Source organism: Chromobacterium sp. S0633 (assembly GCF_024158805.1).
In the GTDB taxonomy this organism is placed as follows: Bacteria; Pseudomonadota; Gammaproteobacteria; order Burkholderiales; family Chromobacteriaceae; genus Chromobacterium.
In genome coordinates this window covers 1-51,446 of record NZ_JAMZGH010000046.1, presented here as the reverse complement: position 1 = coordinate 51,446, position 51,446 = coordinate 1, and the positions used below count along the sequence as shown (strand labels likewise).

Genomic DNA, 51,446 nt, shown 5'->3' with positions numbered 1-51,446 from the left:
AGCCACAGCAGCGGCCGGCGCGCCGCGGCCAGCCGGTCCGCCAGCGCGTCGAGCGCGGCCTCGGACGGGACTGCGATCAAGGGCGGCAGCGGCGTAAGATCGGCCGGCAGCGGGATGCGCTCGGCCTGGATGTCGATGGGGATTTCTATGCTGACCGGTCCGCAGGGCGCGCTCAGCGCGGCGCGCGCCGCCTGTTTGAACACGCCGACCGCGGTTTGCGCGTTGCGCACGCGGAAGGCGGCCTTGGATACGGCGCGCAGCATGCCGAGCTGCTCGGGCGCTTCATGGATGTAGGCCAGCTCCTGGTCTAGATAGGGCGTTTCGATCTGGCCGGTGATGTGCAGCAGCGGCGTGCCGGCGGTCAGCGCCTCCACCATGCCGCCGGCGGCGTTGCCGGCGGCGGTGCCGGTGCTGGTCAGACAGACGCCCAGCCGCCCGGTGGTGCGGGCGCAGGCGTCGGCCATATTGGCGGCGCCGGCCTCTCCGCGCGCCGGCACGAAACGGATGCGGCCGCGTTGGTTCAGCGCGTCGAGTATGGGCATATTGTGGATGGAGATCACCCCGAAGGCGGCTTTGACGCCGCAGTTTTCGAGGAAGATCGCCAGCGCTTCGCCGACGGTGACAGTGTGTTTATCGGGCATGACGCGACAGGCCTCCAGAGATGTCGAGATGGCTTCCCGTGGTGTAGGAAGAGAGCGGGGATGCGAGGAAGAACACGGCTTGGGCGGCCTCTTGCGGCAGGCCCAGCCGGCCGAGCGGAATCTGTTTGCGCGCGGCGAGCGCGGCGCTCCATTGGTCCCAGTCCTGCGCCGGGTCCTCGCGCTCGGCGAAGCGCCGCCGCCATTGTCCGGAGTCGACCAGGCCGATCAGGATGCCGTTGACGCGCACGCCGCGCGGGGCGAACTCGGTGGCCAGCGAGCGAACCAGATTGAGCACGCCGGCGCGGGCGGCGGAGGTGGCGACCATATGCGGTTCCGGCTGCAGGGCCAGCAGCGAGTTGACGCAGACGATGGCGGCCGGCGCGCGGCGCTCCAGCTGCGGCAGGAAGCCGCGGGTGGGATGGATCACCGACAGGAATTTCAGCCGCAGCTCGTCCAGCCAGTCTTCATCGCTGGTGTCGGCGAAGGTGGACACGCGGCCCTGGCCGGCGTTGTTGACCAGGATGGACGCCGGGCCCAGCTCGGCCTCCGTTTCCGCGGCGAAGGCGTTGACCGCTTCGCGGTCGAGCACGTCGCAGGCGCGGGCCAGCAGCCGGGCGGCGGGGAAGCGTTGCCGCAGCAGGGCTTCGGCCTGAGCCAGCCGGGCGGGATCGCGGCCGCAAAAAGCTACCGCGGCGCCGGCGGCGAGAAATTGTTCGACGCAGGCGAGGCCGATGCCGGAGGAGCCGCCGGTGACGACGGCGACGGACTGATCAAGATCGCAAAAGCTCATCGGAGGCTCCGTTCACAGGTGGATGACTTTGCCCATGCCGCCGCCGGCGTGGCCCAGCGCGCGGGACAGTTCGGCGGCGGCGGCGCGGATGTGGCCGGCCAGCGCATCGGCTTGGCCGGGCTCCAGCCTGGGCATGGGGAGGGTGGCGCCGATGGCGGCGATGATGGCGCCGCCGTGGTTGCGCACCGGGGCCGCCACGGTGGAGATATTGGTTTCGAAGAAGCCTTCGCCCACCAGGCAGGTGCGCTCCCGGTCTTGCTGCAGCAGGTGGAACAGCTCCAGCGTGTTGCGCGGGGTCTGGCTGGAATGGATGTCCAGATGCTCTTCCGGATACAGCTCGCGCAGTTTCTCCAGCGGCAGTTCCGACAGCAGGATGCGGCCGAACACGGTGGCGTGAGCGGGCAGCCGGGCGCCGATATTGATGTTGGAGGCGATCCAGGACGGCGGGTTGACCTTGGCGACGTAGACGATGGAGCGTCCGTCGCGCACCACCAGGCTGCAGGCGTGGCCGATCCGGTCGCGTAGCCGGCCCAGCACCGGCAGGCCCAGTTCGGTCAGTTCCAGCGAGGACAGGTATTCGAAACCCAGGCGCAGCACGGCGATGCCCAGCCGATAGTCGCGGCCGCCTTCCGCGCGTTCGATGAAGCCCAGCTGTTCCAGCGTGGCCAGCATGCGGAACACGGTGGAGCGCGGCAGCGCCAGCCGGCGCGCCAGCTCCGGCGCGCTCAGCGTGGGCTCGCCGCGGCTGAATTCGCCCAGCAGGCGCAGGCCGCGCTCCAGGGCCGGCACGGTATAGCGGGCGGCCGCGTCGTTGAGGTTCTGCTCATCCATGATGGGCTTCCTTGGTGTGGGGGTGGGACGGGGCGAGAGCGGCGCTGAGCAAGTCGGCGAGCGCCGCCGGCGCCTCCACGTGACAGGCGTGGCCGCAGCCGGGAATCAGATGGAAGGGCGCGTTGAAGGCGGCGGCCACGGCCTGGCAATCCGCCGGCGGCGTGGCCAGATCGCGCTCGCCGCAGAACACCGTCACCGGCAGCGGCGACGGCGCGTAGCGGGCGATGTCGTCGCCAGTCAGCAGTTCGACGGCTTGGCCGTAGCCGTCCTCCTTGAGTTGGGCCATATTCCAGCGCACCCAGGCGCGCGCGGCGGCGTCGGCGGAGGCGGAGAGCAGCCTGGCCGGCGCCTGGTCCGCCACTTGGGCCAGGCCCTGGGCGTGCAGCGCGCGCAGCCGTTCGCCGCGGATGCGCGCGCCGTCGGCGCGCCGATCGGCCGCGCCGTAGCCTTGGGCCGGCGAGACCAGCAGCAGCCGTTCCAGCCGCTGCGGATGCCGGCGCGCATGGGCGGCGGCCATCAGTCCGCCCAGGGAATGGCCGACCAGGGCGCAGCGGGTGACGCCGGCGGCTTTGAGAAAGCCTTCCAGCGCCTGCGCGTAGTCGTCGGCCTTGGGGCGGGCCTGCGGCAAGGGGCTGGTGTCGCCGTAGCCGGGGGCGTCCCAGGCCAGCACGCGGGCGCGGGGGGCGAGCGCGGCGGCCACCTCCATCCAGCTGGCCGAAGTGGAGCCTATGCCGTGCAGCAGCACGATGGTGGCGTCGCCGGCGCCGCATTCGCGGTAGGCGACGACGCGGTCGTTCACCTGGAGCCGGCGTTCCGGAAAACATTGGCGCAAGCGTCGGCGCAGTTTGAGGAGCAGGGTTTCATCGGCGTTAGCGGGCAGGTCCAGTGCGCTCATGGCGGTTTTCCTTCAGTGCATGACGAAACCGCCGTTGACCGCCAGCAATTGGCCGGTGACGAAGCGGGACAGGTCGGATAGACAGAACAGCACGGCGCCGCAGACGTCGTCCGGGGTTTGCGGCCGTTCCAGCGCGCGTTGCGCCACATAGTGGCGGTGGCGCTTGGCCGCCACCTGCTCGGTGGCCTCGCCCAGGGTCAGCCCGGGCGCGACCGCGTTGACAGTGATGCCGGCCGGCCCCAGTTCGCGGGCCAGGCTGCGGCTCATGGCGATGACCGCGCCCTTGCTGGCGGCGTAGGCCAGCAGCCGCGGCGCGCCCCACAAGGCGGTGTCGGAAGCGAGGTTGACCACCGCGCCGCGCCCGGACGCGCCCAGCGCTTGGGAACAGGCCATGGTCATCAGCCAGACGCCGCGCACGTTCACCGCCATCACCCGGTCCCAGCACTCAATATCCAGCTCGGCGGCGGAGACGCCGCCGGAATCGGTGACCGCGCCGTTGTTGACCAGGCCGTCCAAGCCGCCCAGGCGCTGGACGGCGTCCTCGGCGCAGCGGCGGATGGCGTCCGGGTCGGCCAGATCCAGCGGCAGCGCCCAGGCTTGATGCCCGGCGGCGCGCAGTCGTTCGGCCTGGGCCTGCGCCTGTTCATGGCGCAGGTCCGCTATCGCCACCGCGGCGCCTTCGCGCGCCGCGCTCTCGGCGAAGGCGAGCCCCAGGCCGCGCGCGCCGCCGGTGATCAGAATGCGTCTGTCCTTGAGGTTGTCCGGCATGAAATCTCCTTGAAAGGGTTAGCGTGGGCGCGAGGCCGTTTGCGGATTAGAAATGCCATTCCAGATTCAGGCTGGGCGTATTGGTGTCGATGCCGGGACCGCCGCTGTTGCCGTAGGTGTTGCGGCGCAGCTCGTAACCCAGGCCCAGCCAGAGCGCGTTCTTGGCCTTGAAGGCCAGCAGGCCGATATCGGCCATCAGCGAGGGGCGGATCAGGTATTCGGCGGCGGTGTCCCGGTTCTGGTAATCCTTGCCTTTTTTTGCGTTGTAAAAGGCGTAGCCCTGGAATTTCAGCGGCAGCCCGGCCCACTGGAAAGGCAGGCCCCAGGCCAGTTCCAGGCGCGGAAAGGGATCGAAGGCGACGCTATTGCTGTTGCCCGCCTGGCGGCAGGGGTTCAGGCCGCATTCGCCCCATTCCCGCGCGTAGAGCAGGGCCAGATTGAGGTAGCCGGGCACGTCGAACTGCGCGGTGGGGCCGATGACCAGCATGCGTTTGGCCGGGGAAAAGGCGGAGTTCTTGGTTTCCACGTCGAAGCCGGCTTGCAGCGAGAAGTCGCGGATCGGGCCGAAGTCGGCGGTGCTGCCGCTGAGCTTTTTCCATTGCAGCTGATGGCGGTAGGCGAGATAGAACTCGGTGGCGCCGTTGTCCGCGCCGGAGCTGGACGGGTCGGCGCCGTTGGAGCGCAGGTAATCCAGCACGAAGAAATTGCTGCCTAAGCGATAGGCGGAACTGTGGTTGAGGGTGAGGATTTGTTTGCGGATGTCCCGGTTGTTGCCGGGCTCCTGATAGGCGTTGCCGAAGCGGTAGCCGATGAAGGTGTCGGACCAGTCCGCGGCGTAGGCGGGCGCGGACAGGGCCAGGCAGAGCGCGGCCAGCGTCCGGGGGCGTCGGACGCGGGACGGTCGAGTACGGGGCAGGCGGATAGGGGGCATTGCTGTTTCTCCTCATAAACCTGGTCGTCATTGAATGCGCCGGTTTTTATTTTTGTTCCACCTATAAAACAAGGATTTATTTGTGGAACATGATCGACTTTATGAGGTGAAAACCGAGCAAAATATTAGGGTTTTCCCTAATGTTTGGCCTGGGTTCGGCTTGCCTAGGCTATAGAAGATTTCATTAATGAAATCATGTTTCATAGACGGAACAAATGGGGCGCCCAGCGCCGCGCCCTGCGTTCCGGTTTCGACATTCCAGCCTGCGAGCAGGCTGCCCGCCGTTGAAAGACCACCATGAACAATGATCGTTTGAATGAATTGGTGCGGGAGGCTCTGCCTTCCTTGGCCAGGCCGGCCGGCAAGAGCTTTGCCGAGTGGATGGCGTCGCGTTGCGTGTTGCGCTCCACCCGCCGTTACGACTGGGACGCCTTGAAGTTTCAGGCGGATTTCAAGCCGGAGTACGGCCGCGCGCAGATGCGCTATGTCGGCACCGGCGCCACTGGGGTGGCCGCCGACGGCAATACCGTGCCGGCGGTGCACTTCACTTTTTCCACGATGAAGATTCCGCCCGGCCATATCGGCCCCCTGCATCTGCACACCGACGCGGAGGAGATTTTCTTTGTGTTGCAAGGCACGGTGAAGCTGTTTTGCGAATCTTTGGAAGGGGAGCGTTGGGAGGCGGTCGTCGGCCCGCGGGATCTGATCTCGATTCCGCCGGGAATCTACCGCGGCGAAGAGAATGTGGGCGACGACGACGCCTTGCTCTGTGTGATGGTGGGATCGCCGCGGCCGATGACGCCGACTTACCGGCCGGACGACCCCTTATCCAGGATCAAGCGCTGATGGCCTGTCGCTGACACGTTGCGCTCAAAACAAAAGCCGCCCGGCGCATGGCGCCGGGCGGCTTTGGGCACTGCGAAGCAAGAGGGCGCTTAGGCGCGCTTCTTGAATTCGTTGGTGCGGGTGTCGATTTCGATCTTTTCGCCGGTGTTGACGAAGGCCGGAACCTGAACTTCGAAGGTGGTGCCCACCAGGCGAGCCGGCTTCAGCACTTTGCCGGAGGTGTCGCCGCGCACGGCCGGTTCGGTGTATTCCACTTCGCGAACCACGGTGGTCGGCAGTTCAACCGAGATGGCTTTGCCGTCGTAGAAGGTCACTTGGCACACTTCTTCCATGCCGTCGACGATGAAGTTCAGCGTGTCGCCCAGGTTGTCGGCTTCCACTTCGTACTGATTGAATTCGGTGTCCATGAACACGTACATCGGATCGGCGAAGTAGGAGTAGGTGCAGTCCTTGCGGTCCAGCACGATGACGTCGAACTTGTCGTCGGCGCGGTATACGGCTTCGCTGCCGGCGCCGGTCAACAGGTTCTTCATCTTCATTTTCACAACGGAGGCGTTGCGGCCGGATTTGCTGAATTCAGCCTTCTGCACGACCATCGGGTCGCTGCCTACCATGAATACGTTGCCGGCGCGGAGTTCTTGTGCGGTTTTCATTACTAAAAGTCCCAAACTCTTGATTGAAGTCGGAAAAAAAGGTTTCCGAAAAACGGCGTATTCTAGCCGATTTCCCGGACAAAGTGCAGCAGTCTGTCGCCCAGATCGCCGTCCGCCAGCAATTTTTCCGGCCAGGCGGCGGCATGCTTGCGCCAGGCGGGCAGCCAGGCGGCCAGTTCCGTCCACGCGGCGGCCATGTCGGCGCCGTGGTTCCAGGCATGGCTGGCGGCGCTCAGCGCCTGCGCCGCGCCGGCGGGCAGCGCCGCGCCGTACTGTGACAAAAAGGCATCAAGCTTGGCCAGATGGGCGGCGTCGTCCTGCGGGTAGATGTGCCACAGAAACGGCCGGCCGGCCCATTGCGCGCGCACGAAGCTGTCTTCGCCGCGCACCAGATTGAGGTCGCAGGACCACAGCAGCAGGTCGTAGCTGTCCTGGTCGGTCATCGGCAGCACCTTGACCGTCAGCTGGCCCTGGCGCGCCAGCATGCCGGCGCGCAAGGGGTAGCCGAAGACGCGGGCGGCGTCCGGCAGCGCCTTGCCTTCCGGCAGCAGGCAGGTGACCGGACGCTCGCCCAGCGCCCAGGCGGCCAGCAGGCTGGTGACCGCCGGGTTTTCATAGGCGAACAGGCTGACCCGCCACTCGTCCGCGGCCGGCTCGGGCAGTTCCAGCAACTGCCAGTAGGCGCGGCGCGCCAGCGCGTCGTCCTGCCATTGGCGGCGGACGTCGAGCAGGCCCTGTTCGCAGATCAGGCCGCCGGTGTCGGCCTCGAAGCCGGGGAAGAAGAAATGCTTGGTCAGCGGCAGCCGCGGATGCGGCGAGGGCTGGCGGTGGCAGCCGCGGGTCCAGTCTTCCGCCGACAGGTATTCCAGATTGATCCACACCGGCTTGACCGCCTTGGCGGCCATCGCCTGTTCAAAGTGCTCCGGCAGCCGGCAGCCGAAGGCCTCGATCACCACCTCGGCGGGCACGGTGTCCGCGGGCGGGCCGTCCGCCGGCCAGTGGCGGACGTCGATGTCGGCCAGACGCTGGGCCGGCAGGGCCGGGTCCAGATCGGGCGCAATGCGGGCGAAGCTGGCCAGGTCGTCCACCCATAGCCGCACTTCCAGGCCGAAGTCGTGGGCCAGCCGACGCGCCAGCCGCCAGGCGACGCCGATGTCGCCGTAGTTGTCGACCACGGCGCAGAAGATATCCCAGTGTTTGCGTTCCATTGGCGGTGCCGCGCGTGAAAATGGCGGCAGCTTAGCACGCCGCCGCGGGTTAATGAAAAAACCCGCGCCGGAGCGCGGGGTGGCATAAAGATTAAGACGCCGCGCACAAAGGCCTGAGTTCGTAGCGTGGGCAAGTCCTTTGGGCTTGTCCACGCTACAACTAGATCAAAACGCGGTGATTGCTTTTAGAACTGGTTTACGATCTCGCGAGCTAAGGCGAGACAAGGCGAAAACGGCTGAGAAAGCGGAATGTACGCGTGGTACATGAGCATTTCGAAGCAGTTTTCAACGCCGTATCGCCGACGCGCAGCAGATCGTAAACAGGTTCTTAGAAAATGGACATCCACAGGCCGGCGGTGGTCGCCGTCATGAAACCCGCCATCACCGCGGCGGCCAGCGCGCGCATGCCGATCTGGGCCAGTTCCTTCTGCCGCGACGGCGCCAGCGCGCCGATGCCGGCGACGCAGATGCCCACCGAGCTGAAGTTGGAGAAGCTGGACAGCGCGAAGGTGGAAATCAGGATGGCTTGCGGCGACAGGGTGCCGGCGGCCTTCATCTTGGCCAGGTCCAGGTAGGAGATGAACTCGTTGACCACGATCTTCTGGCCCAGCAGGCTGCCCACTTCCAGGGTTTCGTGCCAGCTCACGCCCATCATGAAGGCGAACACGCGGAAGGCCTGGCCAAACAGGTATTGCAGCGTCAGGCCGTCGAACACGCCGTTGGTGGAGGCCTTGATCATCTCGTTGACGCCCAGCGCGGCGCCGATGCCGTCCTTCACCACGAAGTTGGCCAGCGCGATCATGGACACGATGGCCAGGATGATGGTGGCCACCGCGGCGGCCATCTTCATGCCGGACATCGCGCCGTTGACGATGGCGTTGATGAAGCTGCCCTGATCGTCGTCCTGGCTGTAGTCCAGCTTGTCGCTGGAGGCGTGGTCGCGGTCGGTTTCCGGGTAGATGATCTTGGCGAACACCGCGGCGGCCGGCGCGTTCATGAAGGAGGCCATCAGCAGATAGGTGGCGAACTTGGCTTGCTCCGCCGGATTGCTGCCGCCGAGGAAGGCGACGTAGGCGGCCAGCACGCCGCCGGCCAGCGTGGACATGCCGGCGATCATCACGCAAGCCAGCTCGGAGCGGCTCATGTGCTGGATATAGGGGCGGATCAGCAGCGGGGCCTCGGTCTGGCCGAGGAAGATGTTGCCGGCCACGGTCAGGCTTTCCGGGCCGGACAGCTTCATGCTGCGCTTCATCACCCAGGCCATGCCGGCCACCACGCGTTGCAGGATGCCCAGATGGTAGAGCAGGGCGCTGAAGGCGGAGAAGAAGATGATGACCGGCAACACCATGAAGGCGAACAAAAAGCCCATGCTGCCGCTGGGTTTGGCCAGGTCGCCGAACACGAAGCTGGCGCCTTCGCCGGAGAAGGTCAGCACTTTGGCGAAGCCGGAGCCGAAGGCTTCGAACACCGCGCGCGCGGCGGGCACGTAGTTGATGACCAGGAACAGCGAGCTTTGCATGATCAGACCGATCAGCACGATGCGCCAATTGATGGCTTTGCGATTGGTGGACAGCGCATAGGCGGTGCCCAGCAGGAACAACATGCCGACGAGAGCTTGTAAGGTATTCACGAACAACCCTGAGATGATGGTGCGGAAGTTGACAAGCCGGCGCGCGGCGCCGGACAAGGCGGATCCAACGATTATTAGATGATGATTAGCTAATATTGCTCAAGGGGCGCGATTTTACAGCAAAAATCGGATAACGAAAGCGATTGCGACGCTTTGTCCTTGATTTTATTCGATTTGGGTGAAGATTGGGCCGGCGGCGGGACATGCGGGCGCGCCGCGTCGGAGCAAAAAAATCCCGGCGCGGGGACGCGCCGGGAGGGGGTTGGGCGAGCGCGGGGCTTCAGTCGCGCCGCGGCGTCTCGTCCTTGGCGTCCTTGGGCTTGTCGTCGTCCATCAGGATGCGGTGGGCCGGGCCCTCCATGTCGTCGAACTGGCCGTTGCGGGTGGCCCACCAGAAAATGCCGCCGATGACGAAGGCCAGCACCAGGCTGAGCGGGATGAGCAGATACAGGCTTTCCATCAGGGTCTCCGTTTGACCAGTCGGAGGGCGTTGCCGACTACGATGAGGGAGCTGGACGCCATGCCCAGGCTGGCAATCCACGGCGTGACATGGCCGGCGATGGCCAAGGGCAGCGCCACGATATTGTAAGCGGCGGCCCACCACAGGTTTTGACGAATCACAGACAAGGTCTTGCGCGACAGCTCGAAAGCGCTGGCGATCAGCCCCAGCCGGTCGCCTATCAGCACCATGTCGCCGCTGGCGCGCGCCACGTCGGTGCCGCCGCCCATGGCGATGGACACGTCGGCCTTGGCCAGCACCGGCGCGTCGTTGATGCCGTCTCCCACCATCAGCACGCGCTTGCCGGCGGCTTGCAGCCGGCCGACATAGGCCAGCTTGTCCTCAGGCGCGGCGCGGGCGATGTGGGCGTCGATGTCCAGCTGGCGCGCCAGGCTGGCCACCGCGCCGGCGCCGTCGCCGCTGAGCAGGTGCACGCGCAGGCCGCGCTGTTTCAGCTGGCGCAACAGCGGCGCCGCGTCGGCGCGCACCGCGTCGCCGATGGCGAACAGCGCCACCAGTTCGGTTTCGTCCGCCAGCGCGATCAGGGTCTTGTCGCCGTGCCAGTCGGCGGCGGGCAGCGGGCAGTCGCCCAATTGGGCGGCGATGAATTCCGGCGAACCGATGCGCCAGGCGCGGCCATCCAGCTGGCCGGTCACGCCCTGGCCGGGGTGGTTGCGCAGCGCTTCCGCGGCCTGCTGCGGGCCGTCTCCGGCGGCGGCCAGCAAGGCGCGCGCCACCGGGTGTTCCGAGCCCTGTTCCAGCGCCGCCGCCGTGGCCAGCGCCGCCGCCGCGTCGCGGCCGGGCGCGGTCCAGCTGTCCAGCAGCCGCATATCGCCATGGGTCAGGGTGCCGGTTTTGTCGAACACCACGTCGCTGATCTTGGGCAGGGTTTCCAGTGCATGGCCGCGGGTGGTCAGCACGCCCAGCGCCGCCAGGTGGCCGGAGGCGGCGGTCAGCGCCGCCGGGGTGGCCAGCGACAGCGCGCAGGGACAGGAAATCACCAGCACCGCCACCATGATCCACAGCGCGCGGTCCGGCTCGATATAGTGCCAGCCGATGTAAGTGCCGGCGGCGGCCAGCAGCAGCAGCGCGACGAACCAGCTGGCGAAGCGGTCGGCGATCACCGCCAGCCGCGGCTTCTCCGCCAGCGCCTGGTCCAGCAGCCGCACGATGCCGGCCAGCCGGGTGTCCTGACCGGTCTGATCCACCCGCACCACCAGCGGGCTGGCGGCGTTGACGCTGCCGGCGATCACCGCGGCACCGACGTCTTTGCTCACCGGCCGGCTTTCGCCGGTCAGCAGCGCCTCGTTGCTGGCGCTGTGGCCATCCAGCACCACGCCGTCGGCGGGAATGGTCTCGCCGGGCTTGATCAGAATCACGTCGCCGGGACGCAGCTGCGTCACCGTGGTTTCCTCGCTTTGACGGCTGGCGGGCCAGCCACTGAGGCGGTGGGCGAAGGCGGGGATCAGCTTGACCAGGCTTTCGGTGGCTTCGCCGGCCTTGCGCCGGGCGATGCCTTCCAGATAACGGCCGCCCAGCAGCAGGAACACGAACATGGACACCGAGTCGAAATAGACGCCGTGCTCCACCTTGTTGATCAAGGCCCAGAAGCTGGACAGGAAGGCGGTGAGAATGCCTATGGTCACCGGGGTGTCCATGCCCACGCGCCGGGTCTTGAGGTCGCGCCAGGTGGCGCGGTAGAAGGGCACGGCGGAGTAGAGCACCACCGGCAGCGTCAGGATGAAGCTGGACCAGTGCAGCAGCCACAGGAAGTCCGGCGAAATCTCGCCGTCCGGCGCCAGATAGATGGGCACCGCGTACATCATCACCTGCATCATGGACAGGCCGGCCGCCCACAGGCGGTTGATCGCCTGCTTGCGCTCTTTCTGGTTCAGCGCTTCCTGGCGTTCGGCGTCGTAGGGGTGGGCGCGGTAGCCGATGGCGCTGACCGCCTCCAGGATGGCGGACAGCTGGACCCGGCTATTGTCCCAGCGCACGCGGGCGCGGTGATTGCTGTAATTGATGTCGACGCTGACGATGCCGGGCAGCTGGCGGATGTGCTGCTCGTTGAGCCAGACGCAGGCGGCGCAGGTGATGCCTTCCAGCATCAGCGAGGCCTCGCGCAGGTTTTCGGCCTCGAAGCGCACGAAGCTGCGCTGCAGCTCGTCGGAATCGTAGAGTTTGATCTGCTCCAGCAGTTCGAGCGGCACCGGCTCGGCTTGGCGCGCGCCCTCGGTGCGGTGCTGATAGTAATCGGACAGGCCGGACTGGATGATGGTGACGGCTACCGCCTGGCAGCCGGCGCAACAGGTGGGCTGATCGACTTCGCGGTATTTGACCGGGAACCGGACGTCGGGCGGCACCGGCAGGCCGCAGTGGAAGCAGTTTTCACTCATGATGGCCGATTGTAATCAATCCGGCCGCGTTTGGCTTGCGCTAGCGTGTTGGAATCAGCCGCGGCAGCCCCCATTTGCTGGGGGCGTCCGGCCCGGGCTTGGAGTCGTTTAAGCCGCGTGCAATTGAGCTTCCACACCGCGCAAACTGAGCTGCTTGAGGATGCGGTTCAGGATCACGCCGTACATGGGCAGGAAGAACAGCAGGCAGATCAGCAGCTTGAAGCTGTAGTCCACCAGCGCGATCTCCACCCAGTTGGCGGCCATGAAGGGATCGCTGCTCTTGTAGAAGGCGATGAAGAAGAAGGCCAGCGTGTCGCTGATATTGCCGAACAACATGGCCGAGGCGGGGGCGATCCACCAGGTTTTCAGCTGGCGCAGGCGGTTGAACACCTGCACGTCCAGCACCTGGCCCAGCGCGTAGGCGGCGAAGCTGGCGACGGCGATGCGGGCGACGAATACATTGAAGCTGGCCAGGGCCGACGCGCCTTGCCAGGCGCCCTGGTAGAACAGGGTGGAGATCAGGTAGGAGATCGCCAGGGCCGGCAGCATCGCCGCGAAAATGATGCGGCGGGCCAGCGGCGCGCCGAATACGCGCACGGTCAGATCGGTGGCCAGGAAAATAAAGGGAAAGGTGAACGCGCCCCAGGTGGTGTGGAAGCCGAACACGGTGATGGGCAATTGCACCAGGTAGTTGCTGGACGCGATGATGGCGATGTGGAACAAGGACAGCCACAGCAGCGCGGACAGCCGCTGTTGGCGGGTAAAGCTAAACATGATGTCGGCCTTTTTATTGGATTGGGGTGAGGGAACCCAATGCAGATTCGGTTGGCCCGGTCCGGCGAGGCTGGAACAGGGCAAGGGCGGAGATGATACGCGCCTGCGTCCGCCTTGGCAAAGGTATTTGACATTGCTAATCAGTCGCTTGAGAGCGAAAGGAGGGGGTATGTTGGCAGTTGTGCAGTCGGCTCCGGGCGGAGTCGACACCTTGCGTTTGGACGAGATCGCGCCGCCGGTTCGCGCCGCCGGGCAATTGCTGTTGCGGGTGATGGCGGCGGGCGTCAACCGCGCGGACCTGGCGCAACGCGCCGGGCAGTATCCGCCGCCGCCGGGCACCAGCCCGATTCTGGGGCTGGAAGTGGCGGGCGTGGTGGAGGAGGCTGACGCGGATTCGCGTTTCCAGCCCGGGGATGCGGTGTTCGGCCTGATCGGCGGCGGAGCTTACGCCGAATACGCGCTGCTGGACGAGGCCTTGGCCATCGCCAAGCCGGACTGGCTGTCCTGGGTGGAGGCGGCCAGCCTGCCCGAGGCCTGGATGACGGCCTGGTTCAATCTGGTGGAAAAGGCCGGCTTGCAGGCCGGCGAGACTGTGCTGGTGCACGCCGGCGCCAGCGGCGTCGGCGCGGCGGCGATCCAGCTGGCCGGCCTGTTGGGCGCGCAGGCTTTCGCCAGCGCGGGCAGCGAGGAGAAGACCGGGTTCTGCCGCGAGCTGGGCGCGGCGCGGGTGTTCAACTACCGGCAAACGCCGGCCTTCGGTCCCATGGTCAAGGACTGGGGCGGCGCCGACGTGGTGCTGGACCCGGTGGGCGGGGCCTATCTGAACGACAATCTGTCGGCCTTGAAGCCGGATGGGCGGCTGGTCAATATCGGCCTGCTCGGCGGCGCCAAGGCGGAGTTGAACCTGGGCGCGCTGCTGATGAAGCGCATCGCCTTGATCGGCTCCACGCTGCGGCCGCAGCCGCTGGAGGTGAAGGCGCGCTTGGCGCGGGCTTTGGAAACCCGGATCTTGCCGGCGCTGGAGCAGGGCAGGCTGCGCCTGACGCTGGATTCCAGCTACCCCTTGGCCCAGGTGGCCGACGCGCATGCCTATGTCGAGGCCAATCGCAATCTGGGCAAGGTGGTGTTGACGCTGTTTCCGGTGCTGGCTGGGTGACACCTTAAAAAAAGCGCGCCCGAATGGGCGCGCCGTTTTGTGTCAGCCATCGGCCGAGGCGGTTTTAAGCATGCATCCGGTTCAACTGGCGCGCGATGATGTCATGGTTCAGCCACAGCACCGGGCCGGCGGGCGCGGCGGCTTCGTGGAACATCAGCGGACCGGTGGCGTCGATCACCAGGCTGCTCAGATGGTCGGTGATCAAGGCCTTCTTGTCCTGATGCAGGTCCACGATGGCGTCGGAGGTGCCTATCATCACTTCGGCCAGTTCCGGGCTGTTCGGCATTGGCCAGGCCTCGAAATTGCGGAAGCCGCGCATCACCTCGCCGCTATTGAGCGCGTCTATCTTCCCCAGCACCTCTTCCAGCGTGTGGCCGTCCTGCAGCAGGGCGGCGCAGGCCTGCCATTGAGCGTCGGCCCAGGCGCCGCCGTCCTCGCGCTTCAGCGCGCGCAGCAGCGCCAGCAGCGGCAGCTCCACGCCGACGAAGATGTCCGAGGAGTTGGTGCGGATTTCCGGGCAGTTGAATACCGTGGCCTTGACGCCTTGCTCCCAGGCGGCGCGGGCGACGTTTTCCAGGCGCATCTTGGCGTAGCCCTGGGTGTAGTTGGTATAGGTCTGCCACTGGTAATCGCCGTCGATCAGGATCTCGGTGCCGTGGTAGCCGTAGGCGGTGTAGCGTACTTGGCCGCCGGCGGCTTCCAGCCGGCCGCGCAGCGCGGCGCTGCCGTCGATCAGGTGCTGGAAGGTGTTGGCGGTGACTTCGTCGAAGTTTTGCAGGATCAGCTTGCCCAGATCGCTGTCCAGCAGCGCCTGGGTGGACAGGAAGCGCTCGCCGCGGCCCTTGTAGACGCGGTTGGCGATGGCCAGGAAGACCTTGGCCTTGGGAATGCCGCCGGCCATGGTGTGGGCGAAGAATACATTGCGGCCGTCGGCTATCATGCCGTCCAGCTGCGCCATCGCCTGGGCGACGCCGTCCTTGAAGCGCTGCACGCCGATGTGGCGGCATTGCTCGATGTGTTCCCAGTCCAGCTTGTCGTCCTGCCAGCTTTTCAGCGTCAGGGAGGCCAGCAGTTCGGTCGGCGTCGGCGAGCCGTCCTGGTCGAAGCCGGCCATCAGCGGCACATTGATCACGCGGCCGCCGAGATTGGCTTCGGCCGCGGCCAGCTCTTCCTCGTTCAGCGGGCGCAGCTGGTTGTTTTCGTCGCGGCGGCCCACGGTCATGCCGATGATGTCCATGCCGGCCTTGCGCGCTTCATTGATCAGGCCGTTGGCGTAGCCGCGGCCGAAGAGTTCGCCGAACAGGACGAAGACGTCGCCGGGGCGGAACAGGGTGCTTTGCGGAAGCTGTCTCAGGGCGCTGGTTTGAGCCATGTCTTTATCTTTCTCGATGCGGACCGGCGCGGCGCGTGATGGCGGGGCCGGTCACTTGGATGGGTTTGGAGTGATTGCTCGGATCGGGGGCATTCTACCCGCGATCCGGTTTGAGGTGTTCAGTCGGACGCCAGCGGCGACAGCGCTTCTATCAAGGCCACTTCCTGCGCGTAGCTGAGCGCCTTCATCTTGGTTAGGAGTTTTTCGCCGTCCACTTTCCATTGCTGGTCCAGCTCTTCCTCGATGATGCGCGCCTCCACCGCCAGCCACACGCCGCGGCAGGAGGCCGCGTCGTCGAAGCGCACGCCTTTTAGTACCTGGGCGATCAGGTGCAGTTCCGGATCGCTGAACTGGCGCGACAGCAGCGCTTGTTCGCGGCGCACGATCTCGGCGTAGCGGTCGCAGATCTGCTGTACCCGCGCGGCGTCGCCGTAATGGGCCGGCTCCTCGTCCGGAGCGCTCAGCGCGCCGTGCTGGAACCAGGCTTCCAGCGCCGGCTTCAACTGCGGCAGGTCTTCATGCCAGACCCGGGCCAGTTCTTCGCGGAAGCGGGCGTTGTCGGTGAAGGATAGTTCGTCGAAGGGCATGGCCGGAATCACGTTTTCGTCCAGCGCGCGCTTGCCCACCCAGATCTGGCCGTCTTCGTGGCGGCTGACCGCGGCGCGCCAGACCGCCTGTTCCTCGGTGGCCAGGTTGTCGACGTGGATTTCGACATAGGGCGGGGCGATGTCCTGGTCTTCGTCCTCGGTGACGAAGCGCAGCGTGATGTCGAACAGGCTGTGCTTGGCGATCTCCAGCAATTGCAGGCCGTCCTGGTGGCTGGCCAGCAGGTAGCGGTCGCCGCCGTCATAGACGGCCACATCGGTGATGTCCGTCGCCGTCTTGATCAGTTTGGCGGACAGGGCGTCGGTCAGTTGGTTGGCATCGTTGTGCTGAACGGCGTAGCCGGTGCGGTAGGCTTCGTGTTCATGCCATAAGGCGTTCCAGTCGTACATGGAGCGTTTCCTCGTCGAAGTCGGTTTGCCGCGCAGTGTACGCAAAAGCCCAGCGCTTGTCGCCCGCTGGAATTTTTGGTATGGACAGTTTTTTGTGCTATTATCCAGCGATTTTTCTGTATCCATCCTCCTTCCTAAAATGACCCGACAAATTCGCAATATCGCCATCATCGCCCACGTCGACCATGGCAAGACCACGCTTGTAGACCAATTGCTGCGCCAATCCGGCACCTTCCGCGAGAACCAGCAAGTGGACGAGCGTGTAATGGACAGCAACGATCTTGAAAAAGAACGCGGCATTACCATTCTGGCCAAGAACACCGCCATCGAATACGAAGGCGTGCACATCAATATCGTCGACACTCCGGGACACGCCGACTTCGGCGGCGAAGTTGAGCGCGTGTTGGGCATGGTGGACGGCGTGCTGCTGCTGGTGGACGCCGTAGAAGGCCCGATGCCGCAAACCCGTTTCGTTACCAAGAAAGCGCTGGCGCTGGGTCTGCGCCCGATCGTGGTGATCAACAAGGTGGACCGTCCGGGCGCGCGTCCGGACTGGGTGGTGGATCAGACTTTCGACCTGTTCGACAAGCTGGGCGCGACTGACGAACAGCTGGACTTCCCCATCATCTACGCTTCCGGCCTGAATGGTTTCGCCAAGCTGGAGCTGGAGGAAGAGTCCGACAATATGCGCCCGCTGTTCGACACCGTGCTCAAGCACGTGCCGACCCCGCCGGGCAGCGCCGACGCGCCGCTGCAGCTGCAGATTTCCGCTCTGGATTACTCCACCTACACCGGCCGCCTGGGCGTGGGCCGCGTGCTGAACGGCCGCATCAAGCCGGGTCAGCAAGTGGTGGTGATGAACCACGACGATCAAGTGGCCACCGGCCGCATCAACCAGGTGCTGGGTTACCAGGGTCTGGACCGCGTGCCGGTTGAAGAAGCCGAGGCGGGCGATATCATCATCATCTCCGGCCTGGAAGACATCGGCATCGGCGTGACCATCTGCGACAAGGAGCAGCCGGTAGGCCTGCCCATGCTGTCCGTGGACGAGCCGACGCTGACCATGGACTTCATGGTGAACTCCTCGCCGCTGGCCGGCACCGAAGGCAAGTTCGTGACCTCGCGTCAAATCCGCGACCGTCTGACCAAGGAACTGCTGACCAATGTGGCGCTGCGTGTGGAAGACACCGGCGACTCCGATGTGTTCCGCGTGTCCGGTCGTGGTGAATTGCACCTGACCATTCTGCTGGAAAACATGCGTCGCGAAGGCTTTGAAATGGCCGTGGCCAAGCCGCGCGTGGTGTTCAAGGAAATCGACGGCCAGAAGAGCGAGCCGTACGAGAACCTGACCATCGACCTGGAAGACGATCACCAGGGCGGCGTGATGGAAGAGATCGGTCGTCGCCGCGGCGAACTGACCAATATGGAATCCGACGGCAACGGCCGCACCCGCCTGGAATACCATATTCCGGCGCGCGGCCTGATCGGCTTCCAGTCCGACTTCATGACCATGACCCGCGGCACCGGCCTGATGAGCCATGTGTTCGACGACTACGCGCCGGTCAAGCCGGACATGCCGGGTCGTCACAACGGCGTGCTGGTCTCGCAAGAGAATGGCGAAGCGGTGGCTTACGCGCTGTGGAAGCTGGAAGACCGCGGCCGCATGTTCGTGGCTCCGGGCGAGAAGCTGTACGAAGGCATGATCATCGGCATTCACAGCCGCGACAACGATCTGGTGGTGAACCCGGTCAAGGGCAAGCAGCTGACCAACGTGCGCGCCTCCGGCACTGACGAAGCCGTGCGTCTGACCACGCCGATCAAGCTGACGCTGGAATCCGCCGTTGAATTCATCGACGACGACGAGCTGGTGGAGATCACGCCGAAGTCCATCCGCATCCGCAAGCGTTACCTGAACGAATCGGATCGTCGCAAGATGGCCAAGGCCAACGCCGCGTCCTGATCGGCGCCGGTCTGGCAAAAACCGCCGTACCCTTGATGGGGCGGCGGTTTTTTTATGTCTTGGAGTGTGTGCTCGCCGTGCGGGGCTTCATGAGGCGCGGCGGGCATTGAGCGGGTTCTTAGAGCCTGTTCAAAGTCTCGCGAGCAAGAGCGAGACAAGGCGAAAACGAGCGAAAAAGCGGAATGTACACGTGGTACATGAGCATTTTGAGCTCGGTTTCAACGCCGTATCGCCGAAGCGCAGCGGACTTTGAGCAGGCTCTTAGTCGCTTAAGGCGTTCAGCCGTCGCCGACAAGCGTCCGCCTCGGTCAGGATGCGTTCGAACAGCTCGGCCACGTTGGGCGCGTCGTCGATCAGGCCCTGAGCCTGGCCGATCAGCTGCACGCCCTTGTCGAGGTCGCCGTCCTCTATCGCCAGGCGGATGGACTCGGTGGCGGCGCCGAATTGAGCCAGCTGGCGCAGCGCTTGCGGCTGGCTCAGCAGGCCGCCCAGCACCACTTTGGCGATGGGCATGCCCAGCTTGCGCGCGGCGGCGCTGGCGCGCCAGGCGGCGGCGAACAGGCTGAGCGGTTTGCGCGTGGCCTGGCGGGCGGCCGGGGTGTCCATCACCCGGCACCACAGGCCGTCGAAATTCTTGGAATACAAGGTGTCGGCCACGCCGCGTTGACGGATCATCTCCTTGGTGCGCTGGTGCACCGGGCTTTCCCGGCTCATCGCCAGTCGCGTGCCCATGGCCACGGCGTCGGCGCCCAGCGCCAGCGCGGCGATCAGGCCCCGGCCGTCGGCAAAGCCGCCTGCGGCGATGATGGGCAGCTCGCTGGCCTTGCGGATGGCCGGAATCAGCGTCAGCGAGGTGACGGCGCCGCCGTGGGCGGCGGCCTCGTGGCCGGTGACCAGCAGGGCGTCGGCTCCGGACGCCTGCGCCGAGCGCGCGTGCTTCTCCGTCACCACGGTGGCGATGACCTTGCCGCCGTAGGCGTGGGCGCGTTCAATCAGCCAATCCCCCTTGCCCAGGGAAAAATTGATTACCGGCACGCGCTCTTCCAACGCGACCATGGCGTTTTCCTTGGCGCCGGGCATCATTAGCGTGCAGCCGACGCCGAAGGGGGCGTCGCTCAGCTCGCGCACGCGGCGTATCGCTTGTCGCGTCAGCTCTGGCGTCAGCGGGCCGGTGGCGAGTATGCCCAGGCCGCCGGCGTTGCCGACGGCGGCCACCAGTTCCGGGGTGGCGATATAGCTCATGCCGGGGCAGATCAGCGGGCGCTGGATGCCGAGCAGGCGGGTGATGGCGGTTTGCATGGGGCGGGGCTCGCTTTACAATGTCTGTCGGTCTGGGGTTGGCGGGCGCAGCGGGTTTGACCCGGCGCTGTCATTGTTGTCGGCTTTGCCGGAAAATTCAAACGATTGTTTAAATATGTTGCTGATCGTGTTGCTGGGCTGGCTCTATGTGGTGCTGATGCTGGCGGTGGCGCAGCACAGCGTGCTGGCTTCGCTGTCCACCGTGTTCTTTCTGGGCGTGCTGCCCACCTTCTTTGTGGCGCGGATGACGCGGCGCAAGCTGCGCCGTCAGCGGGAAAAAGCCCGCGAGGCGCGCGAGGAGGCTTGAGCGCTCCGCCGTCCGGTGTTAGAATCCCGCGTCCCTTGCCATCCTGGCGGGGGAAAATCATCTATTACGCACATCCGCGCCAAAGGGTGCCTCGTTTCGAGGTTGTCTGCGCGGATGGAGGCTTAACCCTTTAAGGAGTTTTTGCATGTCCACCAACGTTACCATGCGTCAAATGCTTGAGGCCGGCGTTCACTTCGGCCACCAAACCCGCTTCTGGAACCCGAAGATGGCCAAGTACATCTTCGGCAGCCGCAACAAGATTCACATCATCAACCTGGAAAAGACTCTGCCGCTGTTCGTAGAAGCTCAGGAATATGTGCGTCGTCTGGCCGCCAACAAAGGTTCCATCATGTTCGTGGGCACCAAGCGTCAGGCTCGTGAGATCGTACGTGAAGAAGCTGCCCGTTGCGGCATGCCGTTTGTTGACCACCGCTGGCTGGGCGGCATGCTGACCAACTACAAGACCGTGAAGCAGTCGATCAAGCGTCTTGAAGAGAAGCGCGCCATTCTGGAATCCGCTGGCGATACCGGTTACAACAAGAAAGAACTGCTGGACCTGCAACGCGAAGTCGACAAGCTGGAGCGTTCGCTGGGCGGCATCAAGGATATGAAGGGCCTGCCGGACGCCATCTTCGTTATCGACACTGGTTACCAGAAGGGCACCATCGTCGAAGCCAAGAAACTGGGTATCCCGGTTATCGGCGTTGTTGACACCAACAACACCCCGGACGGCATCGATTACGTGATCCCGGGCAACGACGACTCCAGCCGCGCCATCCGCCTGTACGCTCGCGGCATGGCCGACGCGGTGCTGGAAGGCCGCGCCCAGTCTCTGCACGAGATCGTGGCTGCTGAATCGGCTCAAGCCGAGTAAGCAGACGAAAAGGGGCGTAAGCCCCTTTTTTTAGACCCACGTAATCAAAATCATTCAGGAGTACGAAGTATGGCGGACATTACCGCAAAAATGGTTTCGGATCTGCGCGCGGCCACCGGCCTCGGCATGATGGAATGCAAAAAAGCCCTGGTGGAAGCCGAAGGCGACGCCGCCAAGGCTGAAGAAATTCTGCGCATCAAGTCCGGCAACAAGGCTTCCAAAATGGCTGGCCGCGTGGCTGCCGAAGGCATCATCGGTTCCTTCGTTGAAGGCGGCGTTGGCGCCCTGGTGGAAGTCAACTGTGAAACCGACTTCGTTGCCAAGGACCCGACCTTCCTGGCCCTGGCCGCCGCCGCCGCCAAGGCTGTGGTCGTAGCCAACCCGGCCGACGTGGAAGCGCTGTCCGCCGTGGAAATCGACGGCCAGTCCGTTGAAGACATCCGCAAGGCCGCCATCGCCAAGCTGGGCGAGAACATGACCATCCGTCGTTTCGTTCGCTACCAGACCGAAGGCGCGATCGCCACCTACCTGCACGGCGCCAAGATCGGCGTGATCGTCGACTTCGCCGGCGAAGAGCAAGTGGGCAAGGACGTGGCCATGCACATCGCCGCTTCCAAGCCGATCTGCGTGTCCAAGGATCAGGTTTCCGCCGACATCCTGGAACAAGAGCGCAAGATCTACACCGCTCAGGCCGCCGAATCCGGCAAGCCGGCCGACATCGTCGCCAAGATGGTTGAAGGCCGCGTCAACAAGTTCCTGGCCGAAGTGACCCTGATGGGCCAACCCTTCGTCAAGAACCCGGACCAGACCGTGGAAAAACTGTTGGCCGAGAAGAAAGCCTCGGTCAAGGCGTTCGCCATGTTCGTAGTGGGCGAAGGCATTGAGAAGAAAGTAGTAGACTACGCCGCTGAAGTGGCTGCAGCCGCCAAGCTGTAAGCGCCCAGTCGCGAGACGTATTGACGGCACCCTGCCTGCAGGGTGCCGTTTTGCAAACTGAAAACCGAATATCCAGCCAAACCGAGGTTACCATGAGCCAAGTTCCTGCCTATAAACGCATCCTGCTGAAACTTTCAGGCGAGGCCCTGATGGGCGATGACAGCTATGGCATCAACCGTGCCACGATCGAGCAGATCGTCGGTCAGATCAAGGAAGTCGTGGAGCTTGGCGTGGAAGTGGGCGTGGTGATCGGCGGCGGCAACATCTTCCGCGGCGTCGCGCCGGCGGCCGCGGGTATGGATCGCGCCACCGCGGACTATATGGGCATGATGGCCACGGTGATGAACGCGCTGGCGTTGAAGGACGCGATGACCAAGGCTGGGTTGATCGCGCGCGTGCAGTCGGCGCTGACCATGCAGCAGATCGCCGAGCCCTATGTGCGCGGCAAGGCGATGCAATACCTGGAAGAGGGCAAGGTGGTGATCTTCGCCGCCGGCACCGGCAACCCCTTCTTCACCACGGACACCGCCGCGGCGCTGCGCGGCATGGAAATGAACGTGGACATCATGCTGAAAGCCACCAAGGTGGACGGCGTGTACACCGACGATCCGAAAAAGAACCCGGACGCGATACGTTACCAGACCCTGACCTTCGACGAGGCGATCTCGCGCAACCTGAAGGTGATGGACGCCACCGCCTTCGCGCTGTGCCGCGACCAGAACCTGAACATCAAGGTGTTCAGCATCTTCAAGAGCGGCGCGCTGACCCGGGTCGTGCTTGGCGAAGACGAAGGCACGCTGGTACACTGCTGAGTTTGAAAATTGCTGAAGGCGAAAGCGGCAATGGCCGTTTTCGCCTTGTCTTTTTAAGTTTCGATTTGGAGTGGACATGATTAACGACATCAAGAAATCGGCCGAGCAGAAAATGCAGAAGTCGCTGGACGCGTTCAAGACCGACCTGAGCAAGGTGCGCACCGGTCGCGCCCATACCGGCATTCTTGATCATGTCATGGTGGACTACTATGGCAGCGACGTGCCCATCAGCCAGGTGGCCAACGTGACCCTGGTGGACGCGCGCACTATCGGCGTGCAACCCTGGGAAAAGCCGATGCTGGCCAAGATCGAAAAAGCGATCCGCGACTCCGACCTGGGCCTGAACCCGGCCTCCATGGGCGAGATCATCCGCGTGCCGATGCCGATGCTGACCGAAGAGCGCCGCAAGGATCTGATCAAAGTCGTGCGCGGCGAGGCCGAGGGCGCGCGCGTGGCCGTGCGCAATATCCGCCGCGACGCCAACAACGAATTCAAGAACCTGCTTAAAGACAAGGCCATTACCGAGGACGACGAGCGTCGCGGCCAGGATGAGATCCAGAAGCTGACCGACAAGTACACCGTCGAAATCGACAAGGCCCTGGCCGCCAAGGAAGCCGACCTGATGGCCGTCTAAGGAGCGCCGTACCTTGTTTGCAAGCTCTACCAAGGATGTGCCGGAGGTGCGTTCCGTGCCTCGGCATATCGCCATCATCATGGATGGCAACGGCCGCTGGGCCAAAAAGCGTTTTCTGCCGCGGGTGGCCGGCCACAAGCGGGGCCTGGACACCGTGCGCGAGATCGTCGGAGCCTGCAAGGAACTGGGCGTCGAATGCCTGACCCTGTTCGCCTTCTCCACCGAGAACTGGCGGCGTCCGCAGGAGGAAGTGTCCTTTCTGATGGACCTGTTCATCCGCGCGCTGGAGCACGAGGTCAGCAAGCTGCACAGCAATAATATCCGCTTGCGGGTATTGGGTTCGCGCGAGCGTTTCAGCGCGGACTTGCAGGAGCGCATCCTGCGCGCCGAGGAAAAGACCGCCGGCAACGACGGTCTGGCCTTGAACATCGCCGCCGACTACGGCGGCCGCTGGGACATCCTCAACGCGGTCAACGGCCTGATCGCCGAGGGCGCCACCCATATCGAGGAGGAGGCGCTGAGCCAGCGCCTGTCGATGCCGTGGGCGCCGGAGCCGGATTTGTTCATCCGCACCGGCGGCGAACAGCGCATCAGCAACTTCCTGCTGTGGCAGCTGGCTTATTCCGAGCTCTACTTCACCGAGACGCTGTGGCCGGACTTCGACCGCGCGGCGCTGGAAACCGCCATTGATTCTTACCAATGCCGCGAGCGCCGCTTCGGACGCACCAGCGAGCAACTGCCCGAGCATCTGCGTCGGGACGGGCGTTAAGCCATGCTGCTGACACGCGTTCTGACGGCTCTGGTCTTGCTGCCCCTGATGCTGGCGGCGCTGTTTCTGTTCCCGGCCGAGGCCTGGGCGGGCTTCTCCTGGCTGATCGTCGTTTTGGCTATGTGGGAATTCAGCCGCATGGCCGGCATGACCGGCGCCGGCAAATGGCTGTATCTGGCGGCGAGCAGCGGCCTGGCCGCGGCCGCCTGGTTCGGCCATTACCGGTTGGGCCCGCTTGAGCACGTTCTGACGCTGGGTTTCTGGCTGCTGCTGGTGCCGTGCTGGCTGGCCAAGCGCTGGCGCATCCCCCCGGGCCCGTTGGCCTGGCTGCTGGGCTGGCTGCTGATGCTGCCGGCCTGGTTCGCCTTCCTGGAGTGGCGGCCGCAGCCTGGCGCGGCGGACGCCTTCGCCCTGCTGGCGGTGATGGGCCTGGTGTGGGTGGCGGACATCGCCGCCTACTTTTCCGGCAAGGCTTTCGGCCGGCGCAAGCTGGCGCCGTCCATCAGCCCGGGCAAGAGCTGGGAGGGCGTCTACGGCGGCGTGATCTGCGTGGCGCTGTACGTGGCGCTGGTGGACCATCTGGGCTGGATAGACACCGGCTTGCCGGTGTGGGCGCTGCTGTTGCTGGCCTTGCCGCTGACCGCGGTCAGCGTGATGGGCGATCTGCTGGAATCCTGGTTCAAGCGCGCGTCGGGCATCAAGGACAGCAGCCGCTTGCTGCCCGGCCACGGCGGCGTGTACGACCGCATCGACAGTCTTATCGCCGTCCTCGCCGTCAGCAACGCGCTGCGCGTTCTGGGCGGCATGTAACCGCAGGAAACTCAAATGACGAAACCGCAAGGGATTGTCGTTCTCGGCGCCACCGGCAGCGTGGGCGTCAATACGCTGGACGTGGTGGCGCGCCATCCCGAGCGTTACCGGGTGGTGGCGCTGACCGGCAACCGCCAGGTGGATCGCCTGTTCCAACAGGCTTTGCAATTCCGGCCTGCCTACGTGGTGACCGGCGACGCCGCGTCCGCCGACGCTCTGCGCGGCCGGCTGGCCGAGGCGGGGGTGAACGCCGAGGTGCTGCACGGCCCGGCCGCGCTGGTCCAGGTGGCGGCCTTGCCGGAGGCCGAGGTGGTGATGGCCGCCATCGTCGGCGCCGCCGGTCTGCCGTCCGCCATGGCGGCGGCGCGCGCCGGCAAGCGCATCTTGCTGGCCAATAAGGAATCCCTGGTGGTGGCCGGCCGTCTGTTCATGGACGCGGCGCGCCGCCACGGCGCGACCCTGCTGCCGGTGGACAGCGAGCACAGCGCCATCTTTCAATCGCTGCCCCACGACTACGCCGGCAATCTGGACGCCGCCGGCATCCGCAAAATCATTCTCACCGCTTCCGGCGGCCCCTTCCGCCAGTCTTCGGCCGAAGACTTGCTGCGCGTGACCCCGGACGACGCCTGCCGCCACCCCAACTGGGTGATGGGGCGCAAGATTTCCGTCGATTCCGCCTCGCTGATGAACAAGGGCCTGGAGGTGATCGAGGCGCACTGGCTGTTCTCCGCGCCGCCGGAGCGCATCGACGTGGTGGTGCATCCGCAAAGCGTGATTCATTCCATGGTGCAGTATCGCGATGGTTCGGTGATGGCTCAGCTGGGTTCGCCGGACATGCGCACGCCCATCGCCTGCGCGCTGGCCTGGCCGGAGCGCATCGAGGCGGGCGTGGGTTCGCTGGACTTTTTCTCGCTGTCCAACCTCACTTTCGAAGCGCCGGATCTGGAGCGCTTCCCCTGTCTGAAGCTGGCTTTCGACGTGCTGCGCCTGGGCGGCGACGCGCCGGCGGTGCTGAACGCGGCCAACGAGGTGGCGGTGGACGCCTTCCTGCATGGGCGGCTGCGTTTCGTCGACATCCCCGCCGTGGTGTCCGCCGCGCTGGACGGCGTCAGCCTGGCCGGCAGCGGCTCGGTCGAGGCCTTGCTGGCCAAGGATGAGGAAGCGCGCGCCTTCGCGCTGCAGCGGGTGGCCGCATGCTGACCCTGCTCGCCTTCCTGGTGGCCATCGGCGTGCTGGTGACCTTTCACGAACTGGGGCACTACTGGGTGGCTCGGCTGTGCGGCGTCAAGGTGCTGCGGTTTTCCATCGGCTTCGGCAAGCCGCTGTGGACTTACTGGCGCAAGGGCACCGAGTGGGTGATCTGTCCGATCCCGCTGGGCGGCTATGTGCGCATGCTGGACGAGCGCGAAGGCCCGGTGACGGAAGAATTGCGCCCGCAGGCCTTCAATAATCAGCATGTGTTGAAGCGCATCGCCATCGTCGCCGCCGGTCCGCTGGCCAATCTCTTGCTGGCGGTGCTGCTGTACTGGGTGGTGATGGGCCAGGGCGTGACCCAGGTCAAGCCTCTGGTCGGCACCGTGGTGGCGCAGACGCCGGCCGCGGCGGCCGGCTTCGCGCCCGGCGACCGCATCCTGAGCGTGGCCGGCCAGCCGGTGGCCAACTGGCAGCAGATCCGTCTCGCCCTGGTGGAGGCGGCGATGTCGCCGGACGCCACCGTGGTGCAAGTGGAAACCGCGGCCGGCGCCAAGGCCGATCGCCGCATCGACCCCGCCCGCTTCGGCGACAAGGCGGTGACCGCGATGCAACAGGGCAACACCGGCCTGACGCCGGGGCGTTTCCTGCCGGTGATAGGCGCGCTGGAGGAGGGCGGCGCCGCGCAAAGCGCCGGCCTCAAGCCGGGCGACAAGCTGCTGGCGCTCAACGGCCAGGCGCTGAACAGCTGGGAAGGCTGGGTGGCGCAGGTGCGCAACAGCCCGGGGCGCGATCTGGACGTGAAAGTCCAGCGCGGCGCGGAGACGCTGAACATCAAAGTGCGGCCGCAGGCGCACCAGCAGGACGGCGAAGTGGTGGGGCGCATCGGCGCCGCGCCGCAGCCGGACGCCGGCTGGGGTCGTCAGTTGCTGTACACCGAACACTATTCGGCGGCGCAGGCGGGTTTGGCCGCCTTGGCCAAGACCTGGGACACCAGCTGGATGAGCGTCAAGTTCATGGGACGCATGCTGATGGGCCAGGCCTCGCTGGATAATCTGTCCGGCCCGCTGACCATCGCCAACGTCGCCGGCCAGACCGCGCGCGAGGGCCTGACGCCTTATCTGGAGTTCCTGGCGCTGATCAGCATCAGCATAGGCGTGCTGAATCTGCTGCCGATTCCAGTTCTGGATGGCGGGCACTTAATGTATTATGTCGCGGAGTTGATCAGAGGCCGCCCCGTCAGTGAGCGGGCGCAATTGTTCGGACAAAAAATTGGCTTCATCTTGCTGGCGTCTTTGATGGCGTTCGCTTTGCTGAATGATTTCAGCCGCCTATTTGGGGGTTAAAACCGATCTATGAAATTGAAATTGCTTGCAGCAGCCGTACTGGGCCTGACTTCGGCCTCCATGGCCTGGGCTGCTGATCCTTTTGTCATCAAAGACATTCGCGTTGAAGGCTTGCAGCGCACCGAGCCCGGCACCGTATTCAACTATCTGCCGGTCAAGGTGGGCGACACCTTCAATGACCAGAAGGCCAACGAGGCGATCAAGGCCCTGTTCGCCACCGGCTTCTTCAACGATGTGCGCATCGAATCGCGCGACAGCGTGGTGATCGTGGCCGTGGCCGAGCGCCCGGTGGTCAGCCAGCTCAACATCAACGGCGCCAAGGAGTTCAGCAAGGACCAGCTGAAAAAGGCCTTGAAGGACAACGGCTTCGCCGAATCGCTGATCTTCGATCAGGCGCTGCTGGACGGCGCGGTGCAGGAACTCAAGCGCCAGTATTACAGCCGCGGCAAGTACTCGGTGGAAGTGACCCCGTCGGTGACCAAGCTGGAACGCAACCGCGTGGCGGTGACGCTGGACATCAACGAGGGCGTGACCGCGCGCATCAAGGAAATCCGCATCGTCGGCGCCAGCGCCTTCAAGCAGTCCGACCTGGTGGACCAGTTCAGCCTGACCACCGGCGGCTGGCTGTCCTGGGTGACCAAGGACGACCAGTACTCCAAGCAGAAACTGACCGGCGATCTGGAAAAGCTCAAGGCCTTCTATCAGAATCAGGGCTATCTGGAATTCAACATCGACTCCACCCAGGTGTCGATCAGCGCCGACAAGCAGGACATGTTCCTGACGGTGAATATTCACGAAGGCAAGAAGTTCACCATCTCCGACATCAAGCTGGCCGGCGACCTCAAAGTGCCGGAAGCCGATCTGCGCAAGCTGATCCAGGCCAAGGCCGGGGACACTTTCAACAATGAAAGAATCACCGAGTCGGTGAAGTCGCTGAGCGACCGCCTGGGCCAGGCCGGCTACGCTTTCGCCAACGTCAACGTGCTGCCGGACATCGACCACGATAAACAGACCGTGGCCTTCACCTTCTTCGTGGACCCGGGCCGCAAGACCTATGTGCGCCGCGTCAACATCGCCGGCAACACCAAGACCCGCGATGAAGTGATCCGTCGCGAACTGCGCCAGCTGGAAGGCGCGCCTTACGGTGCCGACAAGATCAAGCGCAGCAAGGAGCGCGTGGAGCTGCTGGGTTATTTCGAGGACGTCAACATCGAAACCCCGGCCGTGCCGGACGCCGCCGACCAGGTGGACATGAACATCAGCCTGAAGGAACGCTCCACGGGCAGCGTGTCCGCCGGCATCGGCTTCGTGCAGGGCGAGGGCGTGCAATTGTCCGCCAACCTGTCGCAGAGCAATATCTTCGGTTCCGGCAAGTATATGTCGCTGGGCCTGTCCACCGGCAAGGTGAACAAGAACCTGTCGCTGTCCTTCACCGATCCGTACTTCACGCCGGACGGCGTCAGCCTGGGCTATGACTTGTACAACCGCGTCTACAACCCGGACGCCACCAATATTTCCGCGTACAAGACCAGCACCATCGGCGGCGCGGTGCGCTTCGGGGTGCCGGTGACCGAGTACGACCGCATCAACTTCAGCATCGGCGCGGAAAACACCAAGATCAGCACCTACGACAACAGTCCGCAGCGTTACAAGGACTTCGTCAACCAGTACGGCGCCAGCAACAACACGCTGCTGGGCACCATCAGCTGGGGCCGCGACACCCGCGACAGCGCGCTGTGGCCGACGCGCGGCGCGGTGATCAAGGTGGGCGCGGACGCCGGCCTGCCGGGCGGCGATCTGCAGTACTACCGCCTGACCCATCAGCAGACCTGGTTCTTCCCGCTGACCAAGACCTTCACGCTGATGCTGAACGGCGAGCTGGGCTATGCCGACGGCTACGGCAAGACTTCGCGTCTGCCGTTCTTCCAGAACTTCTACATGGGCGGTCTGGGCTCGGTGCGCGGTTACGACACCAGCAGTATCGGCCCGCGCGACACCAACGGCGACTACCTGGGCGGTACCCGCAAGGCGGTGGCCAACGCTGAAGTGCTGTTCCCCTTCCCGGGAATGAAGGACAATAAGTCGGTGCGCACCAGCCTGTTCTTCGACGCCGGCACCTTGTGGGATCCGTCGGTGGCCGGCAGTTCCGCCGGCGACGGCATGCGCTACTCCGCAGGCGTGGCGTTGACCTGGCTGTCTCCGATCGGACCGATGAAATTCAGTATCGCCAATCCGCTGAAGAAGAAGGACAACGACAAAGTCCAGCGCTTCCAATTCCAGCTGGGTACCGTGTTCTAAAATTGACGGGGTTGTTATATGAAAGCATTGCAATGGGCGGCCGTGCTCTTATCCATGGCCGCCATGTCGGCCCAGGCGGCCGATCTCAAAATGGGCTATGTCAACACCGAGCGCATCTATCGCGAAGCGGCGCCGGCGATCGCCATCCAGAAACGTCTGGACAAGGAGTTCTCCGAGCGGCGCAACGAGCTGAAGAAGATGGAGGCGCGCGCCAAGGAGCTGGAGTCCCAACTGGCCAAGAGCAGCTTGAATTCCGACGACCGCAAGCGCTACGAGCGTGAATACGCGGCCTTGGACCGGGATTACCGGGCCAAGGGCCGCGAGCTGTCCGAGGACTTCAACCAGCGCCGCAACGAGGAGTTCGCTTCGGTGCAGGAGCGGGCCAATCGCGCGCTCAAGCAGCTGGCCGAGCGCGAGCAGTACGACCTGATCCTGCAAGACGTGGTGTATGTGAACCCCAAGTACGACCTGACGCCCAAGGTTCTGAAAGAACTGGACCGCTGAAGGCAGGGCGGGGCGGCGCAAGGGCCGTTCCGAATGCGCGCGGCCATGGCCGCGCGCCAACTCACATTACGGGAGCAAGCCGACCCCAGGTCGGCTTTCGTTTTTGATGGCTTATACCCTCTCATTCATTACCGGGCAGCTGGGCGGCGAACTGGCCGGCCCGGACCTGACGGTGGGCCGCCTGGCGCCGCTGGAAGCGGCCGCGGCCGGCGACATCGCCTTTCTGGCCAATCCCAAGTATCGCAAGCAGCTGGACGACAGCGGCGCCAGCGCGGTGATCGTCGCGCCCAAGATGGCGGAAGAGCTGGCGCAGACCGAGGTCTGGAAGCAGCGCTCCTGGATCGTCGCCGCCGACCCCTATCTCTACTTCGCGCGGCTGGCCGCGCTATTCCACCCGCAGCCGCTGGCCCGCGCCGGCGTGCATCCCAGCGCGGTGCTGGGCGAGGGCGCGCGGGTGGCGGCCAGCGCCGAAGTGCGCGAGCACGTCAGCATCGGCCGCAACGCGGTCATCGGCGAGCGCTGCCGGCTGATGCCGGGCGTGGTGGTGGGCGACGACTGCGTGCTGGGCGACGACGTAGTCTTGTATCCCAACGTCACGCTTTATCACGGCTGCGTGCTGGGCCACCGCGTGGGCGTGCACTCCGGCAGCGTGATCGGCGCCGACGGCTTCGGTCTGGCCTGGGATAAGGACCACTGGTTCAAAATTCCGCAAACCGGCCGCGTCATCATTGAGGACGATGTGGAAATCGGCGCCAACACCACGGTGGACCGCGGCGCGATGGCGGACACCGTGATCCGCAAGGGCGCCAAGGTGGATAATCTGGTGCAGATCGCCCATAACGTGCAGATCGGCGAGCATTCCGCCATCGCCGGCTGCGTCGGCATCGCCGGCAGCGCCAAGATCGGCGCTTATTGCACCGTGGGCGGCGCGGCGATGTTCGTCGGCCACATCGAGATTACGGACAAAACCCATATCGGCGGCGGCACCCTGGTGTCGAAGTCGATCAAGACGCCGGGCACCTACGCCTCGTCTTACCCCTTGCAACCTATGAAAGAGTGGCTGGCCAACGCCGTGCACGTCCGTCATCTGGACGATATGGCCAAGCGGCTCAAGCAGCTCGAGCGCGAGCTCAAAGAAATGAAGAATCAGGAGGAATCCCCCAATGTCTGAACACGCCGTCACCATCGATGTCCGCGAGATCATGCGCTATCTGCCGCATCGCTATCCTTTCCTGCTGGTGGACCGTGTCACCGAGTTTGAGGAAAACAAGCGCATCAAGGCGCTGAAGAACGTCACCATCAACGAGCCGTTCTTCGTCGGCCACTTCGAGCAATACCCGGTGATGCCGGGCGTGCTGATCATCGAGGCGATGGCCCAGGCCGCCGGCATCCTGGCCATCCGCAGCCAGGGCGAGCGCGCCGAGAACGAGCTGTATTTCTTCGTCGGCATCGACAACGCCCGCTTCAAGCGCCAAGTGGTGCCGGGCGACCAGCTGACCTTCGAAGTGGAACTGATCACCAGCAAGCGCGGCATCGGCAAGTATTCCGCCCGCGCGCTGGTGGACGGCCAACTGGCTTGCGAAGCCGAAATCATGTGCGCCAAGCGCGAGGTGTGATCATGGCCATCCATCCAACCGCCATCGTCGACCCCAAGGCTCAGATCGCCGACGACGTGGAAATCGGCCCTTACACCATCATCGGCCCCAACGTCAGCATCGGCAGCGGCAGCTGGGTGGGCCCTCACGTGGTGATCGAGGGCCACACCGCCATCGGCAAGAACAACCGCATCTTCCAGTTCTGTTCGCTGGGCGCCCAGCCGCAGGACAAGAAGTACGCCGGCGAGCCGACCCGTCTGGAAATCGGCGACAACAACACCATTCGCGAATTCTGCACCTTCAACACCGGCACCGCCCAGGACGCGGGCGTGACCCGCGTCGGCAACGACAACTGGGTGATGGCCTATGTGCACGTCGCGCATGACTGCCAGGTGGGCAATAACGTGATCCTGGCCAACAACGCTACGCTGGCCGGCCATGTGCAGCTGGGCGACTGGGTGATTCTGGGCGGCTTCACCAGCGTGCACCAGTTCGCCATCATCGGCGAGCACGCGATGACCGCCTTCGCCAGCGCCGTGGCCCAGGACGTGCCGCCGTTCGTGATGGCGCACGGCAACCGCGCGGTGCCCTCCGGCATCAACGCCGAAGGCATGAAGCGCCGCGGCTTCAGCGCCGAGCAGATCCGCCGCGTGCGGGGCGCCTACAAGACGCTGTACCGTCAGGGCCTGTCGTTTGAGGACGCCAAGGCCGCCATCCTGGAGGAAGCCGCCGCCGGCCACGATGAACTGGCTCCGTTCACCCGCTTCTTTGGCCAGTCCGCCAGAGGCATCATTCGCTGAGATCCATGCCCGACACTTTGTTCAAAAGCAAGCGGGCACTGAAGGTCGCCATGGTGGCTGGGGAAGCCTCTGGCGACCTTCTTGCCGCCCACCTGATGGACGCGCTGCTGGCGCGCTATCCCGACATCGAGTTCGCCGGCATCGGCGGCCCGCGGATGGAGGCCAGAGGCTTTGTCAGCCACGCGCCGCAAAGCCGGCTGGCGGTGATGGGTTACGCCGAGGTGCTCAAGCGCTTGCCGGAACTGCTGCGCATCCGCCGCACCCTGCGCGACCGCCTGATCGCGGAAAAGCCGGACGTTTTCATCGGCATCGACGCGCCGGACTTCAATCTGGACCTGGAGGCCGCGCTCAAGCGCGCCGGCATTCCCACCGTTCACTACGTCAGCCCCTCGGTTTGGGCCTGGCGTCCGGAGCGGGTGCAGAAGATAGGCCGCAGCGTCAGCCACATGCTGTGCCTGTTCCCGATGGAGCCGCCCTTATACCGTCAGGCCGGGGTGCCGGTCACCTATGTCGGCCACCCGCTGGCCAGCGAGATTCCGCTGCGCCCGGACCAGGGCGCGATGCGCGAGCAACTGGGGCTGCCGCAGCGCGCGCCGGTGTTCACCCTGATGCCGGGCAGCCGCATCGGCGAACTGGAGCACATGGCGCCGCTGTATATCGAAACCGCCAAGCTGCTGCTGAAAAGCTATCCGGACGCCCAGTTCCTGGTGCCGCTGGCCACCCGCCCCACCATGGAGCTGTTCGACCGCATGTTGAGCCGCTGCAAGGGCTGGGATCTGCCCTTGCGCAAGCTGTTCGGCCACGCGCAGATGGCGATGATCGCCAGCGACGCGGTGCTGGTCACCAGCGGTACCGCCACGCTGGAAGTGGCGTTGACCAAGAAGCCGATGGTGATCAGCTACAAGCTGTCCGCGCTGAGCTACCGCCTGGTCAAACGCAAGATCCGTCTGCCCTACGTCGGCCTGCCCAATATCCTGTGCGGCCGCTTCGTGGTGCCGGAACTGCTGCAGAAACAGGCCACGCCGGCCAAGCTGGCGGCGGAGATGCAAAGGCTGTACGAAGATCAGGACGCGCGCCGCGAGATGGTGCAGACCTTTACCGAGCTGCATCAGTCGCTGCGCCAGGACACCGCCGCGCTGGCCGCGGACGCTGTGTTGCAAGTGGCGGGGCGGCAATGAGCGGGCTTGATCTGGAGCGGATCGCCGGCGTCGACGAAGCCGGCCGCGGTCCGCTGGCCGGCGCGGTGTTCGCCGCCGCGGTGATTCTGGACCCGACCAAGCCCATCGCCGGCCTGGCCGATTCCAAAGTGCTGAGCGAGGCCCGTCGCGATGAACTGGCGCCGCTGATCAAGCGCGACGCGCTGGCCTGGTGCATCGCCAGCGCCAGCGTCGAGGAAATCGACACGCTCAACATCCTGCACGCCACCATGCTGGCGATGACGCGGGCGGTGCAAGGCCTGCAGCCGCAGGCGACGCGCGCGCTGATCGACGGCAACCGCGTGCCCAAGGGCCTGCCGGTGCCGGGAGAAGCCATCGTCAAGGGCGACGCCAAGGTGGCGGCCATCTCCGCCGCCTCCATCCTGGCCAAGACCGCGCGCGACGCCGAACTGGTGGCGCTGGACGCCCTGCATCCGCAATACGGCTTCGCCCGCCACAAAGGCTACCCCACCGCCGAACACCTGGCCGCGCTGGAGCAGCACGGCGCCTTGCCGGCGCATCGCAAGAGCTTCGGCCCGGTCAAGGCCTGGCTGCTGCGTCAGCAGGGACAGCTGTTTTGAGCGGCGCGGCCGCCAAATCCTGTTTCCCGCCGGTGGCGCGGCCGGACGCCCGCGTCTTGGTGCTGGGCTCCTTGCCCGGCGACGCCTCCTTGCAGGCCGGCCAGTACTACGCCCATCCCCGCAATCAATTCTGGCCGCTGCTGCAGGCGATCACCGGCCGGCCGCTGGTCGAGCTGGCCTACGCCGAACGCCTGGACGCGCTGCAACAGGCCGGCGTGGCCTTGTGGGACGTGATCGCCAGCGCGCGGCGGCGCGGCAGCCTGGACGCCGACATCCGCGATCAGCAGGCCAACGATCTGCGCGAATTGGCGCAAAGCCTGCCGCGGTTGCGCGCGGTCGCCTTCAACGGCGCCACCGCCGCGCGCGCGGCCGGACAGCTGGACGGTCTGGGGCTGGACATCCTGGCCTTGCCTTCTTCCAGCCCGGCGCATACCCTGGCCTTTGACAGAAAACTTGAAGTTTGGCGGCAACTGGGACGATATTTGTAGTTGACGGCGGGACAATGCGTCGGCCGTCGCGATGAAACCACCTGGGGGAGCGAATATGGGCCATTACTGCATATGGTTTGTCACGCCGGACGACAGCGTGATGCGCCGGGCCGAAGTGGTGATCAACGGCGTGATCCATTGCCATCAGGTGCTGGAGGAGATCGAGGCGCAGCTGGCGGTGGACTGCGGCCTGACCCAGGTGATGATCGTGGACTGGAAACGTTTTGAGACGCCGGAGCAGGCCGGTAAGCTCGCTCACGCGGCCTAAGAGCCCGTTTACGATCTGCTGCGCTTCGGCGATACGGCGTTGAAAACAACTTCGAAATGCTCACGTACTGTATGTACGCTCCGCTTTCTCAGCTGTTTTCGCCTTGTCTCGCTCTAGCTCGCAGGATCGTAAACATGCTCTAGGCGGCTAGCTCTTTGGTAGGAGTCAAGCCCGCAGGCGGCCATGCTATCATGGCCGCCTGAATCTTTATGGGGGCGTCGGCGCTATGCATGTATTGGGTTTCGCCGGCTATTCCGGCAGCGGCAAGACCACCTTGCTGGAAAAACTGATTCCCCGTCTGACCGCCCGCGGCCTGCGCGTCGCCGTGGTCAAACATACCCACCACGACGTGGACTGGGACACGCCGGGCAAGGACAGCTGGCGGCATCGCCAGGCCGGCGCCGCGCAAGTGCTGTTGGCCTCGGCCCGCCGCCGCATGCTGGTGGAGGAACTGGCGGACAGCAACGATCTGCCGCTGGCCGCCCACCTGGCCATGCTGGGCCCTTGCGATCTGGTATTGGCCGAAGGCTTCAAGCACGAAGCCATTCCCAAGATAGAAGTGGTCAACAGCGCGCTGGCCGCACCGGCCTTGCATCCTGTCGATCCGCAAGTTCTGGCCGTGGTCGGCGATCTGCCGCAAACGCTGGACCTTCCCTGGTTTCACCGCGACGACGTCGACGCCGTCGCCGCCTTCCTGATTTCACGATTGGATCTGCCCCATGCTGAGCTTTGAACAAGCCCGTGACTGGCTGCTGGAGCGCGCCCAGCCGCTGAGCGCCACCGAACAAGTCGAATTGCTGGCCGCCGCCGGCCGCGTGCTGGCCGAGCCTGTGCTGGCCACACTGGACGTGCCGCCGCACGACAATAGCGCGATGGACGGCTACGCCTTGCGCGCCGACGAACAAGCGGCGGCGATGCCGGTGTCGCAGCGGGTGCCGGCCGGCAGCGTGCCGCAGGCATTGATTGCCGGCAGCGTGGCGCGCATCTTCACCGGTGCGCCCATTCCGCCCGGCGCGGACGCCGTCATCATGCAGGAACAGGCGGAAACCGCCGCCGACGGCACGGTGAGCTTCAGCCAGCCGGCCAGCGCCGGCCAGAACATCCGCCGTCGCGGCGAGGACATCCGCGCCGGCCAGGAAATCCTGCCGGCCGGCAAAGTGCTGAACCCGGCCGACATCGGCCTGGCCGCGTCCATCGGCGTGGAAACGCTGACGGTGCGCCGCCCGCTGCGGGTGGCGGTGTTCTTCACCGGCGACGAACTGGTGGAGCCGGGCCGGCCGCTGGCCGCCGGCCAGATCTACAACTCCAACCGCTACTGGCTGGCGCCAGCGCTGATGCGCCTGGGCTGCGAGGTGATCGATCTGGGCATCGTCCGCGATTCCCTGGGCGCCACCCGAGAGGCGCTGCGCGACGCCGCCGACGCCGCCGACGTGATCATGACCTGCGGCGGGGTGTCGGTGGGCGAGGAAGACCACGTCAAGGCCGCGGTGGAGGCCGAGGGCTCGCTGGACCTGTGGAAACTGGCGATCAAGCCGGGCAAGCCGCTGGCTTACGGCAAGGTGGGGCAGGCGGACTTCATCGGCCTGCCGGGCAATCCGGTGTCCGGCTTCGTCACCTTCCAGGTGCTGGCGCGCGCCTTCCTGGAACGGCGCGCCGGCCTGCCGGTCTCGGCGCTGGCGCCGGAAGGCCCGTATCCGGCGGCCTTCGACTGGACCCGGCCGGACGCGCGCCGCAGCGAATTCATCCGCGTGCGGCGCGTGTGCGTCGACGGCCGCTGGCAGCTGGAACTGTACCCGCAGCAAGGCTCCGGCGTGCTGATGTCCTGCGCCTGGGCCGATGGCCTGGTGCGGCTGGAGCCGGGCCAGGCGGTGGCGCGCGGCGACATGCTGGCCTATCTGCCGCTGGTGCAGTAAGCCGTGCCCGTCGTCCGCTTCGTCGATGAAACCGGCGCGCTGCTCGGCGAGCAGCAGGCCATGCCCGGAGACAATCTGCTGGACCTGGCGCGGCTGGCGGACGTGCCCCTGCACTGGCGTTGCGGCCAGGGCACTTGCGGCACCTGCAAGGTGAGGCTGGCGACGCCGGAGGCGGAGCAGCGGCCCAGCCGCAAGGAACGCAATGTGCTGCTGCGCGCCGGCGTCATAGACGCCGCTCAGGCCGCCAGCGAATGCTGGACCGAGGCGCGGCCTTGGCGGCTGGCCTGCCATCTGCATCTGAGCGAGGACGATTGGGAAGTGGAGTGTCCGGCGTTTTGAGCGCCAACAAAAAGGGCCCGTAGGGGCCCTTGTTTATGGCATTGGGCGCTCAAGCGCTCCTGCGGTACAGCGCGATCGACCCCGCCAAGGCCAGCAAGGCGCCGCCGCTGATGCGGTTCAGCCACTTCACGCCGTTTTCCCGCCACAGTTGCAGCGACTTCGCGCCCAGCAGCGCGTAGCCGCTCATCGCCAGCACGTCTATCGCCACGATCACGGCGGCCAAGGCCAGGTACTGGGGCAACTGGGCTTCGGCCGGCGAGACGAACTGAGGCAATAGCGCGGACATGAAGAAATAATACTTGGGGTTGCCCATGGCTACGGAAAAGCTCTTGGCGACGGCGGCCCAGCGCGAAGGCCGGCGCGCGGCATCATCAACCGAGGCAAGCCCGCCTTTGGCGCGCAGCATCTGCAGGCCGACATAGGCGAGAAAGGCCACGCCCAGCCATTTGACGATCTGAAATAACGTTTCGGACGCCGCCAGCAGCGCGCCGAAACCCAGGCCCACCAACAGCACCAGCAGCAAGTCGGCCAGCACCGCGCCCAGCATGCCGTACAGCGCGTAGCGCAAGCCGAAGCGGGAACCGTTGCTCAGCGCGAGCAAGACCGTGGGTCCCGGGGTGAGAATGCCGACGGACATGATGAGGGCGAAGGCGAGCAGGGTGGCGAAAGTCATGAACAAGTCTCCGTCCGGTATCGATCTCTTAATCCGCGGTCTGCCGCTCGCCGCGCGCTTCGGCCTCGCCGGCCTTGGGTTCCGGACATTCCGGGCGCAGCCAGTGGCGCAGCATGGTCAGGGCCACCGCCAGCAGGGTGGGGCCGATGAACAGGCCTATCACCCCCCAGGCGATCAGGCCGCCGATCACGCCGAGGAAGATCAGCGACAGCGGCATCTGCGCGCCCTGGCTGATCAGCAAGGGCTTCAGGATGTTGTCTATGGTGTTGATCAGCAAGAAGCCCCAGACCAGCAGAAAGATGCCCAGGCCGGTGTTGCCGATGTAAAACACCCAGGCGGCGGCCGGCAGCCAGACGATCAGCGTCGGCATCTGCGCCACCGCGACGATGAAGCAAAGGAAGCCCAGCACCAGCGCGCCGGGCACGCCGGCGATCAAGAGGCCGATCACGCACAGAATGGTCTGCGCCAGCGCGGTGCCCACCACCCCGGTGGTGACGCTGCGTATGGTGCGGGCGATCACGTCCGGCAGTTCGCCGGCCGGCGCGCCGCCCAGCTTGATCACGATCAGCTCCACCATGTCCCACAGCCGGTCGCCGTTGATCAACAGCAGGCCGGACACGATGATGGCCAGCACGATCTCCAGCAGGCTCAGGCTGAGATTGGCGCCGCCGGACAACAGCCACAGCGCGCCCTGGTTCACCGCCGGGCGGATCTTTTCGAAGAAGCCGGGCAAGTCGGCCTGCACGCTGCCCCACAGCTTTTGCAGGCTTTCGCCCACCACCGGGATATTGGCCAGCCAGGCCGGCGCGTTGGGCAGGGTCAGCTGGGTCAGATCATGGGTGAGGCCGGACAGATGGGGCAGGGTGTCCGCCAAGGTCAGCGCCATCAGGCCGATGGGGATGGCCAGCGCCAGCGCCAGCGCCAACACGATGAGCAGGGCGGCCAGCTTGTGGCGCTCCCCCAGTTTTTGCCGCAGCCGGCAATGCAGCGGCCAGGCGGAAATGGCGATGATGGAGGCCCAGGTCAGGGCGCCGAGAAAGGGTTGGATCACGCGCAGGCAAGACATCACCAGCAGGGCGATGATGGCGATCTGGAACACGGCCAGAATGCTGACATTGGAGAACGCTTTATTGATGGCCATGGGGCTCTCGGAAAATGAAAACGGGCCGATCGGAAGATCGGCCCGCTGATTCTGCAATGCAATGGGCGTGAATGCAATTGGCGCTTGCGGCTATTGCGGATTCGCCGCCGCCAAGGTCTTGGCGAAGGCTTCCGCCGGGGTGAAGCCGATCACGCGGTCCGCCTCCTGGCCCAGCTTGTCGAACAGGATGATGCCCGGCGGGCCGAACAGGCCGAAGCGCTTGAGCAGCGCTTGGTGCTCGGCGTTGTTGGCGGTCACGTCGGCCTTGGCCAGCACATAGCCCTGCATCTGGCGGCTGACCGCGGCGTCCGGGAAGGTTTCCGCCTCCATCTCCTTGCAGGACACGCACCAGTCGGCGTAGAAGTCCAGCAGCAGCGGCTTGCCTTCCGTCTTGGCCCTGGCCAGCAGCGCGTCCAGCTGAGCGCTGTTCGCCACCGGCTGGAACACGGCGGCGGCCTTGGCTTCCGCCTGGCCCTGGCCCAGCCAGCGCAAGGGGTAGCGCGGGTTGTCGGCGCCGGCCAGCAGGCCGGCTAATTGGGCCGCGCCTATCAGCAGCAGCGCCACGCCGGCGGCCTTGCCCAGCCGCCGCGGCGCGCCGGCGTTGCCGGGCAGCGCTTCCAGCGCGCCCAGGGACACCGCGCTGCCTATCAGCAGCAAGGCCCACAGCAGCATCACCAGCGCGCCCGGCAGGAAGGGCGTGGCCAGCCAGATGGCCAGGCCCAGCATCACCACGCCGAAGCAGGCCTTGACGGTTTTCATCCAGCCGCCGGCGCGCGGCAGCACCTGGCCGCCGAAGGTGCCGATCAGGATCAGCGGCAGGCCCAGGCCCAGCGCCATCGCGTACAGCGCGGCCCCGCCCAGCGCGGCGTCGCCGGTGCTGCCGATATAGCCCAGCGCCAGCGCCAGCGGCGGCGCGACGCAGGGGCCGATGATCAGCGCGGACAGCGCGCCCATGATGAACACGGTGGCAAACTTGCCGCCGGACATGCGGTTGGAGGTGTCGGCCAGCCGCGACTGCAGCGCCGACGGCAGCTGGATGGTGAACAGGTCGAACATGGACAGCGCGAACACCACCATCAGCGCGCTGGCGCTCAGCACCACCGCCGGCTGTTGCAGCCACACGGTCAGCAGCGCGCCGGTGAGGCCGGCGACCACGCCGACCAGGGTATAGGTCAGCGCCAGGCCTTGCACATAGGTGAAGGACAACAGGAAACCGCGGCGGCGGGTCAGCGTTGCGCCCTGGCCGGCAATCAATGAGGAAACGATGGGCAGCAGCGGATACATGCAGGCGGTGAAGGCCATGCCTATGCCCGCCAGCAGAAAGGTGCCCAATGTGGTCAGCCAACCCTGGGCTGCCAGCTCATTGTTGCCGGCCGAGGACTTTCCCTGCGGGGAGGCCTCCGACAGCCATTCGCCCAGCTTGCCGCCGGCGGCCGGCGTGCCGCCCACCTTGAGCTTGTGGGTGTAGGGCGGGTAGCACACGCCGGCGTCGGCGCAGCCTTGCAGTTTGACCTGCAGTTCGAATTCGGCCGGCGCGTTGGGCTGCAGGGGCACGGTCACCACGTTCTTGCCGATGAACACGGTCTGCTTGCCGAAGTACTGGTCGTTCTTTTCCTTGCCGGCGGGGAATTGCGGCGCGCCCACCAGATTGGCCGGCTGGCTGCTGATCTGGGTGCGGTCGCGGTACAGGTAGTAGCCGGGGGCCACGTCCAGCGTCAGCTGAAGCTGGTCGCCGGCGCGCTCAACCTTGGCGGCGAAGGCTTGTTCGGCCGGCAGCAAGTCGTCCTGGTTGACGGCGTGCGCGGGCAGGCTCAAGCCCAGGCAGGCCAGCGTGACCGCGAGCAAGCCCACGATCCGGGATGAGAGTAGCGATAAGTTGATTGGCACGGGATGACTCTATGGTTTATGGTCGTTAGCGTTTGAATGACCGGCGCGCGCAGGCATTGGTTCCATGGCGGCCGGGCGGGGTGCGGAAGGCGGCGGACTTGGTCGCGGCCGCGTCTTGCTATGCGAAAACAATATGCATTAAATTCAAATAACGGGCAAACGGTAAGATAGAATATTTATATAAAAACTAGGGCGCAACACCAGACATCATGCGAGAAACGATTCACTTTGCTCATGCCAACAGTTTCCCGGCCTCGGTTTACCGCAAATTCCTGGACGCGCTGGGCGAGCGCTGCCAGGTGGGCTTCCTCGACGCCATCGGCCACGATCCGGCCTATCCGGTCACCGACTGCTGGCCGCACCTGGTGGAGGAAACCATCGCCCACATCGAAAGCCACTATCAGGGCCCTATCGTCGGCGTCGGCCATTCTCTGGGCGGCTTCCTGATGTTCTACGCCGCCTTGCGCCGGCCGGAGCTGTTCAAGCGCATCGTGATCCTGGATTCGCCGCTGATGGGGCCGTTCCGCTCGCGCGGCATCTGGCTGGCCAAGAAGCTGGGCTTCATCGATCGCATCACCCCGGGCGGCAACACCCTGAAGCGGCGCGACAACTGGGCGTCGGTGGCCATGGTTCACGACTACTTCGCCCGCAAGTCCATGTTCGCCCGCTTCGATCCGGACTGCCTGGCCGACTACGCCGAGCACGGCACGGTGGACGACGGCCAGGGCGGACGCAAGCTTAAATTCCGTCCGCGGATCGAACATGACATCTATTGTTCGCTGCCGCATGATTTTCCGCGTTATCGCGGCCAATTGAAAGTGCCGGCGGCTTTTATCGCCGGCGTCGGCTCCGACGTGTTGAAGCCGGCGGACCTGCGCTTCATGCGCAAGCACTTCAATATCCAGGTGCAGATGCAGCAGGGCAGCCATCTGTTTCCGCTGGAACGGCCGGTGGAAACGGCGCGGCGCATCCTGGATCTGCTGGAGGCCTGAGCCGGGATCCGGCGGCGCAAAAAACGGAAGCCCAGGGGCTTCCGTTTTGACTGCGGCTTGCGTTTGAGCGGCGAAGCGCCGCCGGTTTCAGGCGGGCTAGATGGGGCGGATCTCTTGCGGGTAGAGCAGGGCGATATGGGCTCTGCCTTCGGAGCGGTCGGTCAAGAAGAGCTGGGCCAACAACAGATGCTGTTCCGGCAGGGAGTTCAGGTCGGTCTTGATCTTGTCGAACAGTTCGGCCTTGTAGGTGGCTTGGTCGCGGCCACCGGCTTTGCTGGAATAGGTTTTCAGCGCCCAAGCATGGCCGACATGGGCCAGCTCGGGGTTGCTCAGTCCCAGTTTGTTATAAATGACGCCTTTGGCGTCCGAGCCGTCCTCGTCGGAGTAAGCGAGCAGGGAGAAGCTAGGGCCGCTGAGATTCAGGGCGGAATTCAGCTTGTCGGCCACGTTTTCGATATAGGGCTCGAAGTAGCAGGTGTATAGCCAGGCAGGCAGCGGGATGGGCGGCTTGATGACGGGCAGTTTGATGTGGGTGGTGGGATAGAACAGGGTGATGGTGGCCTTGCCGCCCTTGCTGTCCGACAGCAAGAGCTTGGCGCCGAAAGCCTCGGACGGCGACAAGCTGTTCAGTTTGTTGCGAATCTTGTCGAATAATTCTGTATTGTAGGCGGCCTGATCGTCACCTTTGGGCTTGGCCTCGATATAGAGTTTCTGCCAGCCGGCATTGTTCTTCTGGATATTGCCCTGGTTGGCCGGCGCATAAAACACCACGCCCTTGGCCGGATTTTCTTTCTCGTCGGCCACGGCGGCGATAATGTGATGATTGGCCCGCGACAGTTCATCGGTGCGCTGCCTGATCTTCTCCAGCAGCTCATCAATATCATTCTTAAACTCGGCAATATAATCCCAATAGTTCGACATTGAATGACTCCATTGCGGTTGAATGGCGCGGCGGCGTCGCGCTCTGAATGGATTGTATGTCGGTGGCAAATGTGCGCGGCTGACAAAAGCTGAACGCCGCTTCAGCGACGGCGGGCGGCATGGGCGCTTGGCGTGGGTTCTCAGGGGGCAAAGCAAAACGCCCGGCGGAGCCGGGCGTTTAGGTTGGACGACAAACCTTCTTACAGCATCGCCAGCCGCTGGCGCACGCTGCGCTCGATGCCGGCGGCGTCCAGGCCGCAATCGGTCAGCATGCCGGCCGGGTCGCCGTGCTCCACATAATCATCCGGCAGGCCCAGTTGCAATACCGGCTTGAGGATGCCCATCGCCTGCATCGCCTCCAAACAGGCCGAGCCGGCGCCGCCCATCACCACGTTTTCCTCCACGGTGATGATCAGATCGTGGCTCTCCGCCAGCCGACATACCAGTTCCGCGTCCAGCGGCTTGACGAAGCGCATATCGGCCACGGTGGCGTTCAGCGCCTCGGCGGCGGCCAGGGCCGGCGTCACCATGCTGCCGAAGGCGAGGAAGGCCACTTTTTCGCCCTGGCGGCGCAGCAGGCCCTTGCCCAGCGGCAGCGCCGTCATCTCCGCCTGGATCTCGGCGCCGGGGCCGGTGCCGCGCGGATAGCGCACCGCGGCCGGGCTGTTCATCTGGAAGCCGGTGTACAGCATCTGCCGGCATTCGTTCTCGTCCGAGGGCGCCATCACCGTCAGATTGGGAATGCAGCGCAGGAAGGACAGATCGAAGGCGCCCGCGTGGGTGGGGCCGTCCGCGCCCACCAGGCCGGCGCGGTCGATGGCGAACAGCACCGGCAGATTCTGCAGCGCCACGTCGTGGATCAGCTGGTCGTAAGCGCGCTGCAGGAAGGTGGAGTAGATCGCCACCACCGGCTTGACGCCGTCGCAGGCCAGGCCGGCGGCGAAGGTGACCGCGTGCTGTTCGGCGATGGCCACGTCGTAATAGCGGTCCGCGTGCTCCTGCTCGAAGCGCACCAGGCCGGAGCCCTCGCGCATCGCCGGGGTGATGCCCACCAGGCGCGGGTCGTGCTTGGCCATGTCGCAGATCCAGTCGCCGAACACCTGGGTGTATTGCGGCTTGCCGCCGCCCTTGCCGCTGGCCAGGCCGTTGCTGGGGTCGAACTTGGTGACGCCGTGGTATTTGACCGGGTCGCTCTCCGCCAGCTTGTAGCCGTGGCCCTTCTTGGTGACGATGTGCAGGAACTGCGGGCCTTTGAGGCTGCGGATATTGCTCAGGGTGTCCACCAGCACGTCCACGTCGTGACCGTCGATCGGGCCGATGTAGTTGAAGCCGAATTCCTCGAACAGGGTGCCGGGGGTGAAGAAGCCCTTGACGTGCTCCTCCACCTTGCTGGCGATCTCCTTCAGCGGCGGGGCGATGCCCAGCACCTTGCTGGAGCCTTCGCGCATCGCCGCGTAGAAGCGGCCGGACATCAGCTTGGCCAGGTAGTTGTTCAGCGCGCCGACATTGGGCGAGATCGACATCTCGTTGTCGTTGAGCACCACCAGCAGATCGGTGTCCATCGCGCCGGCGTTGTTGAGCGCTTCAAATGCCTGGCCGGCGGTCATGGAGCCGTCGCCGATGATGGCCACGCACTTGCGCTCAATGCCCTGGGTCTTGGCGGCCACCGCCATGCCCAGCGCCGCGCCGATGGAGGTGGAGGAATGGCCGACGCCGAAGGTGTCGTACGGCGATTCGTCGCGCTTGGGAAAGCCGGCCAGGCCGCCTTTCTGGCGCATGCTGCCCATGCGCTCGCGGCGGCCGGTCAGAATCTTGTGCGGGTAGGTTTGATGGCCCACGTCCCACACCAGGCGGTCATCCGGGGTGTTGAACACATAGTGCAGGGCGATGGTCAGCTCGATGCTGCCCAGGTTGGAGGCGAAGTGGCCGCCGGTCTTGCTGACGCTTTCCACCAGGAAGTCGCGCAGTTCCGTGGCCAGCGGCGCAAGCTGCTGGCGCGACAGCTTGCGCAGGTCGGCGGGGCTTTGAATGGTCTCGAGCAAGGGATACATAGTTTTCTGCTTCTCAGAACGAGCGCGCGACGATGTAGTCGGCCAGTTCCTTCAATCGTTGGGCGGAATCGCCAAATCCTTCCAGCGCGGCAAACGCCTCGTCGCGCAAGTCGCGGGCAAACTGCTTGGCTTCGGACAGCCCCATCAGGCTGACGTAGGTGGGCTTGTCGTGGGCGGCGTCCTTGCCGGCGGTTTTGCCCAGGGTGGCGGTGTCCGCTTCGCAGTCCAGCACGTCGTCCACCACCTGGAAGGCCAGGCCCATGCGCTTGGCGAATACGTCCAGGCGGGCGGTCTCGTCTTCGCTCAGCGGCCGGCCGGCCATGGCGCCCAGCAGCACCGACGCGCGGATCAGCGCGCCGGTTTTCAGCAAATGCATATACTCGAGCTCCGGCTGATTCAGCGCCTTGCCCACGCTGGCCAGATCGATGGCCTGGCCGCCGGCCATGCCGGCGTGGCCGGCGGCGCGCGCCAGCGTATGCGTCATCGCCAGCTGGGCCGAGGCTTCCACGCCGGCCATGGGCGCGGAGAGCACGTCGAAAGCCAGGGTTTGCAGCGCGTCGCCCACCAGGAGCGCGGTGGCCTCGTCGTAAGCCACGTGGCAAGTGGGCTTGCCGCGGCGCAGCACGTCGTCGTCCATACAGGGCATGTCGTCGTGCACCAGGGAATAGACGTGGACCATCTCCAGCGCGGAGCCGATGCGGGCCAGATTGTCGGCGCTGGCGCCTACCAGTTCGCCGGCGGCGAACACCAGCAGCGGGCGCACCCGCTTGCCGCCGCCCAGGCAGACGTAGCGCATCGCTTCGTGCAATTTTTGCGGCGTGTGCTGGGGGGAGGGCAGCAGGCGCTCCAGCGCGCCTTCCACTTGCTGCTGGATCTCGGTCATCCAGGCCATGAACGGTTTATTGTCCATTGGACAATTCCAGCGGTTTGAGTTCGTTGTTTTCCAGGATTTTCAGCTGCTGTTCCGCGTCGGCCAGTTTGGTCTGGCAGAACTTGATCAATTCTATGCCCTGCTTGTAGGAGCCGAGCGCCGTTTCCAGCGGCATGTCGCCGCTTTCCATCGCCTGGATGATGTCTTCCAGTTGGGCCAGTGCGGTTTCGAAACTGGCCGGCGCTTTGCTGGCTTTAGCCATGGCGTTTTCCTTATTGTGCTTTGTGGTGGCCGGACCGTGCGTGTTCTATCGGTGTCGCGTGGGCGCGGGCGGCTCTTTAAGGCCGTCATTCTAGTCCAATTTCCCGGTGCGGCGACAGAGGCGATTGAGCGCTTTTGGCAAGCGCGAATGCCGTGGAGATGCCGGCGGCGCGGAAAGTGAACGCGCCTAGCGGACAATTCCCCGCCGCCCGCATTTGCGGTAGGGTGTCGCCAATTGAAAACGACAGGGGCCAGCATGCATTCGCAACCATCCATTCTGATCACCGGCTGCTCCAGCGGCATCGGCTACCACACCGCCGTCATCCTGGCCCAGCGCGGCTGGCGCGTGATCGCCAGCTGCCGCGCCGCCGCCGACGTGGAGCGCCTGCGCAGCGAGGGCATGACTTGCATCCGGCTGGACGTGGACGACGCCGATTCCATCCGCGACGGCCTGGCCCAGGCGGTGGAACTGGCCGGCGGCCGCCTGGACGCCTTGTTCAACAACGCGGGCTTCGGCCAGCCGGGCGCGGTGGAGGACATCAGCCGCGCGGCGATGCGCGAGCAGTTCGAAACCAATCTGTTCGGCCCCTGGGAGCTGAGCAACGCCGCGCTCAAAGTGATGCGCGCCCAGGGCCATGGCCGCATCGTGTTCAACAGCTCCATTCTGGGCTTCGCCGCCATGCGCTGGCGCGGCGCTTACAACGCCAGCAAGTTCGCGATGGAAGGCCTGTGCGACACCCTGCGCCACGAGCTGCACGGCACCGACATCCATGTGTCCCTGGTAGAGCCGGGGCCGATAGAAAGCCGCTTCCGCCCCAATGCGCTGGCGCGTTTCCTGAAGAACGTGGACATCGACGCCAGTTTTCACCGCGAGGCCTATCAGCAGCAGCTGGCGCGTCTGAAGAAAGAGGGCCACGCCGCGCCGTTCACCCTGCCGGCCAGCGCGGTGGCGGAGGCGGTGCACCGCGCCATCACCGCGGCCAAGCCGGCGGCGCGCTACCGGGTGACTTTCCCCACCAAATTGTATTGGTGGCTGCGCCGCCTGCTGCCAACCCGTTGTTTTGACTGGGCATTGCGCGCGGCCACCTGAGACGGCGCCAAGTCCTTGGCTTAGCATGAGTTTTTCTATGCATAGACATGTATTTTCTTTGATGCCATTTTGATAGTTTCTTGTTGATCTAGCCTGCGGATTCGCTTTACAGTCACGGCACTTGCTCATGGCATTTCCTCATGCCGGAGCAGGCATAACAATAGAGACGCCGGGTTTCCCGGCTCCGTGACACAAAGGAGTAAGCGAGATGAATCGCTGGAAATGGCTGCCCCTGCTGCTGGCGGGGGCGGGCCTGCTCGCGTCCGCGCAAGCGGCCGATATGAGCAAGACGCTAAAGGTGTCCTTCCTGGCGCCCGAGACCGGATTCGACCCGGCCAAGATGAGCGATATTTATTCGCTGGGCGTGATCGAGAACATTTTCGACAACCTGCTCAGGTACGACTATCTGGCGCGGCCGCTCAAGCTCAAGCCGGGCACCGCCGTGGCCCTGCCGGAGATATCGGCCGACGGCCAGGTGTTCACCTTCAAGGTCCGGCCCGGCATTTATTTTGCCGACGACCCGGCCTTCAAGGGCAAGAAGCGCGAGCTGACCGCGGCGGACTACGCCTACAGCATCAAGCGCTTTGCCGACCCCAAGGTCAGCTCGCCCAACGCCACTTCCTATACCGACTACGTGCTGGGATTGGCGGAGGCGGGCAGCGCCGCCAGCAAGAAAGGGCGCTTCGACTACGACAAGCCTATCGAAGGCATCAAGGCGCTGGACCGCTACACCCTGCAGCTGACGCTGAAAAAGCCCAATTACAACTTCCTCTACACCGTGGCCGCCAAATTCAGCGGCGCGGTGGCGCGCGAGGTGATTGAAACCTACGACAGCAACACCAACGCCCACCCTGTGGGCACCGGGCCGTTTGTGCTGAAGGAATGGAAGCCGGGCAACCGCATCATCCTGGAAGCCAACCCCGGCTACCGCAAGGAAGTGTTCGCCGACGAGCCGGCCGCCGACGCGCCGCCGCAGGACCGCGAAATCGCCGAGCAACTGCGCGGCAAGACCCTGCCTGTCATCGGCCGCGTGGACATCAAGGTGATAGAAGAAGAACAGCCGCGCTGGTTGTCCTTCCTCAACAAGCAGATCGACTACATCGGCGTGCCCAAGTCCGCCATCCCGTCCACCGTGCACAGCAGCGAGGCCAACCCCTTCCAGGCCAGCCTCAACCCGACGCTGGCGCAGCGCGGCATCCGCCTGCACCACAATCTGGGCATGGACCTGACTTACGCCTTCTTCAATATGCGTGACCCGGTGGTGGGCGGCTACAGCAAGCAAAAGATCGCCTTGCGCCGCGCCATCGCCATGGCCTACCCCAGCAAGGAAGTGATCAAGCTCTTGTACAGCGGCCAGGCCATCCAGCTGCAAAACCTGGTGCCCTTGAACATGGTGGGCAACGATCCGCGCTTTCACGGCGCGGCGGACTTCGATCCGGCGCTGGCCAATGCGCTGCTGGACCAGGCCGGCTACAAGATCGGTCCGGACGGCTACCGCCGCCAGCCCAACGGCCAGCCGCTGCTGATCACCCAGGCCACCCAGGGCAGCGCTTTCGACAAGCAGTTCAACCAGATCTGGCAGAAGGCCTTTGACAGCATCAAGCTGCGCGTCACCTTCAAAGTGGCCAAATGGAATGAAAACCTCAAGGCCGCCTACGCCGGCAAGGTGCAGATGTGGTCCTTGGGCGGTTCCGCCGCCATTCCGGACGGCGACGACTTCGTCACCGGCCTGTGGACCAAGCAGATCGGCATCGGCAACCTGCCCTTCTTCAGCCGGCCGGAGTTCGACAAGGCTTATGAAGCATCGCAAGTGCTGCCCAACGGGCCGGAACGCGATGCGCTGTTCGACCGCATGAACCGGGTGGTGGCCGCTTACCAGCCCTATGTGCTGGGCGTGACCCGCTTCGAAAACGTCGTCAGCCACGACTATCTCAAGGGTTACAAGCCGCATCCGCTGGCCACGATTGGGGTGTCCTGGCGTTATGTCGACATCGACCTGAGCAAGCGCCGCTAAGCGCCTTGATCCGGGGCGCAGCCGCGCCGCTATATTCTGGAGAAGCAGATGTTCAATTTCATCATCCGCCGAATCTGGCAGATGGTGCCGACGATGTTCGGCGTCATGCTGCTGGTGTTCGTGCTGTTCAACTGGGTGGGCGGAGACCCCACCTACATCCTGGCCGGCAAACGCCTGACGCCGGAAATCATGGCCAATATCCGCGCCCAGCTGGGCCTGGACCTGAGCCTGCCGCAGCAGTTCTGGCTCTTCGTCAAGCAAGTGGCCACCTTCGACTTCGGCACCTCCTGGTCCACCCAGCAGTCCGTCACCGCCACGCTGGCTTCGCGCATCGGCCCCTCGCTGACGCTGACCGGCACCTTGCTGGTGTTCGAACTGCTGACCGCGCTGCCCATCGCCATCGTCGTGGCTTACTACCGCGGCACGCTGACCGACCGCATGGTGACGCTGATCTGCACCGTGGCCATGTCCGTCAGCTCGCTGGCCTACATCATCGTCGGCCAATACCTGCTGGCCTTCAAACTGGACTGGTTCCCGGTGATGGGCTGGGACGACGACAGCCTGCTGCGCAGCCTGCTGATCTACGTGCCGCTGCCGCTGATCCTGGGCATGTTGGTGTCGCTGGCGCCCAATGTGCGCTTCTACCGCAGCTTCGTGGTGGAAGAACTGGGCCACGACTACGTGCGCACCGCGCGCGCCAAGGGCTTGTCGGAAAAAACCGTGCTGTTCAAGCACGTGCTGCGCAACGCGCTGATCCCGGTGGTCACCGCGGTGATGATGTCCTTGCCCTTCCTGGTGCTGGGCTCGATGCTGCTGGAGCGCTTTTTCGGCATTCCCGGCATGGGCAATGAACTGCTGATGGCGGTGGACAAGAGCGATTTCCCGGTGATCAAGGCCATTACCGTGACCATCGCCGCCGCCGCCATGGTGTTCAACCTGCTGGCCGACATCATCTACAAGTGGATCGATCCACGCGTGCAACTCAAGTGAGCGCGGAGCACAAGACATGACAACATTGCAAAACACCGCCGGCGCGCCGCCGGCCGCCCCCTCGCGCAGCCTGTGGGCGCTGGGCTGGCAACGCTTGAAGCGCGACCGCATCGGCTTCGTCTCCCTGTGGGTGGTGGCCGCCTTCATGCTGCTGGCCGCCGCCGGCTGGCTCAATCTGGCCGGCCGCGGCTGGAACGACGAAATCGCCGCCTCCTACGCGCCGCCCACTTTATTGCTGGAGAAATACCGCCAGCAGGAAACGCCGGCCGCGGCCGGCGGCCAGTCCACCGCCATCGTGCCCACCGAACGCTTGAAACCGTCGGAAGATCCCATTCACGACTGGCTGGAAGCCGCGCGCCCGCACGCCGCCCAGTACGCGGTGCCGGAAGTGAAGAAAGTGGCGTCGCTGACCTTTGGCGCGGACCAGCGCGGCCGCGACATCCTGGACAAGGTGATCAAGGGCACAGCCACTTCGCTGCTGGTGGGCTTCTTCGGCGCGCTGCTGTCCATCCTGATCGGCACCTCGCTGGGCGCGATGGCCGGCTATTTCGGCCGCAAGGTGGACGACTTCTTGATGTGGTTCTACAGCGTGTTCACCTCGGTGCCGGACATGCTGCTGCTGCTCGCCTTCGCCGCCGTGGCCGGGCGCGGCATCGCCACCGTCATTCTGGTGCTGTCGCTGACCAGCTGGACCGGCACCTTCCGCCTGGTGCGGGCCGAGTTCATCAAGAACCGCTCGCGCGAGTACGTGCAGGCGGCGGACGCGATCGGCGCCAGCCACAGCCGCCGCATGTTCATCCACATCCTGCCCAATGTCTCCCACCTGCTGCTGGTGCAGTTCTCCCTCTTGATGGTGGGCCTGATCAAGTACGAAGTGATCCTGTCCTTCCTCGGGTTCGGCGTGGACGTGCGCCAAGTGAGCTGGGGCTCCATGCTGGCGGAAGTGCCGGAAGAGCTGTTGCAAGGCTATTGGTGGCAGCTGGCCATGGTGGTGGTGTTCATGTCCACCCTGGTGACCGCCTTCAGCATGTTGACCGATGCGCTGCGCGACGCGCTGGACCCGCGCGCGGCGGCGAAGTGAGCGGGGAGAACAGACTATGACTCAGAACCAGACCCTGCTGTCGGTGCGCAATCTCAAAGTGGCGTTCCGCCAGGAGAACGGCGGCGATTTCCAGGCGCTCAAGGACGTTAGCTTCGACATCCCGGCCAAGCGCACCGTCGCCTTGGTGGGCGAATCCGGCTCCGGCAAA

51 protein-coding genes are annotated in these 51,446 nt (G+C 65.0%); 29 read left to right on the top strand and 22 right to left on the bottom strand.

Annotated features, from left to right (window positions below):
* The 6 genes from NK214_RS20990 to NK214_RS20965 all read right to left on the bottom strand — a co-directional run.
* Nucleotides 1-641 (bottom strand): thiamine pyrophosphate-binding protein (locus NK214_RS20990; protein WP_253315404.1); only part of this gene is annotated, 641 nt, incomplete at its 3' end.
* The gene (locus NK214_RS20985) at nucleotides 631-1,431 is read right to left on the bottom strand and encodes an SDR family oxidoreductase (RefSeq protein ID WP_253315403.1); all 801 of its coding nucleotides are present in this window, start codon (nucleotides 1,429-1,431) and stop codon (nucleotides 631-633) included. The genes NK214_RS20990 and NK214_RS20985, both read right to left, overlap by 11 nt.
* Before the next feature lie 12 nt (nucleotides 1,432-1,443).
* Nucleotides 1,444-2,262: an IclR family transcriptional regulator gene (locus tag NK214_RS20980; RefSeq protein ID WP_107799132.1), complete on the bottom strand. Its 819-nt coding sequence runs from the start codon at nucleotides 2,260-2,262 to the stop codon at nucleotides 1,444-1,446.
* A complete protein-coding gene (locus NK214_RS20975; RefSeq protein WP_253315402.1) occupies nucleotides 2,255-3,157 on the bottom strand; it encodes an alpha/beta fold hydrolase in 903 nt (300 codons plus the stop codon). The genes NK214_RS20980 and NK214_RS20975 overlap by 8 nt, the downstream gene beginning before the upstream one ends.
* Before the next feature lie 12 nt (nucleotides 3,158-3,169).
* A complete protein-coding gene (locus tag NK214_RS20970) occupies nucleotides 3,170-3,925 on the bottom strand; it encodes an SDR family oxidoreductase (RefSeq protein ID WP_253315401.1) in 756 nt (251 codons plus the stop codon).
* Nucleotides 3,926-3,971: 46 nt separating this feature from the next.
* Nucleotides 3,972-4,856 carry a hypothetical protein gene (locus NK214_RS20965; RefSeq protein ID WP_253315400.1) on the bottom strand — a complete coding sequence of 295 codons (885 nt, stop codon included), beginning with the start codon at nucleotides 4,854-4,856 and terminating at the stop codon, nucleotides 3,972-3,974.
* Between the two features lie 297 nt (nucleotides 4,857-5,153).
* On the opposite strand from NK214_RS20965, the gene NK214_RS20960 reads away from it, so the two are divergent.
* Nucleotides 5,154-5,702, top strand: a complete 549-nt coding sequence (locus tag NK214_RS20960; RefSeq protein ID WP_107799129.1) for a cupin domain-containing protein — start codon at nucleotides 5,154-5,156, stop codon at nucleotides 5,700-5,702.
* 89 nt (nucleotides 5,703-5,791) lie between these two features.
* Here NK214_RS20960 and efp read toward each other — a convergent pair whose 3' ends face one another.
* The 6 genes from efp to NK214_RS20930 all read right to left on the bottom strand — a co-directional run bounded on the left by efp (nucleotide 5,792) and on the right by NK214_RS20930 (nucleotide 12,862).
* Nucleotides 5,792-6,355 (bottom strand): elongation factor P, encoded by a 564-nt coding sequence (gene efp, locus NK214_RS20955; RefSeq protein WP_048412240.1) that lies wholly within the window; start codon nucleotides 6,353-6,355, stop codon nucleotides 5,792-5,794.
* Nucleotides 6,356-6,417: 62 nt separating this feature from the next.
* On the bottom strand, nucleotides 6,418-7,563 hold the full coding sequence (gene earP, locus NK214_RS20950) for an elongation factor P maturation arginine rhamnosyltransferase EarP (protein WP_253315399.1): 1,146 nt from the start codon (nucleotides 7,561-7,563) through the stop codon (nucleotides 6,418-6,420).
* A 328-nt stretch (nucleotides 7,564-7,891) separates the two neighbouring features.
* The gene (locus NK214_RS20945; RefSeq protein WP_107801759.1) at nucleotides 7,892-9,193 is read right to left on the bottom strand and encodes a NupC/NupG family nucleoside CNT transporter; all 1,302 of its coding nucleotides are present in this window, start codon (nucleotides 9,191-9,193) and stop codon (nucleotides 7,892-7,894) included.
* A gap of 280 nt (nucleotides 9,194-9,473) precedes the next feature.
* Entirely contained in the window at nucleotides 9,474-9,653 is a 180-nt protein-coding gene (gene ccoS, locus NK214_RS20940) for a cbb3-type cytochrome oxidase assembly protein CcoS (RefSeq protein ID WP_019103031.1), read from the bottom strand.
* Nucleotides 9,653-12,088 carry a heavy metal translocating P-type ATPase gene (locus tag NK214_RS20935; RefSeq protein WP_253315398.1) on the bottom strand — a complete coding sequence of 812 codons (2,436 nt, stop codon included), beginning with the start codon at nucleotides 12,086-12,088 and terminating at the stop codon, nucleotides 9,653-9,655. Before NK214_RS20935 ends, ccoS begins: the two co-directional genes overlap by 1 nt.
* Nucleotides 12,089-12,196: 108 nt before the next feature.
* Complete coding sequence (locus tag NK214_RS20930; protein WP_107799126.1) at nucleotides 12,197-12,862, bottom strand: 7-cyano-7-deazaguanine/7-aminomethyl-7-deazaguanine transporter; 666 nt, start codon at nucleotides 12,860-12,862, stop codon at nucleotides 12,197-12,199.
* 169 nt (nucleotides 12,863-13,031) lie between these two features.
* On the opposite strand from NK214_RS20930, the gene NK214_RS20925 reads away from it, so the two are divergent.
* Nucleotides 13,032-14,018 carry an NAD(P)H-quinone oxidoreductase gene (locus NK214_RS20925; protein ID WP_253315397.1) on the top strand — a complete coding sequence of 329 codons (987 nt, stop codon included), beginning with the start codon at nucleotides 13,032-13,034 and terminating at the stop codon, nucleotides 14,016-14,018.
* A 64-nt stretch (nucleotides 14,019-14,082) separates the two neighbouring features.
* Here the strand turns inward: NK214_RS20925 and NK214_RS20920 are convergent, their stop codons facing one another.
* On the bottom strand, nucleotides 14,083-15,390 hold the full coding sequence (locus NK214_RS20920) for a hypothetical protein (protein ID WP_253315396.1): 1,308 nt from the start codon (nucleotides 15,388-15,390) through the stop codon (nucleotides 14,083-14,085).
* Nucleotides 15,391-15,509: 119 nt separating this feature from the next.
* Nucleotides 15,510-16,385: a hypothetical protein gene (locus NK214_RS20915; protein WP_253315395.1), complete on the bottom strand. Its 876-nt coding sequence runs from the start codon at nucleotides 16,383-16,385 to the stop codon at nucleotides 15,510-15,512.
* Between the two features lie 139 nt (nucleotides 16,386-16,524).
* On the opposite strand from NK214_RS20915, the gene typA reads away from it, so the two are divergent.
* Complete coding sequence (gene typA / locus NK214_RS20910; protein WP_253315394.1) at nucleotides 16,525-18,345, top strand: translational GTPase TypA; 1,821 nt, start codon at nucleotides 16,525-16,527, stop codon at nucleotides 18,343-18,345.
* Nucleotides 18,346-18,606: 261 nt separating this feature from the next.
* On the opposite strand, the gene NK214_RS20905 is transcribed toward typA, so the two are convergent.
* Nucleotides 18,607-19,644 (bottom strand): nitronate monooxygenase family protein, encoded by a 1,038-nt coding sequence (locus tag NK214_RS20905; RefSeq protein ID WP_253315393.1) that lies wholly within the window; start codon nucleotides 19,642-19,644, stop codon nucleotides 18,607-18,609.
* A 115-nt stretch (nucleotides 19,645-19,759) separates the two neighbouring features.
* On the opposite strand from NK214_RS20905, the gene NK214_RS20900 reads away from it, so the two are divergent.
* The 21 genes from NK214_RS20900 to NK214_RS20800 all read left to right on the top strand — a co-directional run bounded on the left by NK214_RS20900 (nucleotide 19,760) and on the right by NK214_RS20800 (nucleotide 37,305).
* Nucleotides 19,760-19,951, top strand: a complete 192-nt coding sequence (locus NK214_RS20900; RefSeq protein WP_107799119.1) for a hypothetical protein — start codon at nucleotides 19,760-19,762, stop codon at nucleotides 19,949-19,951.
* A gap of 145 nt (nucleotides 19,952-20,096) precedes the next feature.
* On the top strand, nucleotides 20,097-20,825 hold the full coding sequence (rpsB, locus tag NK214_RS20895) for a 30S ribosomal protein S2 (RefSeq protein WP_048412250.1): 729 nt from the start codon (nucleotides 20,097-20,099) through the stop codon (nucleotides 20,823-20,825).
* A gap of 69 nt (nucleotides 20,826-20,894) precedes the next feature.
* A complete protein-coding gene (gene tsf / locus NK214_RS20890; protein WP_107799117.1) occupies nucleotides 20,895-21,761 on the top strand; it encodes a translation elongation factor Ts in 867 nt (288 codons plus the stop codon).
* Nucleotides 21,762-21,853: 92 nt separating this feature from the next.
* Nucleotides 21,854-22,573, top strand: coding sequence for a UMP kinase (pyrH, locus tag NK214_RS20885; RefSeq protein ID WP_048412252.1), 720 nt, complete (start codon nucleotides 21,854-21,856; stop codon nucleotides 22,571-22,573).
* Between the two features lie 76 nt (nucleotides 22,574-22,649).
* The gene (gene frr / locus NK214_RS20880; RefSeq protein ID WP_107799116.1) at nucleotides 22,650-23,207 is read left to right on the top strand and encodes a ribosome recycling factor; all 558 of its coding nucleotides are present in this window, start codon (nucleotides 22,650-22,652) and stop codon (nucleotides 23,205-23,207) included.
* Nucleotides 23,208-23,286: 79 nt separating this feature from the next.
* Nucleotides 23,287-23,976: a polyprenyl diphosphate synthase gene (gene uppS / locus NK214_RS20875; RefSeq protein ID WP_233246784.1), complete on the top strand. Its 690-nt coding sequence runs from the start codon at nucleotides 23,287-23,289 to the stop codon at nucleotides 23,974-23,976.
* A 3-nt stretch (nucleotides 23,977-23,979) separates the two neighbouring features.
* Complete coding sequence (locus tag NK214_RS20870) at nucleotides 23,980-24,786, top strand: phosphatidate cytidylyltransferase (RefSeq protein WP_107799114.1); 807 nt, start codon at nucleotides 23,980-23,982, stop codon at nucleotides 24,784-24,786.
* 15 nt (nucleotides 24,787-24,801) lie between these two features.
* Nucleotides 24,802-25,986: a 1-deoxy-D-xylulose-5-phosphate reductoisomerase gene (ispC, locus tag NK214_RS20865; protein ID WP_107799113.1), complete on the top strand. Its 1,185-nt coding sequence runs from the start codon at nucleotides 24,802-24,804 to the stop codon at nucleotides 25,984-25,986.
* Complete coding sequence (gene rseP / locus NK214_RS20860) at nucleotides 25,980-27,323, top strand: RIP metalloprotease RseP (RefSeq protein ID WP_227103869.1); 1,344 nt, start codon at nucleotides 25,980-25,982, stop codon at nucleotides 27,321-27,323. Before ispC ends, rseP begins: the two co-directional genes overlap by 7 nt.
* A 9-nt stretch (nucleotides 27,324-27,332) precedes the next feature.
* Nucleotides 27,333-29,621 carry an outer membrane protein assembly factor BamA gene (gene bamA, locus NK214_RS20855; RefSeq protein WP_107799111.1) on the top strand — a complete coding sequence of 763 codons (2,289 nt, stop codon included), beginning with the start codon at nucleotides 27,333-27,335 and terminating at the stop codon, nucleotides 29,619-29,621.
* An 18-nt stretch (nucleotides 29,622-29,639) separates the two neighbouring features.
* Nucleotides 29,640-30,125 carry an OmpH family outer membrane protein gene (locus NK214_RS20850; RefSeq protein ID WP_107799110.1) on the top strand — a complete coding sequence of 162 codons (486 nt, stop codon included), beginning with the start codon at nucleotides 29,640-29,642 and terminating at the stop codon, nucleotides 30,123-30,125.
* 106 nt (nucleotides 30,126-30,231) lie between these two features.
* Nucleotides 30,232-31,296 (top strand): UDP-3-O-(3-hydroxymyristoyl)glucosamine N-acyltransferase, encoded by a 1,065-nt coding sequence (gene lpxD / locus NK214_RS20845; RefSeq protein WP_253315392.1) that lies wholly within the window; start codon nucleotides 30,232-30,234, stop codon nucleotides 31,294-31,296.
* Nucleotides 31,289-31,741: a 3-hydroxyacyl-ACP dehydratase FabZ gene (fabZ, locus tag NK214_RS20840; protein WP_019100286.1), complete on the top strand. Its 453-nt coding sequence runs from the start codon at nucleotides 31,289-31,291 to the stop codon at nucleotides 31,739-31,741. Before lpxD ends, fabZ begins: the two co-directional genes overlap by 8 nt.
* Nucleotides 31,742-31,743: 2 nt before the next feature.
* Nucleotides 31,744-32,520 (top strand): acyl-ACP--UDP-N-acetylglucosamine O-acyltransferase, encoded by a 777-nt coding sequence (gene lpxA, locus NK214_RS20835; protein ID WP_253315391.1) that lies wholly within the window; start codon nucleotides 31,744-31,746, stop codon nucleotides 32,518-32,520.
* 5 nt (nucleotides 32,521-32,525) lie between these two features.
* Nucleotides 32,526-33,698, top strand: a complete 1,173-nt coding sequence (gene lpxB / locus NK214_RS20830; RefSeq protein WP_253315390.1) for a lipid-A-disaccharide synthase — start codon at nucleotides 32,526-32,528, stop codon at nucleotides 33,696-33,698.
* Complete coding sequence (gene rnhB / locus NK214_RS20825; RefSeq protein ID WP_235089211.1) at nucleotides 33,695-34,297, top strand: ribonuclease HII; 603 nt, start codon at nucleotides 33,695-33,697, stop codon at nucleotides 34,295-34,297. Before lpxB ends, rnhB begins: the two co-directional genes overlap by 4 nt.
* The gene (locus NK214_RS20820; protein ID WP_253315389.1) at nucleotides 34,294-34,785 is read left to right on the top strand and encodes a DNA-deoxyinosine glycosylase; all 492 of its coding nucleotides are present in this window, start codon (nucleotides 34,294-34,296) and stop codon (nucleotides 34,783-34,785) included. The genes rnhB and NK214_RS20820 overlap by 4 nt, the downstream gene beginning before the upstream one ends.
* 55 nt (nucleotides 34,786-34,840) lie before the next feature.
* A complete protein-coding gene (locus tag NK214_RS20815; RefSeq protein ID WP_048411263.1) occupies nucleotides 34,841-35,053 on the top strand; it encodes a hypothetical protein in 213 nt (70 codons plus the stop codon).
* 226 nt (nucleotides 35,054-35,279) lie between these two features.
* Nucleotides 35,280-35,786, top strand: coding sequence for a molybdopterin-guanine dinucleotide biosynthesis protein B (gene mobB, locus NK214_RS20810; protein ID WP_227103859.1), 507 nt, complete (start codon nucleotides 35,280-35,282; stop codon nucleotides 35,784-35,786).
* The gene (glp, locus tag NK214_RS20805; RefSeq protein WP_253315388.1) at nucleotides 35,773-36,966 is read left to right on the top strand and encodes a gephyrin-like molybdotransferase Glp; all 1,194 of its coding nucleotides are present in this window, start codon (nucleotides 35,773-35,775) and stop codon (nucleotides 36,964-36,966) included. The genes mobB and glp overlap by 14 nt, the downstream gene beginning before the upstream one ends.
* A gap of 3 nt (nucleotides 36,967-36,969) precedes the next feature.
* Entirely contained in the window at nucleotides 36,970-37,305 is a 336-nt protein-coding gene (locus tag NK214_RS20800) for a 2Fe-2S iron-sulfur cluster-binding protein (RefSeq protein ID WP_253315387.1), read from the top strand.
* Between the two features lie 49 nt (nucleotides 37,306-37,354).
* Here NK214_RS20800 and NK214_RS20795 read toward each other — a convergent pair whose 3' ends face one another.
* The 3 genes from NK214_RS20795 to dsbD form a co-directional block, all read right to left on the bottom strand.
* Nucleotides 37,355-37,978, bottom strand: a complete 624-nt coding sequence (locus NK214_RS20795; RefSeq protein ID WP_253315386.1) for a LysE family translocator — start codon at nucleotides 37,976-37,978, stop codon at nucleotides 37,355-37,357.
* A gap of 28 nt (nucleotides 37,979-38,006) precedes the next feature.
* A complete protein-coding gene (locus NK214_RS20790; RefSeq protein WP_107799101.1) occupies nucleotides 38,007-39,119 on the bottom strand; it encodes an AI-2E family transporter in 1,113 nt (370 codons plus the stop codon).
* 90 nt (nucleotides 39,120-39,209) lie between these two features.
* Nucleotides 39,210-40,964, bottom strand: a complete 1,755-nt coding sequence (gene dsbD / locus NK214_RS20785) for a protein-disulfide reductase DsbD (RefSeq protein WP_256477518.1) — start codon at nucleotides 40,962-40,964, stop codon at nucleotides 39,210-39,212.
* A 251-nt stretch (nucleotides 40,965-41,215) separates the two neighbouring features.
* Here dsbD and NK214_RS20780 point away from each other — a divergent pair, with 251 nt between their 5' ends.
* Nucleotides 41,216-41,998 (top strand): alpha/beta fold hydrolase, encoded by a 783-nt coding sequence (locus NK214_RS20780; protein WP_107799099.1) that lies wholly within the window; start codon nucleotides 41,216-41,218, stop codon nucleotides 41,996-41,998.
* Nucleotides 41,999-42,094: 96 nt separating this feature from the next.
* On the opposite strand, the gene NK214_RS20775 is transcribed toward NK214_RS20780, so the two are convergent.
* The 4 genes from NK214_RS20775 to NK214_RS20760 all read right to left on the bottom strand — a co-directional run bounded on the left by NK214_RS20775 (nucleotide 42,095) and on the right by NK214_RS20760 (nucleotide 46,103).
* Nucleotides 42,095-42,919: a hypothetical protein gene (locus NK214_RS20775; protein WP_253315385.1), complete on the bottom strand. Its 825-nt coding sequence runs from the start codon at nucleotides 42,917-42,919 to the stop codon at nucleotides 42,095-42,097.
* A gap of 200 nt (nucleotides 42,920-43,119) precedes the next feature.
* Nucleotides 43,120-44,970 carry a 1-deoxy-D-xylulose-5-phosphate synthase gene (gene dxs, locus NK214_RS20770; RefSeq protein ID WP_253315384.1) on the bottom strand — a complete coding sequence of 617 codons (1,851 nt, stop codon included), beginning with the start codon at nucleotides 44,968-44,970 and terminating at the stop codon, nucleotides 43,120-43,122.
* 13 nt (nucleotides 44,971-44,983) lie between these two features.
* Nucleotides 44,984-45,880, bottom strand: coding sequence for a polyprenyl synthetase family protein (locus NK214_RS20765; RefSeq protein ID WP_107799096.1), 897 nt, complete (start codon nucleotides 45,878-45,880; stop codon nucleotides 44,984-44,986).
* Nucleotides 45,870-46,103: an exodeoxyribonuclease VII small subunit gene (locus NK214_RS20760; protein ID WP_048412271.1), complete on the bottom strand. Its 234-nt coding sequence runs from the start codon at nucleotides 46,101-46,103 to the stop codon at nucleotides 45,870-45,872. The genes NK214_RS20765 and NK214_RS20760 overlap by 11 nt, the downstream gene beginning before the upstream one ends.
* Nucleotides 46,104-46,358: 255 nt before the next feature.
* Between NK214_RS20760 and NK214_RS20755 the strand changes: the two genes are divergently transcribed.
* The 4 genes from NK214_RS20755 (at nucleotide 46,359) to NK214_RS20740 (ending at nucleotide 51,277) form a co-directional block, all read left to right on the top strand.
* Nucleotides 46,359-47,192, top strand: coding sequence for an SDR family NAD(P)-dependent oxidoreductase (locus tag NK214_RS20755; protein ID WP_107799095.1), 834 nt, complete (start codon nucleotides 46,359-46,361; stop codon nucleotides 47,190-47,192).
* A gap of 208 nt (nucleotides 47,193-47,400) precedes the next feature.
* Complete coding sequence (locus NK214_RS20750) at nucleotides 47,401-49,206, top strand: ABC transporter substrate-binding protein (protein ID WP_107799094.1); 1,806 nt, start codon at nucleotides 47,401-47,403, stop codon at nucleotides 49,204-49,206.
* 48 nt (nucleotides 49,207-49,254) lie between these two features.
* Nucleotides 49,255-50,196 carry an ABC transporter permease gene (locus NK214_RS20745; protein ID WP_107799093.1) on the top strand — a complete coding sequence of 314 codons (942 nt, stop codon included), beginning with the start codon at nucleotides 49,255-49,257 and terminating at the stop codon, nucleotides 50,194-50,196.
* Nucleotides 50,197-50,212: 16 nt separating this feature from the next.
* On the top strand, nucleotides 50,213-51,277 hold the full coding sequence (locus NK214_RS20740; protein WP_253315383.1) for an ABC transporter permease: 1,065 nt from the start codon (nucleotides 50,213-50,215) through the stop codon (nucleotides 51,275-51,277).
* Nucleotides 51,278-51,446: the final 169 nt, after the last annotated feature.

What these genes read in the sequence shown, in the direction of transcription:
- pyrH (WP_048412252.1), top strand. Translation starts at nt 21,854, where the DNA reads ATGAGCCAAGTTCCTGCCTATAAACGCATCCTGCTGAAACTTTCAGGC.
- NK214_RS20765 (WP_107799096.1), bottom strand. Translation starts at nt 45,880, where the DNA reads ATGGACAATAAACCGTTCATGGCCTGGATGACCGAGATCCAGCAGCAA.
- NK214_RS20750 (WP_107799094.1), top strand. Translation starts at nt 47,401, where the DNA reads ATGAATCGCTGGAAATGGCTGCCCCTGCTGCTGGCGGGGGCGGGCCTG.
- NK214_RS20965 (WP_253315400.1), bottom strand. Translation starts at nt 4,856, where the DNA reads ATGCCCCCTATCCGCCTGCCCCGTACTCGACCGTCCCGCGTCCGACGC.
- NK214_RS20815 (WP_048411263.1), top strand. Translation starts at nt 34,841, where the DNA reads ATGGGCCATTACTGCATATGGTTTGTCACGCCGGACGACAGCGTGATG.
- NK214_RS20920 (WP_253315396.1), bottom strand. Translation starts at nt 15,390, where the DNA reads ATGGCTCAAACCAGCGCCCTGAGACAGCTTCCGCAAAGCACCCTGTTC.
- fabZ (WP_019100286.1), top strand. Translation starts at nt 31,289, where the DNA reads ATGTCTGAACACGCCGTCACCATCGATGTCCGCGAGATCATGCGCTAT.
- NK214_RS20925 (WP_253315397.1), top strand. Translation starts at nt 13,032, where the DNA reads ATGTTGGCAGTTGTGCAGTCGGCTCCGGGCGGAGTCGACACCTTGCGT.
- NK214_RS20870 (WP_107799114.1), top strand. Translation starts at nt 23,980, where the DNA reads ATGCTGCTGACACGCGTTCTGACGGCTCTGGTCTTGCTGCCCCTGATG.
- lpxB (WP_253315390.1), top strand. Translation starts at nt 32,526, where the DNA reads ATGCCCGACACTTTGTTCAAAAGCAAGCGGGCACTGAAGGTCGCCATG.
- NK214_RS20790 (WP_107799101.1), bottom strand. Translation starts at nt 39,119, where the DNA reads ATGGCCATCAATAAAGCGTTCTCCAATGTCAGCATTCTGGCCGTGTTC.
- NK214_RS20980 (WP_107799132.1), bottom strand. Translation starts at nt 2,262, where the DNA reads ATGGATGAGCAGAACCTCAACGACGCGGCCGCCCGCTATACCGTGCCG.
- NK214_RS20930 (WP_107799126.1), bottom strand. Translation starts at nt 12,862, where the DNA reads ATGTTTAGCTTTACCCGCCAACAGCGGCTGTCCGCGCTGCTGTGGCTG.
- NK214_RS20985 (WP_253315403.1), bottom strand. Translation starts at nt 1,431, where the DNA reads ATGAGCTTTTGCGATCTTGATCAGTCCGTCGCCGTCGTCACCGGCGGC.
- uppS (WP_233246784.1), top strand. Translation starts at nt 23,287, where the DNA reads ATGGATGGCAACGGCCGCTGGGCCAAAAAGCGTTTTCTGCCGCGGGTG.
- lpxA (WP_253315391.1), top strand. Translation starts at nt 31,744, where the DNA reads ATGGCCATCCATCCAACCGCCATCGTCGACCCCAAGGCTCAGATCGCC.
- NK214_RS20905 (WP_253315393.1), bottom strand. Translation starts at nt 19,644, where the DNA reads ATGCAAACCGCCATCACCCGCCTGCTCGGCATCCAGCGCCCGCTGATC.
- NK214_RS20935 (WP_253315398.1), bottom strand. Translation starts at nt 12,088, where the DNA reads ATGAGTGAAAACTGCTTCCACTGCGGCCTGCCGGTGCCGCCCGACGTC.
- ccoS (WP_019103031.1), bottom strand. Translation starts at nt 9,653, where the DNA reads ATGGAAAGCCTGTATCTGCTCATCCCGCTCAGCCTGGTGCTGGCCTTC.
- NK214_RS20975 (WP_253315402.1), bottom strand. Translation starts at nt 3,157, where the DNA reads ATGAGCGCACTGGACCTGCCCGCTAACGCCGATGAAACCCTGCTCCTC.
- NK214_RS20745 (WP_107799093.1), top strand. Translation starts at nt 49,255, where the DNA reads ATGTTCAATTTCATCATCCGCCGAATCTGGCAGATGGTGCCGACGATG.
- mobB (WP_227103859.1), top strand. Translation starts at nt 35,280, where the DNA reads ATGCATGTATTGGGTTTCGCCGGCTATTCCGGCAGCGGCAAGACCACC.
- rnhB (WP_235089211.1), top strand. Translation starts at nt 33,695, where the DNA reads ATGAGCGGGCTTGATCTGGAGCGGATCGCCGGCGTCGACGAAGCCGGC.
- NK214_RS20775 (WP_253315385.1), bottom strand. Translation starts at nt 42,919, where the DNA reads ATGTCGAACTATTGGGATTATATTGCCGAGTTTAAGAATGATATTGAT.
- NK214_RS20795 (WP_253315386.1), bottom strand. Translation starts at nt 37,978, where the DNA reads ATGACTTTCGCCACCCTGCTCGCCTTCGCCCTCATCATGTCCGTCGGC.
- typA (WP_253315394.1), top strand. Translation starts at nt 16,525, where the DNA reads ATGACCCGACAAATTCGCAATATCGCCATCATCGCCCACGTCGACCAT.
- NK214_RS20780 (WP_107799099.1), top strand. Translation starts at nt 41,216, where the DNA reads ATGCGAGAAACGATTCACTTTGCTCATGCCAACAGTTTCCCGGCCTCG.
- NK214_RS20850 (WP_107799110.1), top strand. Translation starts at nt 29,640, where the DNA reads ATGAAAGCATTGCAATGGGCGGCCGTGCTCTTATCCATGGCCGCCATG.
- rpsB (WP_048412250.1), top strand. Translation starts at nt 20,097, where the DNA reads ATGTCCACCAACGTTACCATGCGTCAAATGCTTGAGGCCGGCGTTCAC.
- earP (WP_253315399.1), bottom strand. Translation starts at nt 7,563, where the DNA reads ATGGAACGCAAACACTGGGATATCTTCTGCGCCGTGGTCGACAACTAC.
- glp (WP_253315388.1), top strand. Translation starts at nt 35,773, where the DNA reads ATGCTGAGCTTTGAACAAGCCCGTGACTGGCTGCTGGAGCGCGCCCAG.
- lpxD (WP_253315392.1), top strand. Translation starts at nt 30,232, where the DNA reads ATGGCTTATACCCTCTCATTCATTACCGGGCAGCTGGGCGGCGAACTG.
- NK214_RS20960 (WP_107799129.1), top strand. Translation starts at nt 5,154, where the DNA reads ATGAACAATGATCGTTTGAATGAATTGGTGCGGGAGGCTCTGCCTTCC.
- rseP (WP_227103869.1), top strand. Translation starts at nt 25,980, where the DNA reads ATGCTGACCCTGCTCGCCTTCCTGGTGGCCATCGGCGTGCTGGTGACC.
- NK214_RS20970 (WP_253315401.1), bottom strand. Translation starts at nt 3,925, where the DNA reads ATGCCGGACAACCTCAAGGACAGACGCATTCTGATCACCGGCGGCGCG.
- NK214_RS20900 (WP_107799119.1), top strand. Translation starts at nt 19,760, where the DNA reads ATGTTGCTGATCGTGTTGCTGGGCTGGCTCTATGTGGTGCTGATGCTG.
- frr (WP_107799116.1), top strand. Translation starts at nt 22,650, where the DNA reads ATGATTAACGACATCAAGAAATCGGCCGAGCAGAAAATGCAGAAGTCG.
- ispC (WP_107799113.1), top strand. Translation starts at nt 24,802, where the DNA reads ATGACGAAACCGCAAGGGATTGTCGTTCTCGGCGCCACCGGCAGCGTG.
- NK214_RS20755 (WP_107799095.1), top strand. Translation starts at nt 46,359, where the DNA reads ATGCATTCGCAACCATCCATTCTGATCACCGGCTGCTCCAGCGGCATC.
- dxs (WP_253315384.1), bottom strand. Translation starts at nt 44,970, where the DNA reads ATGTATCCCTTGCTCGAGACCATTCAAAGCCCCGCCGACCTGCGCAAG.
- tsf (WP_107799117.1), top strand. Translation starts at nt 20,895, where the DNA reads ATGGCGGACATTACCGCAAAAATGGTTTCGGATCTGCGCGCGGCCACC.
- NK214_RS20915 (WP_253315395.1), bottom strand. Translation starts at nt 16,385, where the DNA reads ATGTACGACTGGAACGCCTTATGGCATGAACACGAAGCCTACCGCACC.
- NK214_RS20740 (WP_253315383.1), top strand. Translation starts at nt 50,213, where the DNA reads ATGACAACATTGCAAAACACCGCCGGCGCGCCGCCGGCCGCCCCCTCG.
- NK214_RS20760 (WP_048412271.1), bottom strand. Translation starts at nt 46,103, where the DNA reads ATGGCTAAAGCCAGCAAAGCGCCGGCCAGTTTCGAAACCGCACTGGCC.
- efp (WP_048412240.1), bottom strand. Translation starts at nt 6,355, where the DNA reads ATGAAAACCGCACAAGAACTCCGCGCCGGCAACGTATTCATGGTAGGC.
- bamA (WP_107799111.1), top strand. Translation starts at nt 27,333, where the DNA reads ATGAAATTGAAATTGCTTGCAGCAGCCGTACTGGGCCTGACTTCGGCC.